General features: G+C 72.5%; 52 protein-coding genes (1 of these 52 cut by a window edge). 18 read left to right on the top strand and 34 right to left on the bottom strand.

The features are described 5' to 3' along the window. Positions 1-389 precede the first annotated feature (389 nt). The 5 genes from LFA75_RS23290 to LFA75_RS23270 are packed head-to-tail and all read right to left on the bottom strand — an operon-like array spanning position 390 to position 7,711. Positions 390-1,445: a 2,3-butanediol dehydrogenase gene (locus LFA75_RS23290; protein ID WP_225235952.1), complete on the bottom strand. Its 1,056-nt coding sequence runs from the start codon at positions 1,443-1,445 to the stop codon at positions 390-392. Beyond that, positions 1,442-2,071 (bottom strand): CBS domain-containing protein, encoded by a 630-nt coding sequence (locus LFA75_RS23285; RefSeq protein ID WP_225235951.1) that lies wholly within the window; start codon positions 2,069-2,071, stop codon positions 1,442-1,444. Before LFA75_RS23285 ends, LFA75_RS23290 begins: the two co-directional genes overlap by 4 nt. 58 nt (positions 2,072-2,129) lie before the next feature. Next, positions 2,130-2,534 carry a hypothetical protein gene (locus tag LFA75_RS23280; protein WP_225235950.1) on the bottom strand — a complete coding sequence of 135 codons (405 nt, stop codon included), beginning with the start codon at positions 2,532-2,534 and terminating at the stop codon, positions 2,130-2,132. After that, the gene (locus LFA75_RS23275; protein WP_225235949.1) at positions 2,531-5,302 is read right to left on the bottom strand and encodes a cation-translocating P-type ATPase; all 2,772 of its coding nucleotides are present in this window, start codon (positions 5,300-5,302) and stop codon (positions 2,531-2,533) included. Before LFA75_RS23275 ends, LFA75_RS23280 begins: the two co-directional genes overlap by 4 nt. Positions 5,303-5,305: 3 nt before the next feature. Next, positions 5,306-7,711, bottom strand: a complete 2,406-nt coding sequence (locus tag LFA75_RS23270) for a phosphoketolase family protein (RefSeq protein ID WP_225235948.1) — start codon at positions 7,709-7,711, stop codon at positions 5,306-5,308. Between the two features lie 173 nt (positions 7,712-7,884). Between LFA75_RS23270 and mgtA the strand changes: the two genes are divergently transcribed. Further along, positions 7,885-10,488, top strand: coding sequence for a magnesium-translocating P-type ATPase (gene mgtA, locus LFA75_RS23265; protein WP_225235947.1), 2,604 nt, complete (start codon positions 7,885-7,887; stop codon positions 10,486-10,488). A gap of 68 nt (positions 10,489-10,556) precedes the next feature. Here mgtA and LFA75_RS23260 read toward each other — a convergent pair whose 3' ends face one another. From LFA75_RS23260 to LFA75_RS23250, 3 genes are read right to left on the bottom strand one after another with little or no spacing between them, the layout of a single operon-like run. Next, positions 10,557-11,585: a lysylphosphatidylglycerol synthase domain-containing protein gene (locus LFA75_RS23260; protein ID WP_225235946.1), complete on the bottom strand. Its 1,029-nt coding sequence runs from the start codon at positions 11,583-11,585 to the stop codon at positions 10,557-10,559. Between the two features lie 8 nt (positions 11,586-11,593). Further along, positions 11,594-12,193: a flavodoxin domain-containing protein gene (locus LFA75_RS23255; RefSeq protein WP_225235945.1), complete on the bottom strand. Its 600-nt coding sequence runs from the start codon at positions 12,191-12,193 to the stop codon at positions 11,594-11,596. A gap of 38 nt (positions 12,194-12,231) precedes the next feature. Further along, positions 12,232-13,065, bottom strand: coding sequence for a nitroreductase family protein (locus LFA75_RS23250; protein ID WP_225235944.1), 834 nt, complete (start codon positions 13,063-13,065; stop codon positions 12,232-12,234). A gap of 205 nt (positions 13,066-13,270) precedes the next feature. Here LFA75_RS23250 and LFA75_RS23245 point away from each other — a divergent pair, with 205 nt between their 5' ends. The 3 genes from LFA75_RS23245 to LFA75_RS23235 are packed head-to-tail and all read left to right on the top strand — an operon-like array spanning position 13,271 to position 15,184. After that, positions 13,271-14,290, top strand: coding sequence for a universal stress protein (locus tag LFA75_RS23245; RefSeq protein ID WP_225235943.1), 1,020 nt, complete (start codon positions 13,271-13,273; stop codon positions 14,288-14,290). 31 nt (positions 14,291-14,321) lie between these two features. Next, complete coding sequence (locus LFA75_RS23240) at positions 14,322-14,615, top strand: hypothetical protein (RefSeq protein WP_225235942.1); 294 nt, start codon at positions 14,322-14,324, stop codon at positions 14,613-14,615. 11 nt (positions 14,616-14,626) lie between these two features. Continuing rightward, positions 14,627-15,184: a hypothetical protein gene (locus tag LFA75_RS23235; RefSeq protein WP_225235941.1), complete on the top strand. Its 558-nt coding sequence runs from the start codon at positions 14,627-14,629 to the stop codon at positions 15,182-15,184. Here the strand turns inward: LFA75_RS23235 and LFA75_RS23230 are convergent, their stop codons facing one another. Next, entirely contained in the window at positions 15,185-15,724 is a 540-nt protein-coding gene (locus LFA75_RS23230) for a hypothetical protein (protein ID WP_225235940.1), read from the bottom strand. It abuts the gene before it with no gap. A gap of 326 nt (positions 15,725-16,050) precedes the next feature. Between LFA75_RS23230 and LFA75_RS23225 the strand changes: the two genes are divergently transcribed. The 4 genes from LFA75_RS23225 to LFA75_RS23210 all read left to right on the top strand — a co-directional run bounded on the left by LFA75_RS23225 (position 16,051) and on the right by LFA75_RS23210 (position 19,591). After that, a complete protein-coding gene (locus tag LFA75_RS23225; RefSeq protein WP_225235939.1) occupies positions 16,051-16,344 on the top strand; it encodes a DUF4342 domain-containing protein in 294 nt (97 codons plus the stop codon). Continuing rightward, the gene (locus tag LFA75_RS23220; RefSeq protein WP_225235938.1) at positions 16,341-17,336 is read left to right on the top strand and encodes a universal stress protein; all 996 of its coding nucleotides are present in this window, start codon (positions 16,341-16,343) and stop codon (positions 17,334-17,336) included. Before LFA75_RS23225 ends, LFA75_RS23220 begins: the two co-directional genes overlap by 4 nt. Positions 17,337-17,446: 110 nt before the next feature. Continuing rightward, positions 17,447-17,917, top strand: a complete 471-nt coding sequence (locus LFA75_RS23215) for a universal stress protein (protein WP_225235937.1) — start codon at positions 17,447-17,449, stop codon at positions 17,915-17,917. A 12-nt stretch (positions 17,918-17,929) separates the two neighbouring features. Then, positions 17,930-19,591, top strand: coding sequence for a GAF domain-containing sensor histidine kinase (locus LFA75_RS23210; RefSeq protein ID WP_225235936.1), 1,662 nt, complete (start codon positions 17,930-17,932; stop codon positions 19,589-19,591). Here LFA75_RS23210 and LFA75_RS23205 read toward each other — a convergent pair. From LFA75_RS23205 to LFA75_RS23195, 3 genes are read right to left on the bottom strand one after another with little or no spacing between them, the layout of a single operon-like run. Then, positions 19,577-20,251 carry a response regulator transcription factor gene (locus LFA75_RS23205; protein WP_318250060.1) on the bottom strand — a complete coding sequence of 225 codons (675 nt, stop codon included), beginning with the start codon at positions 20,249-20,251 and terminating at the stop codon, positions 19,577-19,579. The genes LFA75_RS23210 and LFA75_RS23205 overlap by 15 nt on opposite strands. Positions 20,252-20,292: 41 nt before the next feature. After that, positions 20,293-21,156, bottom strand: coding sequence for a universal stress protein (locus LFA75_RS23200; protein ID WP_225235935.1), 864 nt, complete (start codon positions 21,154-21,156; stop codon positions 20,293-20,295). 44 nt (positions 21,157-21,200) lie between these two features. Further along, on the bottom strand, positions 21,201-22,154 hold the full coding sequence (locus LFA75_RS23195; protein ID WP_225235934.1) for a universal stress protein: 954 nt from the start codon (positions 22,152-22,154) through the stop codon (positions 21,201-21,203). A 69-nt stretch (positions 22,155-22,223) separates the two neighbouring features. Here LFA75_RS23195 and LFA75_RS23190 point away from each other — a divergent pair, with 69 nt between their 5' ends. Beyond that, the gene (locus LFA75_RS23190) at positions 22,224-23,234 is read left to right on the top strand and encodes a universal stress protein (RefSeq protein WP_225235933.1); all 1,011 of its coding nucleotides are present in this window, start codon (positions 22,224-22,226) and stop codon (positions 23,232-23,234) included. Positions 23,235-23,244: 10 nt separating this feature from the next. On the opposite strand, the gene LFA75_RS23185 is transcribed toward LFA75_RS23190, so the two are convergent. From LFA75_RS23185 to LFA75_RS23175, 3 genes are all read right to left on the bottom strand, one after another. Then, the gene (locus LFA75_RS23185; RefSeq protein WP_225235932.1) at positions 23,245-23,718 is read right to left on the bottom strand and encodes an ANTAR domain-containing response regulator; all 474 of its coding nucleotides are present in this window, start codon (positions 23,716-23,718) and stop codon (positions 23,245-23,247) included. A 66-nt stretch (positions 23,719-23,784) separates the two neighbouring features. After that, complete coding sequence (locus LFA75_RS23180) at positions 23,785-24,264, bottom strand: ATP-binding protein (RefSeq protein ID WP_225235931.1); 480 nt, start codon at positions 24,262-24,264, stop codon at positions 23,785-23,787. Further along, positions 24,261-25,151 (bottom strand): universal stress protein, encoded by an 891-nt coding sequence (locus LFA75_RS23175; protein ID WP_225235930.1) that lies wholly within the window; start codon positions 25,149-25,151, stop codon positions 24,261-24,263. Before LFA75_RS23175 ends, LFA75_RS23180 begins: the two co-directional genes overlap by 4 nt. A 199-nt stretch (positions 25,152-25,350) precedes the next feature. Here LFA75_RS23175 and LFA75_RS23170 point away from each other — a divergent pair, with 199 nt between their 5' ends. Next, entirely contained in the window at positions 25,351-26,160 is an 810-nt protein-coding gene (locus LFA75_RS23170) for a universal stress protein (protein WP_225235929.1), read from the top strand. A 330-nt stretch (positions 26,161-26,490) separates the two neighbouring features. Here the strand turns inward: LFA75_RS23170 and LFA75_RS23165 are convergent, their stop codons facing one another. The 5 genes from LFA75_RS23165 to LFA75_RS23145 form a co-directional block, all read right to left on the bottom strand. Continuing rightward, complete coding sequence (locus tag LFA75_RS23165; protein ID WP_225235928.1) at positions 26,491-27,252, bottom strand: aminoglycoside phosphotransferase/kinase family protein; 762 nt, start codon at positions 27,250-27,252, stop codon at positions 26,491-26,493. 478 nt (positions 27,253-27,730) lie between these two features. Next, positions 27,731-28,816 (bottom strand): S-(hydroxymethyl)mycothiol dehydrogenase, encoded by a 1,086-nt coding sequence (locus LFA75_RS23160; RefSeq protein ID WP_225235927.1) that lies wholly within the window; start codon positions 28,814-28,816, stop codon positions 27,731-27,733. 243 nt (positions 28,817-29,059) lie between these two features. After that, a complete protein-coding gene (locus LFA75_RS23155; protein WP_225235926.1) occupies positions 29,060-29,368 on the bottom strand; it encodes an EthD family reductase in 309 nt (102 codons plus the stop codon). A gap of 107 nt (positions 29,369-29,475) precedes the next feature. Beyond that, positions 29,476-30,498, bottom strand: a complete 1,023-nt coding sequence (locus LFA75_RS23150; RefSeq protein ID WP_225235925.1) for a 2Fe-2S iron-sulfur cluster-binding protein — start codon at positions 30,496-30,498, stop codon at positions 29,476-29,478. Further along, positions 30,498-31,730, bottom strand: a complete 1,233-nt coding sequence (locus tag LFA75_RS23145) for a cytochrome P450 (protein WP_225235924.1) — start codon at positions 31,728-31,730, stop codon at positions 30,498-30,500. Before LFA75_RS23145 ends, LFA75_RS23150 begins: the two co-directional genes overlap by 1 nt. A gap of 141 nt (positions 31,731-31,871) precedes the next feature. Between LFA75_RS23145 and LFA75_RS23140 the strand changes: the two genes are divergently transcribed. Next, a complete protein-coding gene (locus LFA75_RS23140; RefSeq protein ID WP_225235923.1) occupies positions 31,872-32,810 on the top strand; it encodes an AraC family transcriptional regulator in 939 nt (312 codons plus the stop codon). A gap of 629 nt (positions 32,811-33,439) precedes the next feature. Here the strand turns inward: LFA75_RS23140 and pcaD are convergent. The 8 genes from pcaD to LFA75_RS23100 all read right to left on the bottom strand — a co-directional run bounded on the left by pcaD (position 33,440) and on the right by LFA75_RS23100 (position 40,315). Continuing rightward, complete coding sequence (gene pcaD / locus LFA75_RS23135) at positions 33,440-34,213, bottom strand: 3-oxoadipate enol-lactonase (RefSeq protein ID WP_225235922.1); 774 nt, start codon at positions 34,211-34,213, stop codon at positions 33,440-33,442. Continuing rightward, positions 34,210-34,806 (bottom strand): nuclear transport factor 2 family protein, encoded by a 597-nt coding sequence (locus tag LFA75_RS23130; protein WP_225235921.1) that lies wholly within the window; start codon positions 34,804-34,806, stop codon positions 34,210-34,212. The genes pcaD and LFA75_RS23130 overlap by 4 nt, the downstream gene beginning before the upstream one ends. Then, a complete protein-coding gene (locus LFA75_RS23125) occupies positions 34,803-35,483 on the bottom strand; it encodes a hypothetical protein (RefSeq protein ID WP_225235920.1) in 681 nt (226 codons plus the stop codon). The genes LFA75_RS23130 and LFA75_RS23125 overlap by 4 nt, the downstream gene beginning before the upstream one ends. A 40-nt stretch (positions 35,484-35,523) precedes the next feature. Further along, positions 35,524-35,817: a muconolactone Delta-isomerase gene (locus LFA75_RS23120; protein WP_225235919.1), complete on the bottom strand. Its 294-nt coding sequence runs from the start codon at positions 35,815-35,817 to the stop codon at positions 35,524-35,526. A 31-nt stretch (positions 35,818-35,848) separates the two neighbouring features. Further along, positions 35,849-36,970: a muconate/chloromuconate family cycloisomerase gene (locus LFA75_RS23115; protein ID WP_225235918.1), complete on the bottom strand. Its 1,122-nt coding sequence runs from the start codon at positions 36,968-36,970 to the stop codon at positions 35,849-35,851. Between the two features lie 70 nt (positions 36,971-37,040). Continuing rightward, positions 37,041-37,937: a dioxygenase family protein gene (locus LFA75_RS23110; RefSeq protein WP_225235917.1), complete on the bottom strand. Its 897-nt coding sequence runs from the start codon at positions 37,935-37,937 to the stop codon at positions 37,041-37,043. An 84-nt stretch (positions 37,938-38,021) separates the two neighbouring features. Continuing rightward, positions 38,022-39,617: a 4-hydroxyphenylacetate 3-hydroxylase family protein gene (locus LFA75_RS23105; protein WP_225235916.1), complete on the bottom strand. Its 1,596-nt coding sequence runs from the start codon at positions 39,615-39,617 to the stop codon at positions 38,022-38,024. Positions 39,618-39,745: 128 nt separating this feature from the next. Further along, positions 39,746-40,315: a flavin reductase family protein gene (locus tag LFA75_RS23100; RefSeq protein WP_225235915.1), complete on the bottom strand. Its 570-nt coding sequence runs from the start codon at positions 40,313-40,315 to the stop codon at positions 39,746-39,748. Positions 40,316-40,360: 45 nt separating this feature from the next. Between LFA75_RS23100 and LFA75_RS23095 the strand changes: the two genes are divergently transcribed. Further along, positions 40,361-41,293 (top strand): IclR family transcriptional regulator domain-containing protein, encoded by a 933-nt coding sequence (locus LFA75_RS23095; RefSeq protein WP_225235914.1) that lies wholly within the window; start codon positions 40,361-40,363, stop codon positions 41,291-41,293. A 42-nt stretch (positions 41,294-41,335) separates the two neighbouring features. Here the strand turns inward: LFA75_RS23095 and LFA75_RS23090 are convergent, their stop codons facing one another. Further along, complete coding sequence (locus LFA75_RS23090) at positions 41,336-42,559, bottom strand: acetyl-CoA C-acetyltransferase (RefSeq protein ID WP_225235913.1); 1,224 nt, start codon at positions 42,557-42,559, stop codon at positions 41,336-41,338. A gap of 368 nt (positions 42,560-42,927) precedes the next feature. Between LFA75_RS23090 and LFA75_RS23085 the strand changes: the two genes are divergently transcribed. Together LFA75_RS23085 and LFA75_RS23080 are read left to right on the top strand one after the other, a co-directional pair. Further along, the gene (locus LFA75_RS23085) at positions 42,928-43,776 is read left to right on the top strand and encodes an aldo/keto reductase (RefSeq protein ID WP_225235912.1); all 849 of its coding nucleotides are present in this window, start codon (positions 42,928-42,930) and stop codon (positions 43,774-43,776) included. 331 nt (positions 43,777-44,107) lie between these two features. After that, positions 44,108-44,416 carry a putative quinol monooxygenase gene (locus tag LFA75_RS23080; RefSeq protein WP_163613160.1) on the top strand — a complete coding sequence of 103 codons (309 nt, stop codon included), beginning with the start codon at positions 44,108-44,110 and terminating at the stop codon, positions 44,414-44,416. Between the two features lie 989 nt (positions 44,417-45,405). Here LFA75_RS23080 and LFA75_RS23075 read toward each other — a convergent pair. Then, positions 45,406-46,548: a glutathione-independent formaldehyde dehydrogenase gene (locus tag LFA75_RS23075; protein ID WP_225235911.1), complete on the bottom strand. Its 1,143-nt coding sequence runs from the start codon at positions 46,546-46,548 to the stop codon at positions 45,406-45,408. A gap of 816 nt (positions 46,549-47,364) precedes the next feature. On the opposite strand from LFA75_RS23075, the gene LFA75_RS23065 reads away from it, so the two are divergent. Next, the gene (locus tag LFA75_RS23065; RefSeq protein ID WP_225235910.1) at positions 47,365-48,000 is read left to right on the top strand and encodes a GAF domain-containing protein; all 636 of its coding nucleotides are present in this window, start codon (positions 47,365-47,367) and stop codon (positions 47,998-48,000) included. Positions 48,001-48,039: 39 nt separating this feature from the next. Here LFA75_RS23065 and LFA75_RS23060 read toward each other — a convergent pair whose 3' ends face one another. Beyond that, positions 48,040-48,855, bottom strand: coding sequence for a GAF and ANTAR domain-containing protein (locus tag LFA75_RS23060; RefSeq protein WP_225235909.1), 816 nt, complete (start codon positions 48,853-48,855; stop codon positions 48,040-48,042). Positions 48,856-49,237: 382 nt separating this feature from the next. On the opposite strand from LFA75_RS23060, the gene LFA75_RS23055 reads away from it, so the two are divergent. After that, on the top strand, positions 49,238-49,537 hold the full coding sequence (locus tag LFA75_RS23055) for an STAS domain-containing protein (protein ID WP_225235908.1): 300 nt from the start codon (positions 49,238-49,240) through the stop codon (positions 49,535-49,537). An 89-nt stretch (positions 49,538-49,626) separates the two neighbouring features. On the opposite strand, the gene LFA75_RS23050 is transcribed toward LFA75_RS23055, so the two are convergent. Next, a complete protein-coding gene (locus tag LFA75_RS23050) occupies positions 49,627-50,151 on the bottom strand; it encodes a TetR-like C-terminal domain-containing protein (protein WP_263639412.1) in 525 nt (174 codons plus the stop codon). A gap of 355 nt (positions 50,152-50,506) precedes the next feature. On the opposite strand from LFA75_RS23050, the gene LFA75_RS23045 reads away from it, so the two are divergent. Together LFA75_RS23045 and LFA75_RS23040 are read left to right on the top strand one after the other, a co-directional pair. Continuing rightward, the gene (locus LFA75_RS23045; protein WP_225235906.1) at positions 50,507-52,048 is read left to right on the top strand and encodes a S8 family serine peptidase; all 1,542 of its coding nucleotides are present in this window, start codon (positions 50,507-50,509) and stop codon (positions 52,046-52,048) included. A 345-nt stretch (positions 52,049-52,393) separates the two neighbouring features. Further along, positions 52,394-54,934, top strand: coding sequence for a putative bifunctional diguanylate cyclase/phosphodiesterase (locus LFA75_RS23040; RefSeq protein WP_225235905.1), 2,541 nt, complete (start codon positions 52,394-52,396; stop codon positions 54,932-54,934). A gap of 339 nt (positions 54,935-55,273) precedes the next feature. Here LFA75_RS23040 and LFA75_RS23035 read toward each other — a convergent pair whose 3' ends face one another. Further along, positions 55,274-55,450, bottom strand: a complete 177-nt coding sequence (locus LFA75_RS23035; protein WP_225235904.1) for a hypothetical protein — start codon at positions 55,448-55,450, stop codon at positions 55,274-55,276. Further along, positions 55,447-57,486, bottom strand: the 3' portion of a protein-coding gene (locus LFA75_RS23030) for a heavy metal translocating P-type ATPase (protein WP_225235903.1). The gene runs 156 nt beyond the window's last position; only the last 2,040 of its 2,196 coding nucleotides appear in the window; the start codon falls outside the window, past its right edge; its stop codon occupies positions 55,447-55,449. Before LFA75_RS23030 ends, LFA75_RS23035 begins: the two co-directional genes overlap by 4 nt.

Below are 57,486 nucleotides of genomic sequence, written 5' to 3'. Positions count from 1 at the left end.
GGCTCATCCAGCAGTGACCCGCGCCCAGCGCGACGGATACCTCCACGCAGCCATCTCCCACACCGGATCTTTTCGTGTTGGTCGAGGGTCGATGCCGGACGACGAAGCACCAGGTGGCGGCGATGACCGAACCTGGGCGACTGCCGGTAGCGAGCTTCTTCACTGCCGACAGCGGGCCCTGTTCTGGACCACCTTCGACGCTGCCAGGTGGACGAACCTTCCGCACGCTGCAGCTGGAGGAACACAGGGGTGAGGACGCCCACGGTGCCCCGAAGGCGGCGGTCGGTCGGCGGGCACCGGTTCGGTCTGCCCGCGGCCCGTCGATGATCGACCGCGCACCCCACCAGCGGTACGGGGACGGGGGTGGTCGTGGCCGTCGCAGATCTTCCTCAGGGGCGAACGAGGATCTTGACCTGGGTGTCGTTGCGGTGCACGAGGGTCTCGAACCCCTGCTCCACCAGATCGGCCAGGTCGATGTGGGCGGTGATGAACGGGGCCAGGTCGACCTGGCCGCTGCGCACCAGCTCGATCGTGGCGGGGTGGTCGCCGGCGTAGGCGATCGTGCCGCGCAGGTCGATCTCCTTGAGCACCAGCTTCTGCAGGTCCCCCCCCGGCTGGTGTCCCCAGATGGAGACGTTCACGACGACGCCACCGGGCCGGACCGCGTCGAGCAGGGTGTCCAGGACGGCGTCGACGCTGGAGCACTCGAAGCCCACGTCGGCCCCCCGCCCGCCGGTCAGCTCGCGCACGCGTGCGGCGACGTCGCCCTCGGTGGGGTCGAGCACGTGGGCGGCGGCGCCGGTCTCGACGGCCTTGGCCTTGCGGGCGGCACTCACCTCGGTCATGACCACCGTCAGGCCCTCCGCGGTGAGCAGCGCCCCGAGCAGCAGCCCGATCGGGCCGGCACCACCGATCAGCGCGACGTCCCCCGCGCCCGCTCCGCTGCGCACGAAGGCGTGGTGGCCGACCGCCAGCGGCTCGACGAGGGCGGCCTGGTCGAGCGGGATGTCCTCGACCGGGTGCACCCACCGGCGCGGGACGACCACCTTCTCGCTCAGGCCGCCGCCGCCCCCGCCCAGGCCGATGAAGTTCATGTCGTGGGAGAGCTGGTAGGGCTGGCCCGGCGTGGTGTCGACGTCCTCGGCGATCAGGTAGGGCTCGACCACGACGGACTCACCGACGGTCAGGTCGTCGACCCCGTCGCCGAGGGCGGTCACGGTGCCGGAGAACTCGTGGCCCATGACCACGGGGGCGGACTCCCCGGAGACGGGGTGCGGGTGGCCGTGCGGCGGGATGAAGATCGGGCCCTCCAGGTACTCGTGGAGGTCGCTGCCGCAGATGCCGCACCAGGCGATGTCGATGGCCACGGTGCCCGGCCGCAGCTGCGGCTCGGGCACCTCCTCGATCCGGATGTCCTTGCGGCCGTGCCAGCGGGCGGCTCTCACGATGCTTCCTCTCGATGGGGGAGGTCGTCCGACGACCGGACGACGACGGCGCGGACCCCCGGCACGGTGCGGGCCAGGGAGTCCAGGGCGCGGTGCTCGGTCGCCGGCGAGACGGCCGGGGTCCCGCGGGTGCGGGCCACCGTGGTCGCACCCGACAGCACCTCGACGTCGAAGGTGTCCCGCTCGCCGGTGTAGCGCTCCAGCAGGTCCAGTACCTCGGCGCGGACGGACTCGTCAGTGCGGATGAGGGTGCCCAGCAGGTCGCGCCGGCCGAGGATGCCGACCATCGCGCCGTTCGCCATCACCGGGACGCTGCGCAACCGGCCCTCGACCAGCAGCGTGGCGACGTCGGACAGGTCGTCGTGGTGACCGACGGTGCGCACCGGGGTGGTCATCACGTCGGCCACGACCCGTGGACGGGGTCGGGGGGAGGCCACGTCCCGACCCAGGTGCAGGCGCGGGTCGGGGGGCACCTGGTCGCGGAGCAGGTCGCCCTCGCCGACGATGCCGACCAGCTGCCCGTCGGCGTCCACGACCGGGAGGGCCGCGACCGCCCGGGCGGTGATCGCCCTCCCGGCGTCCTGCACGGTGGTCTGCGGTCCCACCGTCGTGACCTCTCGGGTCATGACGTCCATGGCCTGCACGGTTCCTCCTGCCGGGTCGTCGTGGTGGGTGGGACCCCGCTCAGGTGACGTGCCCCTCGACGAGGCAGGTCGCACCGGCGACGTGGGTGCTGGTCACCGTGAGGTGATCGTGCAGCGCGGCGACGAGGTCGCTCTCCTCGTGCGGGACGGTGGCCAGCACCCGCTGCCGGGGCACCAGGGCCGCGTGGGAGAAGGCGGTGCGGAGCAGCTCGGCGCGTGTGTCGGCGGTGAGCGAGTGGCTGGCCACCCAAAAGCGGAGCACGACCTGCGGGCCCGGGACGACGTCGGCCTGCGCCACGGTCACCCCGCCGCTGACCACGGTCACCTGGTCGGGGCCGGTGAGGGTGACGCTGCTGGTGGGGGCGGACTCACCGGTGGCGAGGGAGTCGGTCGCCCGGGTGCGGGGATCGGTCCAGCGGTGTCGGTCGTCGGTCTGCCGGGTCATGTGCTCGAGGCTGCCGGGCGGGCCGCCGGCCCGGGAGGGTCCGACGTCCCGACCCGGACGCCGTTCGGCCCGCGGTCGGCTCGCCGCCGACCCCGCACGTGCTCGTCGACGGCGACGACGGCCCACGCGACGGTCGCCAGGACCGCGATGCGCAGCCAGGTGCCGGCGTCGACGGGGGCGGTCTGGAACAGGTCGTTCATGGCCGGCAGGTAGGTGATGGCGAGCTGGGCGACCACCTGCAGCAGCACGCCGCCGACGAGCCACCGGTTGGTCAGCAGCCCGACCCGCCACGACGGGCCGACGAGGGACCGGCAGCTGAAGAGGTAGAGCACCTGCACCGCGACGAACAGGTCCATCGCCGCGGTGCGGGCCTCAGGCAGCGTGGCCCCGGCGTCGACCTGCTGCTGGAAGAGGTACCAGGTGCCGGCGACGAGGACCGCGGAGACCAGCAGCACCCGGGACACCAGGGACGCGGTCAGCAACGGTGTACCCGGGCGGCGCGGTGGGCGCGTCATGGTGTCGGCCCCGTGCGGCTCGAAGGCCAGCGTCAGCCCGAGGAGGACGGCGGTGGTCATGTTGATCCACAGGATCTGCGTGGGCAGGATCGGCAGTGCCGTCCCGAGGACGATCGCCACCAGGATGACCAGGCCCTCGGCCGCGTTGGTGGGCAGCGTCCACACGATGAACTTCGAGATGTTGTCGAAGACGCCGCGGCCCTCCTCGACCGCGGCCTCGACGGTGCCGAAGTCGTCGTCGGCGAGCACGACGTCGGCGGCCTCCTTGGCGACCTCGGTGCCGCCGCGCCCCATGGCCACGCCGATGTCGGCCTGGCGCAGGGCCGGGGCGTCGTTCACCCCGTCACCGGTCATCGCGACGACGGCGCCGGCGTCCTGGAGGGACTGCACCAGCCGCAGCTTCTGCTCGGGGGACACCCGGGCGAACACCGCGGCCCGGCCGACGGCCCCGTCGAAGGCGGTCGGAGAGGACGCGGTCAGGGCGGTCAGGTCGGCGCCGGTCAGCACGTCGCCGTCCGACCGTGCCCGGAGGATGCCCACCTGGACGGCGATGGCCGTCGCGGTCGCGGCGTGGTCGCCGGTGATCATCACGACCCGGATGCCTGCCGTGCGGCAGCTGGTGACGGCGTGCACCGCGGAGGCGCGCGGGGGGTCCAGCATGGCCTGCAGGCCGGTGAACACCAGGCTCCCCGGCAGGTCGACCTCGGCCAGCCGGTGGTCGGCGTCCACCGTCAGCGCGGCGGTGGCCAGCACCCGCAGGCCGGCCGCGGCCAGCCGGTCGGACTCCCGCGCGATGCCGGCGACGTCGAGGGGCACCCGGTCGCCGTCGGGCCCGAGCTGGGACCCACAGAGGGCCAGGACCGCCTCGACGCCGCCCTTGGCCAGCACCACCCGGTGGTCGCCGTGGTCGTGCAGGGTGGCCATGTAGCGGCGTCCGGAGCTGAACAGGACGACGTCCACCCGCGGGAAGTCCTCCGTGTCGATCCCGGCCTTGCCGGCCGAGACCAGGAGGGCGCCCTCCGTGGGGTCGCCCACGACCTCGGTTCCCCCGCCGTCGGGCCGGCGGCGCAGCACCGCGTCGTTGCAGGCGGCCCCGGCCAGCAGCGTCCAGCGCAGCGCCTCGGGCACGGCCGTACCCAGCAGCACGGTGCCCGCGGGATCGAGCACGTCCCCGGTGGGCGCGTACCCCGAACCGGTCACCTCGTGGTCACCGGCGCAGGTCCAGACCACCCGGACGGTCATCTGGTTCTCGGTGAGCGTGCCGGTCTTGTCGGTGCAGATGACCGTCGTGCTGCCCAGGGTCTCCACCGCGGGCAGCTGCCGGACGACGGCCCGGCGCTTCGCCATCCGGGCGGCGCCGATGGCAAGGGTGACGGTGACTGCGGCGGGCAGCCCCTCCGGGATGGCACCCACGGCGAGCGCGACGGCCGAGGTGACGACCTCCCCGGCGTCCAGGCCACGGAGGACGCCGACCACCGAGGTCGCCGCGGCCAGGCCGAGGATGACCACCGTGAGGATCCCGCTGAAGCGACCGAGCTGACGGGTGAGCGGGGTCTCGAGCGACACGACCCCGCTGACCAGGCCGTCGATGCCGCCGAGCTCGGTGTCGGCGCCGGTCGCCGTGACCACGCAGGCACCGGCCCCGGCGGTGACCAGGCTGCCGGCGAACACCGTGTTCCGCTGGTCGGCGGCGGCCGTGCCGACCGCGAGGACCGCGGGGTCCTTGGCCACCGGTGCGGACTCACCGGTCAAGGCCGACTCGTCGACCCGCAGCTCCCGGGAGCGGAGCAGTCGGCCGTCGGCCGGGACGGCGTCCCCGGCCTCCACCAGCACCAGGTCCCCGACGACGAGGTCGGCCGACGGCACCGAGCGGGTGGCCCCGTCCCGCACCACCCGGGCGTCCGTGAACACCAGGTCCTGCAGCGCCCGCAGCGCGGACTGCGCCCGGGCCTCCTGCACGTACCCGACGACCGTGTTGGCCAGGACCACACCGAGCACGACGACGGCGTCCACGTACTCGCCGAGCGCGAGGGTGACCGTGCCCGCGACGAGCAGCACGACCACCAGCGGGTTGGACAGCTGGCGCAGCACCCGCACGAACCGGCTGTCGGGCGCAGTGCTGGGCAGCAGGTTCGGACCGTCCGCGGCGAGCCGCCGGGCTGCCTCGGCCACCGGCAGGCCCCGCTCGGCGTCGGTGCCGAGCTCGCCGACCACGTCTTCGGCCGACTGGGCACTGCGCAGGGAGACGCCCACCGGTCAGCCGGTCCAGGTCCAGTCGCGCACCTCGGGGAGGTCCTCGAAGTGCTCGCGCACGTACGCGTGGTGCCGGGCGAGCTGGTCGCGGCACGTCGCGGCCAGCTCGTCGGCGCCGGCGAGGCCCGACGGGGCGTGGGCGAGGGCGAGCAGCACGAGGTGGTACCGGCTCATCCGGTTGAGCACCACCATGTCGAAGGGCGTCGTCGTCGTCCCCTGCTCCTCGAACCCGCGCACGTGGAAGCGGGCGGTGCCCGGCCGGCCGTGCAGCAGCTGGTGCACGGCCCGCGGGTAGCCGTGGAAGGCCACCACCACGTCGGCGGTGTCGGTGAACAGCCGGCGGAAGTGGTCGGCGGAGAAGCCGTGCGGGTGCACGTCGGACGGGAGGAGGCCCATCAGGTCGACCACGTTGACCACCCGCAGCGCCAGGTCGGGCACGCCGTGCCGGAGCAGCTCGGCAGCGGCCAGCACCTCCAGCGTGGGCACGTCCCCGGCCGCCGCGAGGACGACGTCCGGGTCGCCGGTGACGCGCTCGGTCCCGGCCCAGTCCCACACCGACGCACCGGCCGCGCAGTGCGCCTCGGCCTCAGCCAGGGTCAGGTACTGCAGGTGCTGCTGCTTGTCGGCCACGACCAGGTTGACGTGGTCGGTGCTCTGCAGGCAGTGCCGGGCGATCGAGAGAAGGCAGTTGGCGTCCGGCGGCAGCCAGACCCGCACCACCTGGGGCGACAGCGGCAGCACCGTGTCGATCAGCCCGGGGCCCTGGTGGCTGAAGCCGTTGTGGTCGTTGCGCCAGCAGGTGCTGGTCAGCAGGATCGTCAGGCTGGACACCGGCTCCCGCCACGGCACCTCGGCCGCGTGCTGCAGCCACTTCACGTGCTGCACCACCATCGAGGCGCTGACCATGGCGAAGGCCTCGTAGGTGGCGAACAGCCCGTGCCGGCCAGACAGCAGGTAGCCCTCCAGCCACCCCTCGCAGAGGTGCTCGCTGAGCACCTCCATCACCCGGCCGTGCGGGGAGAGGTGGTCGTCGGTGGGCAGCACCTGCGCCTGCAGGCAGCGGTCGGTCACCTCGAACACCGACTGCAGCCGGTTGCTGGCGGTCTCGTCGGGGCTGAAGAGCCGGAACGTCCCGCCGCCGTCGGGCGTCGTCGTCCGTCGGTAGATCTCGGCGAGCAGCTCGCCGAGGGGGTGCGTGGTCTCCGCCGAGACGGTCCCGGGGGAGGGGACGTCGAGGGCGTAGCCGGCCAGCGCCGGGAGGTCCAGTGGACGACGGAGCCGGCCACCGTTGGCGTACGGCGTGGACCCCATCCGCAGGTCGCCGACCGGTGCGAGCCCGGCGAGCTCGGGGGCCAGCCGGCCGCCGGGGAACTGCTGGTCGGGCTCGTAGCTGCGCAGCCAGGTCTCCAGCAGCGCGAGGTGTGCGTCGTCGGTCTGCACCCCCGACAGCGGCACCTGGTGGGCGCGGAAGGTGCCCTGCACCTGGACGCCGTCCACGACGTCCGGGCCGGTCCAGCCCTTGGGGGTGCGCAGCACGATCGCCGGCCACCCCGGGCGGAGGTCGTCCCCGCCGCTGCGGGCGTGGTCCTGGATCTGCCTGATCCGGGCGTGCGCGTCGGTCAGAGCGGCCTGCAGGTCGGTGAACACCAGCCGGGGGTCGTCGCCGGCGACCACCACCGGCGCCCACCCCTGGCTCCGCAGGTACCCGCAGACCTCCTCGTCGGAGGAGCGGCCCCACACGGTGGCCCCGCTGATCTTGTAGCCGTTGAGGTGCAGCACCGGCAGCACCGCGCCGTCCCGGCGGGCGTCCAGGAACGCCGGGACCTTCCAGGACCCGGACAGCGGGCCGGTCTCGGCCTCGCCGTCGCCGACCACGCAGGCGACCAGCAGGTCGGGGTGGTCGAAGGCGGCCCCGGCGGCGTGCACCAGGGCGTACCCGAGCTCGCCGCCCTCGTGGATCGACCCCGGGGTGGGGACGCCGACGTGGCTCGGGATGCCGCCGGGGGTGGAGAACTGCCGGAACAGCGCCCGGACGCCGGCCGCGTCGGGCCCGACGGCGGGGTAGAGCTCGCTGTAGGTGCCCTCCAGCCAGGTGGCGGCGACCAGCGCCGGCCCGCCGTGGCCCGGTCCCGTGACGTACAGGACCTCCTGCCCCGTGCGTCGGATCAGCCGGTTCAGCTGCACGTACAGGGCGGCGAGGCCGGGGGAGGTGCCCCAGTGGCCCAGCAGTCGCGGCTTGACGTCGGCGTGGGTGAGCGGGCGCTGCAGCAAAGCGTTCTCGGTGAGGTAGATCTGCCCGACCGTCAGGTAGTTGGCCGCGGCCCACCAGCGGAGGTCCAGCTCGAGCTCCTCGACCGGGTAGTGGTCGACGGGTGCGAGTGCGGCGGGCACGGCGGTGGCGGCGGGCATCCCTCGACCGTGCCCGATGCCGTCCAGGGGCGACGGGGTCGCAGGTCCCGCACCCGTGGGTCGTCCGGCATGCGTCGGCAGCCGGGGTGGGGTCGGAGGGCACTGGTCCGCCGGGGCGCGGGCTCCCAACCTGGGGAGCGGTCGTCACCCGCCGACGGCCGCGAGGAGCGTCGATGACCGCACTGGCACCCCCCGTCCCGCGCGCCCCCGCCACGGCCGTGGCCGATGCCGCGACCTGGGACACCGTCTCGACCCTGCGCGCGATGCACGTCGACGCCGCCGTCGGGGTGACCGACGACCTCGCGGGGCGGCTGGCCCGGTCCGGGCCGAACGCGGTCACCTCGCACCGGGCCCGGGTGCTGCCCGCGCTGGGGCACCAGCTGGCATCACCCCTGCTGGGTCTGCTCGTCGTGGCCGCCGTGGTGTCCGCCGCGGTCGGTGAGCGCGGCGGGGCGGCGACGATCGCGGTGGTCGTGGTGCTGTCGGTGGGCCTGGGCTTCGGCAACGAGTACCGGGCGGAGAGGGCGGCGCAGGCGCTGCACGACCAGGTGCACCACACCACCGTCGTGCTGCGCGACGGCCGTCGGCAGGAGGTCGACGTGACCGGGCTGGTACCCGGGGACCTCGTCGACATCGCGCTCGGGGACGTCGTGCCGGCCGACCTCCGCCTGCTCGACGTGACCGGCCTGGAGTGCGACGAGTCCGTGCTGACCGGGGAGTCGGTGCCGGCGATCAAGGACACCGGGACGGTGCCGGCCGGGACGCCGCTGGCCGAGCTGACCGGGTGCGCCCTGATGGGCACCGTCGTCGCTGCCGGGAGCGGGCACGGCATCGTGGTCGCCACCGGCGCCGCCACCGAGTTCGGCGGTGTCGCGGTCGGCCTGGACACCCACCCGCTGGACACGCGCTTCCAGGTCGGCCTGCGCAGCTTCTCGGTGCTGCTGGCCTGGGTCGCCGTCGTGCTGACGACCGCGGTGCTGGTGGTCAACGTCGCCCTCGGCCGCCCGCTGCTGGACGCGGTGCTGTTCTCCCTGGCCATCGCCGTCGGCATCACCCCGCAGCTGCTCCCCGCGGTGGTGTCCAGCAGCCTGGCTGCCGGGTCGCGGCGGCTGAGCAGACGGCACGTGCTGGTGAAGCGACTGGTCTGCATCGAGGACCTCGGTGATGTCGACGTCCTCCTCACCGACAAGACCGGCACCCTCACCGAGGGCCGCCCGGTGTTCCTGCGCGCCGTCCCGACCGGCGACGACCGCCCCGAGGACGTGCTCCGCTGGGGGCTGCGGGCCACGGAGACCACCGACGGCACCGGGGGCAACGCCCTGGACCGGGCGCTGCGGGCGGCCGAGCCGGCCGGGTCCGACGACGCCGTCCGGCTGGCGCTGCTGCCCTTCGACCACGAGCGGCGGCTGGTCTCGGCCCTCGTGCGCACCGCCGACGGCACCTGCGTGGTGGTGACCAAGGGCGCGCCCGAGGCGGTGCTGGACCGCTGCGTCGACGTCCCCTCCGGGGTGGCCCACGCCCTGGCCGCGGAGTTCGCGGCCGGCAACCGGGTCGTCGCCGTCGCCACCCGGACGGTGCCGGGCGGCCACGCGTTGACCGTCGACGACGAGCACGGCCTCACGGTGCGCGGCCTGCTGGTGGCCAGCGACCCGCCCAAGGACGACGCCGCGGACGCGCTCAGCCGGCTGGCCGACCTCGGTATCACGGTGAAGGTGGTCACCGGGGACGCCGCGCCCGTCGCCGTGCACGTCTGCCGGCAGCTCGGCCTCGGCGACACCGTGCTCACCGGCGCGGACCTGGCGGTGCTCGACGACGACGAGCTGGCCGCAGCGCTGGCCACCACCAGCGTGTTCGCCCGGGTCAGCCCGCAGGACAAGGCCCGCATCGTCGCCGTGCAGCGCCGTACCGGCGGGGGAGTGGCGTTCCTCGGCGACGGGGTCAACGACGCGCTGGCCCTGCACGGCGCCGACGTCGGGATCTCCGTGGAGTCTGCGACCGACGTGGCCAAGGACGCCGCCGACGTGATCCTGCTGGAGAAGGACCTGGGCGTGCTGGCCGACGGCGTCACCGAGGGGCGGCGGATCTTCGTCAACACCATCAAGTACGTGCTGATGGGCACCTCGAGCAACGTCGGGAACATGGCCTCGGCGGCCGGGGCGTCGCTGTTCCTGGGCTTCCTGCCGATGCTGCCCAGCCAGATCCTGCTCAACAACCTGCTCTACGACACCAGCCAGCTGGCCATCCCCACCGACCGGGCCGACGACGAGCAGGTCCGGCGGCCGGCGCACTGGGACATCGCCTTCATCCGGCGCTTCATGCTGGTCTTCGGCCCACTGAGCTCGCTGTTCGACGCGCTGACCTTCGTCGTCCTGCTGACCGTGCTGCACGCCGGGCCGACGGAGTTCCGCACCGGCTGGTTCGTGGAGTCCCTGGCCACCCAGACCCTGGTCGTCCTGGCGATCCGCACCCGCCGGGTGCCGTTCTGGCGCAGCCGGCCCTCCCTGCCGCTGGTGCTGGCCGCCGTCGGCGTCGTCGCGGTCGGGGCGGTGCTGCCGGCGACGCCGCTGGCCCGCTCGCTGGGCTTCACTCCGCTGCCGGCCGTCTACTACCTGGTGCTGGTCGGGTTCGTCGTCGGCTACCTGCTGCTCATCGAGGTCGGCAAGGCCGCGTTCTACGCCACCGCGAGCCGGGCGACCGCCGTCCGGCCGCGCGACCCGCACCGGCACCTCCGCCGCCGGGCAGCCCGGTTCTCCGTCGTCCACCGCTCCACCCGGTGACCGACGTCCTCGCCGGCGCGTGGACGGGCCGGTCGGTGCGGCGACGGGCGACGAGGACGGGACGCGGTTCAGGGGCCGGCGACAGCCACCCGCCCGAGGCCGTGGCGCCACAGCACCCAGGCCGCCAGCCCGAGCGGGATGGACACGAACCAGGTCAGGAAGCGGAAGACCAGCACGGCCCCCGCCGCCTCGCCGGCGCCGACCCCGACCGCGGTGAGCCCGGCGACGTAGCTGAGCTCGGCGACGCCGAGGGCGCCGGGGGTGACGGGCAGGATCGTGACCAGCCGGGTCACCGAGAAGACCGCCAGCGCCACCACCCAGGGCAGTTGGGAGGCTGCTCCGCCGATCGTGCGCAGGCACGCCAGCAGGACGAGGAACAAGGCGACGTGGCTGCCCAGCGCGGCCAGGCTCAGCCGCCCCCAGCGGTGTCGCAACAGCTCCAGGGAATCCACCCGGAACCGGTCCAGGCGTTCGGCCCAGGCGGTGGGTGCGGTGCGTCCGACCCGGCCGGCGGCCCACCCGGCCAACCGCTGGGCCCCGCCCGCGAGACGGTCGCCGGACCGCCGGTGGGTCAGCGCGGCCACCAGGACGCCGACGCCGGCCAGCAGGGCGGCACCGCCCAGGACCGCCGCCACCGCGAGCCCACCGGATGGGTGGCCGACCAGCAGGACTCCGGCCAGGGAGAGCACCGGCATCGTCAGCTTGACCAGGCTGTTCCAGATGCCGGTGAGCCCGATGGAACGCGTGGTCACGGCGGGCGAGAAGCCGAACGAGGAGAACATGGCCGCCGTGGTGCCCACGCCGAAGGCGAACCCGACGGGCACGGCGTTGGCGACGGCGGTCGACGCCTGGTCGGCCAGCAGCGCGCGCCCCCAGGTGAGGCCCGGCGCGGAGGCCACCCACAGCGGGGCGAACGACACCAGGTTGACCACCCCGACGACGGTCAGCAGCACCACCTCGGACCCGGTCAGGGACGTCACGAGCCCCCAGGCCTGCCCGTAGTCCGCCACCTGGGGCATGACCCCGGCGAAGACGACGACGACGACCGCGACGGTCAGCGCGAGCCGGCCCACCTGCCCGCCGAGGAGGTGCCGCACGGTGGACGTCAGCCCGGCCCGGGGACCGCGGCGGCTGACTCCCGGGGGGCAAGACCGGCCACGTCCTCGGCGATCTCCGCTGCCCAGCTCCCGACGGCCGGCCAGTCGCGGAAGTCGCCGGTCGGTGCGCGCATCGCGATGACCACGGCCAGCTCCTCGGGGCCCAGCAGGTCCTCGTGGAGCCGGCCGGGGAAGACCCGGTGTGACCGTGCCCCGACCACGGCGGCGAGCGGTTCGACGTCGTACGGGTCGGCAGGGGGGAACGGCCGCGGGCCGATGGGGCCGCTGCTGAACAGCCACACCGGCAGCCCGCGCAGGCCGGAGGCGTGCTCGGTGGCGTAGTGCCGGGCCGACTCGAGCCAGCGGCCCGCGTAGACGGCGCTGCCCAGCACCACCGCGTCGAACAGCGCGGGATCGGGTTGCCGCTCGACCGGGATCGCCACCGCGCGCAGCCCGCACCGCAGTCCTGCGGGGGAGACCTGCAGCAGGTGGACGAGGCGGTCGGCGATGCCCGCGGTGGCGCCGTGCCTGCTGGCGGTCGCGACCAGCACGTGCGGCCCGGCGGACCGGTTCGGGACCAGCAGTTCAGCCGCACGGCTGGCGTGCACCAGGGCCGGTCCTGATCGCCCCACGGCGACCGGGAGCGTCACGCCTGCCCCGTGCTCCGCTGCAGCGGTGCCGGGCCGACCCGCAGGATGCTCTGCGGCCATCGTCGGCCGGTCAGCACGCCGCGCAGCTCGTCGCGGGTGGGCCGGTCCTGGACGGCCTGGCTGAAGGGGGTGGCGACCCACTCGGCGCGCGCGACCTCGAGCAGGACCCGGTGGAGAGCCTCGCCGGCCCGCAACCACGCCAGCTCGTCGTCCCGCGCGGTGGTCAGCACAACCACGGTGGCCTCGGCGCCGTCCCGGACGGTGGCCGGCCGCGCACCCCCAGCCACCTCCGTCGGTCCGGGGCCGAGTCGGTGAAGATCGGCCCGCCCGACGGGCGCCAATTCGGCGTCCTCGGCGAGCGCCGCCGCACGGAAGAGCGCGATGTCGGCCAGGCCTGCGGCGCCGGGCCCGAAGCGGGGGCGGTCGGTGTCGCGCAGGCCGAGCAGGTCCACCAGCGGGGCGATCCCGCCGTCGGGCGGCCCGGCGACGAGGTCCACGACGGCGAGCAGGTCGGGGTCGGCCGCGTCGGGGCACCGGCGGGTGCTGGTCGCCCAGCCGGCGGCCGCCAGGGCGACCCGCATGGTGAACAGGGCGGCACCCACGCTCTGCACCAGCGCGCGGCCGGTCGGGTCGAGCGCCGTGAGCTGCCGGCCCCGGTCGGCCCGGACGTCGATGCGACGTGGCCGGTCGACCGGGTGCAGCCGGAGGGACCACGGCCGGCTGGTGTGCAGCGACGGTGCCAGGACGGCCCGGTGGACGGCGTCGGTCAGTGCCTGCGCGGCGTCGCGGCCGGGGGGCGGGGCCGTGCTGGTGTGCGTGGGCTGGGCCATCGGTGCTCCTGGCGTGGGGAGCCCCCAGCCTCTGCCGGATCCGGTCGCCGGGACCGGGTCGGCGGTCCCGGGGCGGCTGCCGAAGGTCCCTCCCGAGGGACGTTCGACCCGCGGTCCGGGGTCCGACGGCCGCGTCCGGCCACGCGCCCGGGGACGACGATGCAGGTACCGGCCGGCCCGGCCGGGACCCGACCGAGGAGCACCCGTGGCTGCAGCACCCCGACACCGGCACGCCGACCCCACCACCGACCTGGTGACGCCGCCGCAGGTGCTCGTCGGGGTGGACGGGTCGACCGGCTCGCGCGCCGCGGTGCGCTGGGCGCTGCACTGGGCGGCTCGGCACGCGGCCGAGGTGCAGGTGGTCGCGGCGTACCCGGCGGTGGGCTCGATGGGGTGGCTGGCGATGGGTGAGGTGACCGATCTGAGCGCCCTGGACGCCCTGCACGACGACACCTGGTCGGCGGCCCGGGAGACGGTGGACCAGGTCCGCGAGGAGGACGCCGCCCTCCTCTCCGTCCCGGTCGCGATCCACGTCGAGCCGGGACCGCCGGCCGAGCTGCTCGTCCACCGCTCCCACGATGCGGATCTGATGGTGGTCGGCACCCGGGGCCGGGGATACGCGGCCAGTGCGGTGCTGGGGTCGGTGGCCCTGCACTGCGTGAGCTCGTCGGCCTGCCCGGTGGTGGTGGTGCCCGAGCCCGGTGGCTGGGCCGATCCCGGCCCGGGGACGGTCGTCGTCGCCGGGGTCGACGGGTCGGAGCGCTCGGCCGCCGCCGTCGCCTGGGCGATGGAGGAAGCCGGCCCCCGAGGTCAGGTCACCGCTGTCCGGGCCTACGGGGTGGCCGACCTGTGGTTCGACCAGTACGCAGCCGTCGCCCCGACCCCGGCCGAGCGGGACGCCGCCGAGCTGGCTGCGCTGGAGCAGGGCCTGACCACGCTGCTGCAGGCCACGCGTGGGGAGCATGCCGACGTGCACCGGCTCGCGGTCGGGGGCGAGGCCGGTCCGGCGCTGGTCGACCAGGCGGCAGGTGCCGACCTGCTCGTGGTCGCCAGCCGAGGTCGAGGCGAGTTCCGGGGTCTGCTGCTGGGGTCGGTGGCTCTCCACTGCGTCCTGCACGCACCGTGCCCCGTGCTCGTCGTCCGCCCGACGAACCGGTCCTGGGCTCCGGGGCGGCTGCGGGCCGACGGCGTCGTCGGCGCTGTCGGCGCCGGAGCCCCCGGATGACGCGCCACCCCACCGGGCCGGGTGCACCTCCATGAGGCGGGTCCGCACCCGGCGCCGCCCCGGACCGGCCCGGCGCACGACGGCACAGCCGTCCGCCGACACCGGGGCCGCGGCCCGTGCCTGGTGCGGACCCGGGCACGGCCTGGAGTGGACGTCGCCCCCCGGTGAGGTGCCGGCCGGCCTGGTCGAGTTGTCCACCGCCGTGGACGGGGAGTGGTCGTACCGTCTGGCCCTGCACCCGGTGACCCAGCATCCGGCGCGCGACCACCAGGGCCGCCTGGTCTACCTCCCGGTGGCCCGGCTGCCCGCCGACCCGCTGCCGTGACGGGTGAGGGCGTGGACCTGTTCTGGCTCCCGCTGGGCGCAGGCGGCTGGTCGGTGCGCCGCAACGGCCGCGTCCTGGAGGCAGTCACCTCCCGGCTGGCCGGGCGACCGGCGCAGGCCCTGGTGCACTCGGCGCTGGTCGTGCGCCGTGCGGGTGTTCGATCGGTGATCGAGATGGGGCCGGTCTGGAACGTGCCCGGCACGCCCGCGGAGCGCGGCAGCGTGGGCACCGGTGCGGTCGGGATCCGCTGGCTGGGCCGCAGCCGCTGGTTCCGGTACGAGGTGAGGTGCTGGCCGGGTGGGGTGCTGCCCGACGAGGCCGAGGCGTTGGGGGGCCCGCGACCGACGACGGCCGACCCCGCGCTCGTCCTGCGCGCCGTCCGCACCGTGCCGTTCCCGACCTGGGGCCGCGACGACCTGTGCACCGGCGGCGTCTGGAACTCGAACTCCCTGACCTCGTGGCTGCTGGGCCGCTGCGGCCAGGACACCGAGCTGGTCCGCCCGCCGTCGGGCTGCCGCGCGCCGGGTTGGGACGCGGGCCTCGTGCTGGCCTCGCGGCAAGCGCACTGATCACCCCGCCGAGGCTGCCCGCCGGGCGATCCCGCGCAGCATCGTCGCCTCCATCAGCAGGTGCACCGGCTCCAGCAGCGGTGGCACGGCGAGCCCGACCACCCGCGGGGACCAGGCCGCCCGCACCCGGACGACGAGTCGACTGCCGTGCGGGCGGGGCGCCAGCACGAAAGCCCAGGTCCAGTCCAACCGGGCCCGGTCGCCGACGGCGCTGGGGGTGCCGTGCACCGGGTCCATCGCCATCTGCAGCACCAGGGCCCGGGGTGCGTCCACGACGACCGCGGTCAGTGCTGTCCCCGGGCCCAGCGGGACCGGGTCGCCCACCGCCAGGCCCTGGAACCTGGGGAGGACGCCGTCGGCGGACCCACCCTCGGCGAAGTCGCCGGCACCGACGAGCCGTTCCAGGGCGTCCAGGCTGTACCACCCGGCGCGCTGCCAGCCCAGCTGCACGAGGAGGGGCCACACCCGTTCCACCGGGGCGGCGATCGTGACGCCGCGCGTGGTCTGCCACCGGGCCGGCACCAGGTCGTCGCCGGGCACGGGGGCCAGTGCCGGTACGGGGGTCGCTCCCCAGGTCTGCAACCGGGGTCGGACCAGGCCCGCCCAGGCCGCCGAGGCACCCGGGGCCGGCGCGAGCCGGATCACCTGCCGCGACCGAGCAGCGGCCGGCCCGATGGCAGCGGGAGCGCAGCCGGAGGAGCGGCGGGTGGCGACGCACGGGGCAGGACCACCTGGTCAGTCTGCGTCGTCGGCGGCGCATGGGGAGGTGCCGCAGTCCCGGACCGTGCGGGCCTTCCGGCACTGGTGCCGCACGAGCGTCCGCGGGCCACTGGAGCAGCCACATCCAGCGATCCGAGGGAGCAGACGTGACCACCACCGACAGCCCGGCCCCACCGACCGGTACGGCCTCCGAGACCCTGAGGGTGAAGGGCGAGGTCCTCGCCGAGCGGGTGGGTGCACTCCTGCACCAGGGCAACGTCCGCCGCGTCGTGGTCAAGGACAAGGCAGGCAACACCGTCATCGAGGTCCCGGTCACCGCGGCTGCTGCCCTCGCCGTGCTGGCCCCGGTGGTGACGGGGGTCGCGGCGTTCGCCGCGCTGGCCGCCGACTGGCACGACGACGTCCACCGGCACGCGGCCCCCTCCCTGGCGGAGCAGTGACCTCGACGCCCGGTACCGACCCGGGCCGGCCCCGCGTCGTCATCGGCGTGGACGACTCGCCCGGTGCGCGGGCGGCCCTGGCCTGGGGTCTCCCCGAGGCGGCCCGCCGCGGGGCGTGCGTCCAGGTGGTCACCTCGTTCCCCGTCGACTACTACACGGCCGGCTCGTACATGGCCGCCGCGTTCCCGTTCGAGGAGATCCGGCAGGAGACGGCCCGGCAGACCGGGCGTCTGCTGGAGGAGGTCACCGCCGAGCTCGTCGCCGCCGGGGTGACGGGGATCGAGGAGCTCCCGGTCGAGGTGCTCGCCGTGGCCGGCTCCCCGGCCATCGACCTGGTCGAGCGGTCCCGCGGGGCCGCACTGCTGGTCGTGGGCAGCCGCGGCCGGACCGCGATCCGCAGCCTTCTGCTGGGCTCGGTGTCGTTGCACTGCGCCGGGCACGCGCACTCCCCGTTCGTCGTCGTCCCGGCCTCGGTCACCCCCGCCCCGCGCGCGGCCCGCCGCAGGGTGGTCGTCGGCGTCGACGGCTCGCCCACCTCGGCTGCTGCACTGCTCGCCGCGATCGCGGCGGCCGGACGCGTCGACGCGGTGGTGGACGTCGTCGTGGCCTTCGACGACGGGCTGGCCCGGACCAGTTCCGTGGTGTCGCCACCGCCGGCCGCGGACCTGCAGCGTCGAGCAGCAGCAGGTGCCGACCGCGTGCTGGTCGAGGTGCGGGCGGCCGCGGCCGAGGCGGATCTGCCGGAGGTGCCGGTGCAGCTGCACGTGCTGGCCGAGCAGCCCGGTCAGGCGCTCGTGGCCCGGGCGGCCGGTGCCTCCCTGCTCGTGGTCGGCAGCCACGGCGCCGGCCAGCTGATGGGGATGGTGCTGGGCTCGGTGGCGCTGCACTGCGCCCTGCACGCCCCGTGCCCGGTGCTGCTGCAGCGCGTGGGCGACCGCCCGGGGGTCGGGCACGTGACCCACCCGCACCTGGCGGCCACCGTCCCGGTCTGAGCGGCCGGCCGCGCACACGGGTGGGACCTCGGACCCTGGCGCCGGCGTCCCCCCGGGACGAGGATCGGCGCCGGGCCCTGGCCGGGGCCGGACGCGATCCGAGGAGACCCGTGGGCGACGTACGTGAGCATGCCGAGGTCACCGGCGGGATGGTCGTGGGGCACGACGGCTCGGCCGGCGCGCAGGAGGCGCTGACCTGGGCGCTGCGCGTGGCGGCGCGGGGGCACTGGCCGGTGCACGTGGTGCGGGCGTGGTCGCTGACCACCGCGCCGAGCCCGGCCGCGGCGACCGGCGGCTTCATCCCCCCGATGGAGGAGTGGGAGCAGGCGGTCGCCGACCAGCTCCGGCAGCACGTGGCCGAGGTGGCCGCCGCCGGGGTCGACGTGACCAGCCACGTGGTGCACGCACCGCCGTCCCGGGCGCTGGTGGAGGCCTCCGACGCGGCCGACCTGGTCGTCGTCGGCGCGCGCGGGCAGGGTGGGTTCCGCGGACTGCTGCTGGGTTCGGTCAGCAACCAGGTCGTCGAGCACGCGCACTGCCCGGTGACGGTCGTGCGCGCGGGGACCGGCACCCCCGGGTGACCCGTCCGACCGATGCCTGACGACGCCAGGACCAGCCCGGACGTCGACGTCCGGCTGGCGGCGCTCGCCCGGGCGCAGCACCGGCTCCGCAGCCTGCTCACGGCCTTCCTCGACGTCCAGGAGGGGGTCGACCTCGACGACACCCTGCACCGGGTGGTCGAGGTCGCGGTCGACCTGGTGGACGCGCGGTACGGGGCGTTGGGCGTGCTGGACCCCGGCGGCGGGCTCGCCCGGTTCATCCACGCCGGGCTCGACGACGAGGCCGTCGCCCGGATCGGGTCCCTCCCGCAGGGCCTGGGGGTCCTGGGCCAGCTGGTGACGAGTCCGGTGCCGTTGCGGACCGCCGAGCTCGGTGCGCACCCGGCCTCGGTGGGGATGCCGCCCGGCCACCCGCCCATGCGGACGTTCCTCGGGGTCCCCGTCGCCGTCCGGGGCGAGGTGTACGGGAACCTGTACCTGACCGAGAAGCACGGCGGGCCGTTCACCGCCGAGGACGAGGAGCTGGTCACGGCCCTGGCCGGGGCCGCGGGCATCGCCGTCGACAACGCCCGGCAGCTCGCCGACGAGCAGGAGCGGCGGCGCTGGGCCGAGGCGGCGCACGCCGTCCGCGAGCAGCTGCTCGGGGGTGCGGCACCGGAGCAGGTGCTGCGGCTGATCACCGACGCGGTCCGCGAGCTGACCGACGCCGACGCCGTCCACCTCATGGCGCCCCTCGACAGCCCCAGGACCTGGACGACCCGGGCCCAGAGCGGACCCGGGCTGGCCGACATGACCGGTGTCCCCCTCACCCCGGAGTCCTCTGCCGTGGTGGAGGCGCTGGTCCGTGCCGAGGGCGCCGAACCCGTCGTCCAGGACCTGGGTGGCCGGCCCTGGGGCGACCCGGCCGACGGTGTCGACTGGGGCCCGCTGCTCGGTGCCACGCTGCACACCGCCGACGGCAGCGAGGCCGTGCTGGTGGTGGCCCGGCGGACCGGGTCGCGGCCCTTCGGCCTCGGGTTGGTCCCGCTCCTCCGGTCCTTCACCGACCAGGCGGCGCTGGCCCTGGACATGGCCGCACGGCAGCGGCTGGCTCGCAGCCTGGACCTCTACGCCGACCGCGACCGCATCGCCCGCGACCTGCACGACAACGTGATCCAGCGGTTGTTCGCCGCCGGGCTGACGCTGCAGGCGACGCTGCCGCAGCTGGCTGCCGACCGGGCCCGCCAGCCCGTCCTCGACGTGGTCGAGCAGCTCGACGTGGTCATCCGGGACATCCGCTCCACCATCTTCGACTTGAACACCAGCGCCGGGGACAACCGGGACTCCAGCCTCCGCCGTCGCGTCCTGGACGCCCTCACCGAGTCCGCCGGGACCCTGACCACCAGCCTGCGCACCGTGGGCCCGGTCGACGCCCTCGTCACCGCGCCGCTGGCCGCCGACATCGAGGCCGTCGTGCGCGAGGCGGTCTCCAACGTGACCCGGCACGCCGCAGCCCGGTCGGTGACGGTGACCGTGGCGGTCGGCGCCGAGGTGGTCGTGGAGGTGGTCGACGACGGGACCGGGGTGGCCGCATCCGCCCCGCGCAGCGGGCTGGCCAACCTCGCGGCACGCGCCCGGGCGCGCGGGGGCGCCTTCGACCTGTTCCCCGTGGCCACCGGCGGCACCCGGCTGCGCTGGAGCTCACCGCTGGGGTGAGGCCGCCCGCAGCTCGGTGGCCAGGATGGCGACCTGGGTGCGGCGCTCCATGCCCAACTTGGCCAGCAGGTGGGAGACGTAGTTCTTCACCGTCTTCTCGGCGAGGAACATCCGCGCCCCGATCTGGCGGTTCGTCAGACCCTCGCCGATGAGGTCGAGCACCGTGCGTTCCTGCTCGGACAGCTGGTCGACCGGTCCGGCGGCCGCCGGGGGGCGACGCATCCGGGCCAGGACCGCGGCCGTGGCAGCCGGGTCCAGGAGCGAGCCACCGGCGGCCACGGTGCGCACGGCGGCGACCAGGTCCTGGCCGAGGATCTGCTTGAGCAGGTAGCCCGAGGCGCCGGCCAGGATGGCGCTGAAGAGCGCCTCGTCGTCGCTGAAGCTGGTCAGCATCAGCACGCGCAGCCCGGACACGGTCGAGAGGAGGTCACGGCAGACGGTGACGCCGTCGCCGTCGGGGAGGCGCACGTCGAGGACCGCGACGTCGGGCCGCAGCGCCGGGATCCGCACCATGGCGTCGTGCGCGGTGCTGCCCTCGCCCACGACCTCGATGCCGGGGTCGGTGGCGAGGACCGCGGCGATCCCGCGCCGGACCACCTCGTGGTCGTCGAGCAGGAAGACCCGCACCGGCCCCGTGCGCTCCGCGGCACCCGCGGTCACGGGTGCGTCGTCCCTCGTGCGGTCCGCCTCATCGTCCGAACCTAGGCCCTGCCGGCCGCCGCCGGCAGGGCCGGAGGTCCCACCCCGTCGGGGTCGTCCGGCCGGTCCGCCGGTGGAGCGGAACGTTCCACGGCCACCAGGAGCAGGGAGCACGGGGCCCGCAGCAGCAGGGTCGTCCCGGTGCCTGAGGACCGCCGCTCGGCGGAGGAGGGACGGCGCCCGAGCACGAGCAGCTGGGCCCCGTCCGCGGCGTCGAGCAGCAGGGAACCCGCTCCCTCGTGCCGGACCTGGAGGTGCACGACGAGACCGGGCCGGGGCAGCTGCGCGCGCGACACGAGGCCCTCGAGCAGGGCGCGCTCGGCGTCCAGGATGCCCGAGCCCGGCCGACGCGAGGTCCTCCCGTGCACCACGTGCAGGACCGCGCCGCGCGCCACGGCCTCGTCGGCGGCGGCGTCCAGCAGCTCCTCGGTGCCCGGCAGGCAGTCCACCCCCACCACGACGCCACCGGCCGGACGAGGACCCCGCCGGTGGAGGAGGACGGGGGAGCGCGCCCGCCGGACCACCAGGTCGATCACCGAGCCCAGCCCCCGACCCGCTGCGTGCTCACCGAGCACGACGCGTTCGGCCGTCCTGGACGCCTCGACCAGCTCGTCCCCGGCCCGCCCGCGCCGCACCACGGCGGTGACGGCGAGGTCGGGCGCGACCGCGACGAGCTCGCGCCGCAGGACGTCGAGCTCGCCGGCGGCGGTGTGCAGGGCGACCCCGCTGCCGCGCTCGTCCACCGGGTCCTCACTGGGGAGGGCTAGCACCCGGACCAGCTCGAGGCGTGCGCCCAGCTGGCGGGCGGTCCGGGCCGCCGCGTGGGCCGCTGCACCCGATGCGGGCGACCCGTCGACGGCCGCCACGACCGGGTGCGGTGGCGGGGGGCGGGACACGGCCGGCGACGGGGTCACGCAGGCACCGGGACGTCGGCCGTGGTGGCCAGCGGGACGACCAGCACCGGGCACCCGGCCCGCTGGGACACCTGCCGGGTCGTGGCCCGCATCTCGTGGTCCGGGGAGAGCTCGGGCCGGCCCACGACGACCAGCTCCGCGGTGTGGCTGGCCCAGACCAGGACCTTGCCCGCTCGGCCGCCGACGACCGCGGCGTCGACGGCGGGGACGTCGGACCGCAGTCGCAGGGCGCCGACCAGCTCGGCGACGACGGCCTGCTCGGCGGTGGTCGTCGTCGCGGGGTCCAGCCGCCACTTGACGGGGGTGCCGGCGTCCTCGGTGAGCTGGGGCCAGGTGTGCAGCACCTTCAGCGTGGTGGCCCGGAGGCGCGCCTCGGCGGCAGCGGCATCCAGCAGCTGCGCGCTGCCGGGTCCTCCGTCGATGCCCACGACGACCCCTCGGTGGGGTTCGCCGAGGGCGGGCTCGTGCCGGTGCACGAGGACGGGGCAGGACGCCCCCCGGACGACCCCGGCGGCGATGGACCCGAGCGTCTCGCCGCTGCTCCAGGCCTGGCCGTGGGCGCCCACGACCAGCAGGTCGAGGTCCTGCGAGCGGGCGCGGAGGACGTGCACCGGGTCGCCGTCGACCACCTCCCCGGTGATCCGGTCGACGGGGAGCCACTGGGCCAGGCGGGCCACGAGCCAGCGGACCTGCAGCTCGGCTGCCGCCCGGGTCGCCGACCGGCCGTCCAGGTCCGGCGGGAGCCCGGCGATGCCGGCCTCCGGCCAGTCGACGACCCGCAGCACGCACAGGGTCGCCCCCCGTGCCGCGGCCGCCTCGGCTGCGGCCCGCGCGGCGGCGTCGGCGCCGTCCGAGCCGTCGACCCCGACCAGGACCTGGCCCCTATAAACATCTGACGCCGCCGACGATAACCCTTGCGGCGCCCTCGCAGGTAGCGGCGCCGACCACACAAACACCACAAGTCAGACCGGTGGTNGTTGTCCCCCGGTCCGGCCGGTCGCCACGCCCCAGGAGCACCCGTGTCCGCTGCATCCCCGCCCGACCCGGCCCGCCCCGCTGCCCATCCCGCCGTGCCCCGGGTGCTGGTCGGGGTCGACGGTTCGTCCGGGTCGTCGGCCGCCCTCCGGTGGGCCCTGCACTGGGCGGCCGCGCGCGGTGGCCAGGTGCAGGTGGTGATCGCGTCCGCCACGGCCGCCGCCTTCGCCTGGAGGTCGTCGGCCGAGTTCTCCGACCTGAGCACCCTGGAGGCGGTGCACGACGAGGCCTGGGTCCGGGCGCGGACGGTGGTGGACCAGGTGCGGCGCGCCAGCCCGGCGGTCGACGGCATGGCGGTGTCCGTCGAGGTGGCCACCGGCCCGCCGGCCGACGTGCTCGTCGCGCGCTCCGGGCAGGTGGACCTCCTGGTGGTGGGCACCCGGGGCCGGGGAGCCGTGGCCGAGGCCGTCCTGGGGTCGGTGGCCCTGGACTGCGTGAGCCGTGCCGACTGCCCGGTGGTGGTCGTCCCCGACCCGGGCACCGGCGACGACCCGGTGAGCACCGGGCAGGTCGTCGTCGGGGTGGACGGCTCGGCCCGGTCGGCGGCCGCCGTCGCCCGGGCCGTCGAGGAGGCCGGTCCCGACGGGACGGTCACGGCGGTCCGGGTCTACGGCGTGGCCGACCTGTTCCTCGACGGCCACCGGGCGGTGACCCCGACGCGGGCCGGGCGGGACGCCGCCGAGCTCGCCGCGCTGGAGCGGGACCTGGGGAGCCTGCCCCCCGGGGTCGTCGTGGACCAGGGACGGGTCCGCCGCATCGCGGTCGGCGGGGAGGCCGGCCCGCTCCTGGTCCGGCAGGTCGGGGAGGGGGACCTGCTCGTGGTGGCCAGTCGCGGGCACGGCGAGCTCCGCGGTCTGGTGCTGGGCTCGGTGGCGCTGTACTGCGTCCGACACGCACCGTGCCCGGTGCTCGTGGTGCGCCCCGAAGCCGCCCCGGTGACATCCGCGGATCCCTGGCCCACGGCCGCGGCCGCGACCACCGGCCCCCGCCGCTGAGGTCGTCGGGTCAGCCGGGCGGACCCGGTCGGTCCACCGACCTCAGCCGTGCCGGTCGCGGCGGGACGGCCACGAGCCGGGGCACGGCCGGTCCGGGTCGGCCCGGCACGGTCAGGGCGTGCGCATCCACCGTGCCGGTGGTCAGCTCGGCGGCGACGTCCCGCACCTTCTGCTGGTGGGCCTGGGACACCGCGGTGAGCAGCTGGAACGACTGGTCCTCGGACATGCCGTGGGCCTGCATGAGCATGCCCTTGGCTCGCTCGATGACCGCCCGGGAGACCAGCGCATCCCTGAGCTGCCCGACCTCGCGCTGCAGCGCCGCCACCTGCTCCGACTCCGGGCGGGCGGTGGTCGGGGGCGGTGCAGGCTGGGCCAGCACGGCCTGCAGCTGCTGCAGCGCCGCGAGCTGCCGGCCGGCCGCGTCGAGGAGGGAGGCGACGGACTGCGGCGTCCCCTGCGGGTCGAGATCGGCGTCGTGGGGCATGTCCTGCACACTGCCGTCCTGCTCGGGGCCCGCAGCAGGGGCGAAGGTCCGCCGTGTGCGAGGGGATCACGGTCTCCCGGGCACGACCGCCCACACGTGCTTCACCGGGCCGGCGGCCCACCACCCCGACCGTCGCGCCGAGGCGGCCACCAACCGCATGCCCATGCCGCCCTCGGCGGGGTCCCGGGTCGAGGTGGGGTGCACGGAGCGCTCCGGGGCGTGGTCGGTGACCACCAGCAGGACACCGTCCTCCAGCGGGGACACCGACACGGCCACCGGCACCCGGCCATGCCTGATCGCGTTGGAGACCAACTCGTCGAGCCCGGCCACGGCCTCCTCGACCAGCTCGGGTCCCAGCTCCGGGGTCCCGAGCGCGCCGTCGTCCAGCAGTGCTCGGAAGTCCCGCCGGATGGCCGGCATGTCGGCGAGGACCTCGGGGCGCCACCACGAGCACGGGACGGCTGCCGGGACGGGGGCCTCGTCCCAGTCGGCGGCCACCCGCGCCGGCGCGCCCGCGCGGAACCGGACGTCGGTCCGCTCGTTCACGCCCACGACCCCGCCCGCTGGTGGGCCACGGCACGGGGGTGCAGGGTGCCGTCATCGCCGCGGAGGGGCCCGGGAACCAGCAGCACCGGGCAGGCCGCGCGGAGCAGCACCGAGGAGCCGGTGCTCGAGGTACGCCGGCGGGCACCCGGCGTGCGCCGTCCCAGCACCAGCACCTGGGCGTCGGCCGCTGCAGCCAGCAGCAGGGTCGTGGCGTTCGTGGCCACGGCCTGCACGTGCACCTGCAGCGGGTGGTGGTCGCCGCGGGCCCGGTCGGCCAGCCGCTCGAGGAGGCGCTGCTCGGCGGCGAGCACCACGCTGGACGCCGTGCGGGACATCCGGCCGTGCAGCACGTGCAGCGCCGTGCCGCGCCGGTGGGCCTCCTCGGCGGCGACCTCCAGCAGCGTCTCGGTGCCGGGCAGGCAGTCCAGGCCGACGACGACGGGGCCGGTCGGGCGGTCGACCGTGCGGTGCAGCAGCAGGGGGGAGACGGTCCGGCGGGCGAGCTCGCCGGCGACGAGGCCCAGGCCCGGGCCGGTGTGCTCGCCCAGCACGACCTGCGCCGCACCCGCCGACTCGGTCTGGAGCTCGTGGGCCGCCCGTCCCCGGCGGACCACCGCGGTGACCGGCAGCGCAGGCAGCAGGGCCACCACGGTGCGGCGTACCTCGTCCAGCTGTTGCACGGCCCGCTCGAACTCGACGTGGGCCGCGCGCTGGTCGACCGGGTCGTCGCCGGGCTGCGGCACCACCCGGACGAGCCCGAGCGGGACCCCGAGCCGCTGGGCACTCCCGGCGGCGGCGTGCACGGCGCCCATCGAGGCCGCAGAGCCGTCGACCGCGGCCACGACCGGGGAGGCGGTGCGGTCGGGGTCGGCCGCAGGCGAGGACATGGCTCCAGCTTCGCCGCCGGGTCGTGTCGGCCCCAGTGCCCTTGGTCCCCACCTGCGCGGCCCGCAGCGGGAAGGGACCTGCGACCCCATGGGCGAGGCCCGGCGGCACTCCGGGTCGGGCGGGGTCGGCGGACAGGGTCGGGGTGTGCCACCCATCCCGTCGGACCACGCGGCCGGACGCCCCCCGGCAGGGTGGGTGGTGTGCGGGGTCGACGGATCCCAGCACGCAGCGGACGCCAGCTGGGCCGCCGCCCGCGCTGCTGCCCGGCTGGGTCTGGGCCTGCAGCTCGTCCGGGCCTTCGACTGGCCGCCCGGCGGCATCCCGGGCCTGCCCGCAGGCGACCTCGGACGGGTCGTCGCCCGACGATCGGCGCTGGGGGAGCTGTTCCGGCTGGTCGACAGCGTCGCCGCGGTGCACCCAGCCACCGCCGCCGCCGGTGCGCTGACCGACGGGACCGCCCTCGAGGTGCTCACGGCCGCCACCGCCACCGCCGCCCTGACGGTGGTCGGGGCCCAGGGCCAGAGCGCCCCGGGAGGACCTCGGGCCGGCTCGGTGGCCCTCGGGATCACCCGTACGACGCTGTGCCCGGTGCTGGTCCACCGCGCCGCCGTGCCGGCCGGCGGGGAGGTGGGTGGTGTCGCCGTCTCGGTGGACGGCGGCCCGGCCACGGCGCGGTTGCTGGACGTCGCCGCCCGGTCGGCCGGTCGACGCGGAGACCTCGTCGTGGTCGACGACAGCCCGTCGGACCGGGTCGCCCCCGACTCCTGGGCCGCCGTCGGCGAGGCCCTGCTGGCTCTCCGGGCAGCCCACCCGGATCTCCGCATCACGCGGCGACGACACCGCGGGCTCCCGGGCTCCATGCTGGTGGAGCTCTCCGTCTCGGTGTCCCTGATCGTGGTCGGACGGGCGCTCGAGTCCACCCGTCCGCACCTGTCCGCCCGGGTGGGGGCGGTGCTCCGGCGCGGCACGTGCTCGACCCTGGTGGTGCCGCTCGACCGGCACGTGTGAGCGTGGCGGCTGGCCTGAGGGCGCACCAGCTCGCCGCCGCACGGTGCGAGCGCGCCAGCCAGCCCCACCACCGATCCGACGGCGACGCGCGGATCGCAGCCGGGCCCGCGACCGCCGCCCGTTCCCGGTTCCAGCCGGCGCGCCGAGCCTGTACCGGGTAGGGCTGTCGGGGTCCTCCGACGTCACGGCGCAGGGTGTCAGGCGGTGGTGGGCGCCCTGGGATGCGTGCATCGACAGCTGCAGCAGAACGGTTCCGACGGCGTCTCGATCTCTGTCGTGAACACCGCTGAGCACCGCCCGCGCACTCCGCCCAGTCTCGTCGCCCGCGCATCAGGGTCGGTCGGTTACCCATCGATCGATGTCCTCGGCTCGGTCGGCGAGGTAGGTGGCGTCGTCGCTGAGCCAGGAGTCGGTGGCGATCCGCCGTCCTGCGCGCTGGTGCATCAGGCGTACGTCGGCGACCCGTGCAGCGATTCTGGTGCCCAGCCCGGCGAGATCCAGCTCGCAGCTGCCGTAGGCGTCGAGGAACTGACCCAGGAGGACGAGTTGGTCGACCCACCGGTGGTCGACGTTGGCTCCTAGCAGCCAGAGCCAGGCTGCGTACGCGACGTCGTCCTCGCGGCCGCCGGGGGCGGCGCCGTCGAAGTCGATGACGGAGGTGGGCATCGCCGACGCTGGGAGCAGCGACCCGACGGCCTCTGGGGTGGGCGCGGTCGGGCTCGTGAAGACGGTGTTGTGGGGACCGAAGTCGTTGTGGCAGACCGTCGGGTGGTCGGCGGCCAGCGTCGTGCCGGCCGTGGCGTCGTGCAGGTGGCGCAGCAGCTGCGCAGCGGCGTGCACCTGACCGGGTGACCAGGACCGGGTGGGGTGGGGAGCTGGCACCCAACCGGGCTGGAAGCTCAGCACCTCCCGCTGCTGGGGGTCTATACCCAGGTAGCGCGGGGTGCAGGTCAATCCGCACTCCTCGTACCGGAGGAGGAGCTGGTGGACGAAGGTGGAGTGGGCGCCGGTTGGCCGCCGCACCGTCGCACCTACCCGCACCACCCCAGGGGTGATCCGGCCGCCGGTCATCGGCATCTCTGCCTCAGTCATCTGCTCACCGGCTGATCGACGCTCGATCGAGCCCTGTTCACCTCCCTCGACGAGGCTAAGGCCGCGAGGTGAAATCCTCGGATTGCACGGCTGCGCGGGCGGCGCAGTCCACGACCCCCGCGACATGCCGCCCGGCGACAGGCAGTCCGTGCATCCACGCCGACGGACCTCAGATCGCACGGTAGGTCTGTCGGACAGCGCGGTGGGCATCGCGTCGATGCCGGCGGGGTGACCGTCGTCGCTCGGATGCGGACCAGAAACCCCGGTATATGAGTCGACGGAATTCGTCCCACAACTCGTGCCGAAACTGAGAGCCACGTCGGTGCTCCTGGTCCGGGTCGCACCTATTGCTGCACGGTCCACAGGTCCCCGTCGAGCCCGTTGGGTCGTACGGCTGATATCGCAGCCCGCCCCGTCGCTACCCACGCGTGGCGAAGGCGGGAGGCGGAACTGGCGGCGGCTTAGGTTGCGGGCGGCATCAGAGGACCACCACCGAGCGCAGCACGTCGCCGTGGTGCATCTTGGCGAACGCGGCCTCGACGTCGCCGATGCCGATGGTCTCGGAGACGAACGCGTCGAGGTCGAAGCGGCCCTGCAGGTACAGGTCGATCAGCATCGGGAAGTCCCGGCTGGGCAGGCAGTCGCCGTACCAGGAGGACTTCAGCGCACCGCCGCGGCCGAAGACGTCGATCAGCGGCAGCGTGATCTCCATCGTCGGGTTCGGCACACCGACCAGCACGACGGTGCCGGCCAGGTCGCGGGCGTCGAAGGCCTGCTGGTAGACCGCCGGATGGCCCACGGCGTCGATGGCGACGTCGACGCCGAACCCGCCGGTGAGCTCCTTGATCGCGGCGACCGCGTCGGTCTCCTGGGAGTTCACCGTGTGCGTGGCGCCCATGCCCTTCGCCCACTCGAGCTTCCGGTCGTCCAGGTCGACGGCGATGATCTTCGCCGCGCCGGCCAGCCGGGCGCCGGCGATCGCGGCGTCGCCGACCCCGCCGCAGCCGAACACGGCCACGGTGTCGCCGCGGCCCACACCGCCGGTGTTGATCGCGGCACCCACGCCGGCCATCACGCCGCAGCCCAGCAGCCCGGCCGCGGTCGGGGAGGCGGCCGGGTCGACCTTGGTGCACTGCCCGGAGTGGACGAGGGTCTTCTCGGCGAACGCGCCGATGCCCAGCGCCGGGGACAGCTCGGTGCCGTCCTTCAGCGTCATCTTCTGGGTGGCGTTGTGGGTGTCGAAGCAGTACCAGGGCTTGCCCTTCGCACACGCCCGGCACGTTCCGCACACCGCGCGCCAGTTCAGGATCACGAAGTCGCCGACGGCGACGTTCTCCACGCCCTCGCCCACGGCCGAGACCACGCCGGCGGCCTCGTGGCCGAGCAGGAACGGGAACTCGTCGTTGATCCCGCCCTCCCGGTAGTGCAGGTCGGTGTGGCAGACCCCGCACGCCTGCACGTCGACGATCGCCTCACCCGGACCCGGGTCGGGGATCAGGATCGTCTCCAGCGAGACGGGGGCACCCTTGCTGAGGGCGACGACGCCCTGCACCTCGTACGGCATATTTGCGACCTCGTGATGTGAAGGAGACCCAACAGATTGCTGGGCTCTGCGGGGGGTGGCCCATGTGCGGCGCAAAGGTGCTGCGCAGGAAAGTGGTGCTCATGTGATCCGCCCTGGCGAGCCGTGGGTGACGCCAAGGGGTCTTAGCGGCTCGTTCTGGATGCGGACCGTTTGTGGGAACTCAGGGCATGGTCGATCCCGGACCCGATGGCTCGGGTCCGGGATACGTCGGCGAAGAGTAGGTCAGTCGTGCTGGATGAACAGGGTGGCGCCTCCGTCGGCGAAGTTGGCGACGTCACCGGCGGCGGCTTGGCCCTGGGGGGAGGACAGGCCGGCGTTGAGATCTTCGAGGGAGTCGAAGGTGAGTTCGACGACCAAGTGGTAGGGCGCAGGGCTGTCATCGAGCGAGGCTCCCTGCAGGGCGCGCAGATTGCGCACGCCGGGCACCTGTTGCGCCAGCGGAAGGTGCGTGGATTCGTAGTGGGCGTCGAAGGCCGCCGGGTCAATCGGCTGCCCGTAGGCCACGGTCAGGATGTGCATCTTGTCCTTCAATCAGCGTTGGGTGTCTGGCGGGGGCGGCGTCGGCCGTCGGCATCCAATCCATCGTCACCGGTGAAGGTGCTGCGGTGAGCCAGGGTCTCCACAGGTGATGACGCCGGTCAGTCGGTGGCGGGGGTGAACTTCTCCCGGTGGATCATGCGGGGGGCCATGCGGCGTCGCTTGAATGCTCTGACTCCGGCCTCCACCATCGGTGGCGGCCCACACAGCCAGCCGGACCATCCCCGTGCGGAGTCCACGTCCTCGATGAAGTGGTCGGTCGGGAAACCTTCTCGGTGGACGGATTCCGCGGCCGGTGCCTCGTGTGACAGCACCGGTACGAAGGTGAACGCGGGGTAGACCTTGGTCAGCTCTGCCATCTGGTCGAGGTTGTAGAGGTCGTCGACGCCTCGGACTCCGTGGTAGAGCAGGACACGCCGTCCCGGGTCGCGGGAAAGAGCAGTGCGGGCCAGCCCGATCAGCGGGGCCAGCCCCGTTCCCCCGCCGATGAGCACCATTGGTCCGCCGTCGTCGGAATCCTCGGCGGGTAGGAAGAAGTCACCGAGCGGGCCCGTCACGGGGATCTGGTCACCAACGGCCATGCTGGTGAAGATCCACCGTTCGGTTGCAGCGCCGCCGGAGACCGAGCGGACGTGCAGCTCCAACACCTTGTCCTCATCGGCGGTGTTGGCCAGTGAGTACTGGCGACGCAGCTGTGTGCCGGGCACGGTGAGCTCGACGTACTGCCCGGGGTGGAAGGCGAGGGGCTCGGGCAGCTCGAGAAGCAGACGCCGGGTGTCCCGGGCGATCTCGTCGTTGCTGAGCACGGTGGCCGTCAGGTCACGAAGGGGGTGCGTGATGCCGCCCCCCACTGCGCCACCCAGGGTCTCGACGACCGAGTCCGAGCGGAGCCTGGCCTGGCAGGCCAAGGCCAACCCGGCCTCTCGTTCTTCTGCGGTCAGCGTGTCAGCAGGGGAGTCCCCGTGGTCGACGTCTCCGTCGACCACTCGCAGCTTGCACGTGCCGCAGGTGCCCTGGTTGCACGAGTTCGGCATCCAGACGCCGGCTCGGAGGAAGGCGTCCAGCATCGACTGGTCTTCACCGCAGGAGACCTGTTGGTTGCCGACCGTTGCGGTGAAGGCCACTACACCTCCCAGTCGACGGGCAGGCTCGTGGGCCCGCGGAAACCCCAGCCCCAGAATTCGATATCGGTGGAGGTGTTGCGCTCGAGGTTGGGGATGGCCTCGAAGAGTTCCTCGAGAGCGATCCGCATGACGTGGTTGGCGTAGTAGATGCCAGCGCACGCGTGGTTGCCGGCGCCGAAGGCCAGGTGCGGCAGTGGGGGGCGCTTGATGTCGTACCGGGTGGGGGCGTCGTAGACACCCGTGTCGTGGTTGGCCGATCCGTAGGACAGGATCACCGGGGTGTTGGCAGGGAGGTCGACCCCAGCGATCGTCACCGGGACCTTGCTGATGCGGGCGGTGGCCGACCAGATCGGGGATGTCCACCGCATGCCTTCGGAGATCGCGCGGGGGATGAGGGTCGGGTCGTCGACGACCTCCTCCATCTGCTCGGGCTCGCTGAAGAGTCCCACCAGGGTGGACGCGATCCCGTGCCCGGGCTCCTGCATCGCGCCGAGCAGGTACACGTAGATCGTGGGGTAGATGTACTGCCGGTCCCGGGTCTTCCCCGGGGGCATGCCGTCGTGCAGCCAGTGGGAGATGGCTGTCTCGGCCGGCTCCTCGATCCACTTGTCGATCAGCGGGTCGACTGCCGCCTGGATCTCGGCGCGGGCGACGTCGCCTTCGACGAACCCGTCGGGGTTGACGAATTCGCCGTCCTCGGTCATCGCGGCGTTGGTGAAGGACCGCGACAGCTGCCCGAACCACTGGCGCAGCTTGTCCGAGGAGACGTCCTGCAGGCCCAGCAGGTCACCAAGGGAGCGGACGCTGACCGGCTCGGCGAACTGGGTGACGATGTCGGCGTGCCCATCGGCTTCGAAGGCCTCGAGGTAGCGGCGGGCGATCGGGCGGACGAGGTCATCGACCCACCTGTCGACCTCCACGGGCTGCAGCTGCGGTTCGACCATGCCGCGCAGGTCGCTGTGGATGTCGCCGTTCACGCCGATGATCGCTGGGTGCCCGAAGGTCCGGCCGCCAGCAGGGGTGATCACAGCCTCGAAGTCGGGGCTGGTGGCGATCTCGCGGCAGATGTCGGCGGTGGATGCGACGTAGGACCCGAGCACGGGCACGAAGGCGAGCGGCGCCTCCTGACGAAGGCGCTCGTAGGCCTGGTACGGGTTGCGCTCCAGCTCGGTCATCGTGATGTCCGCGATCCACGAGCGGTCGGGAGTGGTGGTCTCACTGGTCGTCGTCATCGACTGACCCTTCTCATCGGTTCGGCCTTGAACTCGCCGGAACGTAAGTCGCAGATCACAAGCTCACGACACGATGTACGCGGGCGCGATACCGATTGCGACAGAGATCCAAGTCACGTAAGTCCAGGTACCGTCGTCGCCATGCGCGCACGGCGTAGCGCGGCACCTCGAGACTGGGAGCGTGTTTCCCGAGACGTTGCCGCGGCCTACTTCCCTCATGAGCTGACGGTCCTCGGCGCCCAGATCGAGAGCCGACTGACGCTGCAGACGCTGGACTTGGGGCCCGTGCTCATCGGCCATGTGGGCTGGGGAGCCGACGTCCAGATCGAATGCGCATACCCCGGCGCCTATGAGGTCAACATGCCGCTGACGGGCCATCTGGTCAGCCGCGGGCGGCACGGCTCAGTCACCTCGGTCGCCGGTCAAGCGACCATCTTCCGTGCCGATACGCCCTCGCTGATCAGCCACTGGGATGCCACCTGCACGGTCCTGGGGGTCAAGTTCGACAGCGATTGGTTGGACCGCGAGGCCGAGCGAGTCCTGGGCACGGGTCTGGGTCGAGCAGCTGCGGTGCTCCCTGAGCAACTCGACCTGCACAACGGGGCAGCCCACGGTTGGCGGCAGCTAGGAGGCAGCCTCGTGGCTCACCTGCGGGAGCCCACCTTGTTCGTCGAGCAGCCAGCGGTGCAGCAGCAACTCGCCGGTGCCATGGCTGCCGGCTTTCTGCTGGCCAGCTACCCCGACTTGGGGCGGGGCCCAGTAGCCCGTCCGCGCGCGATCACGCGCGTGGTCGACGCGATCCGCGAGGATCCGGCGCGAGCGTGGACGGTGGGCGAGATGGCCGCCCTGGCCGGCACCAGCGTTCGGCGCATGCAGGAGGGCTTCCGATCCTGGATGGGATGCTCACCTACTGAGCACCTCGTCGACGTCCGCCTGCAGCGGGCGCGGAGGGACCTGGAGGAGGACGGTCAGCTGCTGATCGGAGAGGTCGCGGCCCGGTGGGGCTTCTCCAGTGCCAGCCGCTTCGCCGCCGCCCACCAGCGGCGGTACGGCTACGCACCATCGCAGGGACGGCGATGATGTCGCATCTGGTCCGCTGACCGCACCGGCGGTCAATCTCAACCCGGGCGGCCTCGGCGGCACAGCGCGCTACCCCTACCAACGTTGGTGCACGGGGGACGGCGTCCTCCGCGGGGGACCTCCGGGTGCGGTCCCGCGCCAGCCGGCCCGCAACGCACCCGAGAGTCACGCCAGTCTGACCAAGCTCCCGAGGGCGGTGATGGCTCGGTGGGACAGGACCCCTGTGGCAGGGGGCTGGCTTTGAGGCATAGTCGTGTAGCAAGTCAGGGGTAGAGCCAGCTAGGGCGCGCTGGGATGCGGCGATATCCCGAGTGAGGGACGCGCGTAGGTCCATCAGCGCCTCGATCAGCATGCCAAGGAGGAGATGGTGCGGGTGATCCGGCCGGCGTAGAGCAGCACCCCGAGTGCGGCGTCGTCGACGCCGCAGTTGTTGCTGATCGTGGTCAGCCGGTCCGCGCCCTGCGCGAGCAGGGCGTCGATCAGCTATCGGCACCCCGCACAACCCGAAACCGCCCACGGCCAACGACGAGCCAGCGGCGATGTCGGCCAACGCCTCGGCAGCACTGGCGACGACCTTGTCCATGCTTCCTGCCTTGGCGATCGAAGGTGAGGCGTCGCAGCCGACCGGGTCAGCTGTTGGCCTGGAGGTGGCCACGGATTACGCCGGTGACGGCGTCGGGTGCCTCTGCACTGACCAGGTGCGACGTCTCGGGGATGGACTGGAACGCCGCTCCCTCGATGCCGTCGGCGATCGCTCGGACCATGGGCAGCGGGGTGGCCGGGTCCTCCGCGCCGGCGATCACCAGGGTGGGGGTGGTGATCTCGTGCAGGCGGTCCCGGACGTCGAAGACCGCGATGGCATCGCACGTGGCGGCGTAGCCGTCGGGTGGGGTGTCGCGGAGCATGGTGAGCAGCCGGCCTGCTTCGTCGGGGTGCTGCGCGGCAAAATCCTGGGTGAACCACGCACCGGTCCGCGACGGGATGAGGAACTCGGTGCCCTCGGCGCGGACCTTGGCGGCCCGGACCGGCCAGGACGGCGGGTCGGCGAACTGGGCGGCTGAGGCGATCACGGTGAGCGTGCTCAGGCGGGGGGAGGCGTTAAGGGCGAGCTCAAGCCCGATCGCACCCCCAACGGACACCCCGGCGTAGTGGAAGGTGCCGACGCCCAGCTGGTCGAGGAGGGCCAGGACGTCGCCGGTGAGGTCGGCCATCGTCGTGGGCCCAACGACGACGGGGCTGCGGCCGTGGCCGCGCAGGTCGAACCGCACGACCCGGAACTGGTCGGACAGGGCTGCGGCCTGGGCGTCGAAGAGATGGAGGTTGGTGCCGAGGGAGGGGCCGAGCACTAGCACGGGTGCGCGTGTGGGGCCGTCGATGACGTGGTGCAGCGGGGCTGTGGTCATGGGTTCCTCGTCGGTGTCGGCTCTGCTGGTGGGGTCGGTGCGCCGTCGGATGTTCGGGCTCCGGACCTGCCGAAGGCGTTGGGCCGGGGGAGTGCGGCGGCCCGGGCGCTGTCGAGGGTGAACCGGTGGTCGTCCCAACCCTGGTTAAGGGGGGCAAAGTAGGAGAAGCGGACCTGCTTGACCTGGTAGCGCCAGCCGCTGGGTGTGCGGGTGAGGGTGTCCTGGTAGCGACCGGCGGCCACGTGCGGGACGCCGTCCACGACACAGGGCTGCCAGAGCAGTGACGTCGTGTGGGCGTCGTCCGCGCCGGGGTGCACCGTGATCTCCAGGTTGGAGATGTGGTGCCAGAAGGTGGTCAGGCCCCCGTCGGCAAGGCCGGCGAAGAACCGCACCAGATCGGATCGGCCACGGACCACCGACAGGCCGTCGAAGGTGCCGTCCGGGGTGAAGCAATCGGCGAGCTCGTCCCACTGTCCCTGGTCGAGGTACCTGCAGTAGCGGGCGTCGAGCTCGCGGATGGCTTCGCGGTCCTCGAGCACCGCGATCCTGCGCTGGAGGTCGGCCATCGAGTCCGGCGTGGGCGTGTGGCTCACGCGGGCTCGAGGAAGTCCAGGCCGACCGGCCCCGACCACGCCGTGCCCGGTCGTGGGGTGGGGAGGGGGACCAGTACCTGATCGCGGTCGGTGACCTGGACGAGCAGCAGCGGCCCGGGCCCGGCGACGGCGCGGGTGACGCCGACTCGGTAGAGGCCGGGGGCCGGGATGGCCGCGGTGGGGTCGCTGGGGTGCAGCACGCTGCCGGCAGTCCCGCCCGCGGCGAGCAGGTTGCCTTCCAGGCGGTGGGGTCGGCCGAGCATGTCGGCGGCGCCGAGCACGTCGCCGGCGGCCAGGGCCTGTCGGACCCTGGTGGAGGAGCAGCGGACTCCCGCGTGGGGGTGCAGCGGGGCCGCGGTCACCGTCCAGCCGAGTTCGGGGCCCAGTGCGCGCAGCAGGGCGACGTCCCCTCGTCCTCGGGAGCCGAACCGGAAGTCCTCACCGACCACGATGGACATCGCGTGCAGACCGTCGTCCAGTACGCGGCGGGCGAAGGAGTCGGCGGTCTCCCCGGCGAGATCCTGGTCGAAGGCGAGTTCGAGGACCCGGTCGATGCCGCTCTCGCCGGCCAGGTCGGCGCGCCGCTGGGGGCTGGTCAGCGCCGAGGTGTCCCGGGCGGGGCCGGCTACCCGGGCGGGGTGGGGGTCGAAGGTCAGCAGGACGACGGGCAGGCCCAACCGGTCTNAGTGTGGTAAAGGTGCTCGGGGTGGGCGGAGGTCATGGGGACGGGTTGGCCGACAGCGCCGAGGGGTGCTCGGTGAGGGCGGTGACCTGAACGGTCATGAACGGGAACAGCGGCAGGGACCACAGCAGGTTGTGCATGGCGGTGGAGTCGGGAACGTCGAAGATCGAGATGTTGGAGTACTGCCCCCCCCCCCGCCACAGGTGGACCCAAGTGCCCTCGCGCTGCAGCTGCAGGGCGCGGGCCTTCTCGGTGGTCACGAGCTCGGTGCGCTCGTCGGGGTCGAGGTCGCGGGGGATGGCGACGTCCATCCGGACGTGGAAGAGCACGATGCCTCCTGGGCGTCGGTCGGCTGGAGGGTCACGCCCGGGTGAACCGGGCGACCGCAGCGGGGTCGAGGTCCACGCCGAGTCCGGGGCCTTCGGGTAGGTGCAGCTGCCCGTCGCTGTAGCGCAGCGGTTCGGTGAGCAGCCCTTCGCTCATCAGCAGCGGGCCGAACAGCTCGCTGCCGGCGGTGACCGCGGGGGACGCGCAGGCCAGGTGCAGGGAGGCGGTGGTGCCGATTGGGCCCTCGATGGAGGTTCCGCCGTGGCAGGGCACACCGGCGGCGGCGGCGATCGAGGCGATGGCTGCGGTGCGTCGCAGGCCACCGGACTTGGTGGTCTTCAGGCTGAACACGTCGGCCGCTCGGTGCTTGACCAGGCGGAGCGCGTCGCCGGGGGTCCGCAGGCTCTCATCAGCCATGACGGGGATGGGCAGGGCGGCGTTGATCTCGGCGAGCCACTCGAACTCCGGGCCTGGCACCGGCTGCTCGATCAGCTCGACGCCGGCGTCGGCGAGGTGGGGTAGCCATCGTAGGGAGGTCTGCAGATCCCAGCGGGCGTTGATGTCGACCCGCACGCCGGCGCTGCCGCGCAGCTTCTCGGTGACTTCGACGATGCGGGCGACGTCTTGGGCAGGTTCCTGAGCGCCCATCTTCAGCTTGAAGGAGGTGTGCAGGCCGGCGTCGAGCTTGGCCTGGGCTTCGGCGATGACTTCGCTGGCCGACTCGGTGCCCAACGCCCAGGTGACCGGGATGGCGGTGCGGGCCAGTCCGCCCAGCAGGGTGTGGACGGGGACGCCCAACGCCCGACCCCATGCGTCGTGTAGTGCGACCTCGACAGCTGCTTTGGCGTAGAGGTTGTTGGCCACCACGTCGTCCATGGCCTGGTAGATCCCGGCAATGTCATCGACTCGTCGGCCGATCAGCTGAGGGATGAGGTAGTTCTCGATGATGACCTGCATGGTCTCCACCGACTCCCCGCCCCACCAGGGACCGCCGGGGACGACACCCTCACCGACGCCGCTGGCGCCGCCAGCAGTGCGGATGGTGACCAGCAGCAGGGGCTGGGCGGTCATGCCGGTGCGCGCGAAGCGGTGCGGGCGCACGAGGGGCACGTCCAGGATGGCGGTCTCGACGCGGTCGATGGTCAGGTCGTGCATGAAGGGTCTCCTCAGCGCTGGCGCGGGGCACCCGGCCGGCCGGCCGGGTGCCCCGCAGATCTTTCGAGGGTCAGTTGCGCTCGAGCACGAAGTCGTAGGTGACCTGGCGGGTGCCGTCACCGACGTCGGTGGGGTCCAGGATCAGCTCGGGCTTGGTGGCCTCGGCGACGTCGGAGTCCAGGTACTCCCCGCCGGCGAAGTACAGCTGGGTGGTCACCGTGCGGTGGCCCTCGGCGCTGACAAGCAGGTGGAGGTGGGCCGGGCGCCAGGGGTGCCAGCCGGCGGCGGAGATCAGCGCGCCGGTGGGGCCGTCGGTGGGCACCTGGTAGGGGGCGGGCTGGATGGTGGAGATCTCGAAGACGCCCCTGTCGTCGGTGGTGACCACGCCCCGCAGGTTGCCGCTGGGGATGTCGGGGGCGAACCCGGAGTAGTAGCCCTTCTCGTCGGCCTGCCAGATGTCGAGGACAGCGTGGGGGACCGGCGTCCCGTCGGTGTCGGTGACCTGCCCGCGGAACAGCAGTGGGGTGCCCTGCTCGTCCGGGCGGGCCGGCAGCGTGGCCGGGGAGGTCAGCTGCACCTGCTCGGGCAGGTAGTAGGGCCCAAGGATCGTGCCCTTGGTACCGGTCTGGGTGCGGGAGGCGACCTCCTCAACGGCATGTTCGACGAACACGTCGAGGAACAGCGGCCATTCTCCGCCGTCACCGACATCCATCAGCCACTTCTTGGCGGTCTGGAACTCCGGGTAGGTCACCTCGTGGTCGAGGATCACCTGGTGCACTGCTCCCAGCAGAGCGCGGGCAAGGGCATCGACCCGGGCAGCGTTGGTGACGGCACCGGCGCCGGAGTACTGGCTGGTGGAGCGGAAGGAGGCGCTGGCCGAGGCGCCGGAGTCCGAGGCGGTGGGCGAGGTGGCGGCGGCGCTCTGGTCGAGGGCCGACTGCTCGACGGCGTTGTCGGTGGTAGTCATTGCAGGCTCCAGTCGGGAGTGGTGGGGGGTGATCACCCGGGTGCTTGTGGCGCTGTGGTTCTGGCGGAAGTGCCGAGCTGTGGGTCAGTTGCGGCGGTTCCTGAAGTAGGAGACGTCGTCGTTGCCGATCAGGTCCGGCACGGTCCAGCCGTCCAGGTCGTACTCGTTGAGGCAGGCCTCGGCCAGGCCCTTCATGGCCCCGGTGGTGCCCTGGGCCTCGGCGGCGAAGAGCAGCTCGGCCTTCACGTTCTCGTGGTTGCCCGAGTAGTTGCGCTCGTAGAGCTCGTGGCGGCCACCGAACTCGCTGCCCACGGCATCCCACAGGGCCTTCATGACCTTGACCCGGTCCACGGCGTCGTAGCCGTTGGAGCCCCGGACGTACTTGTCCAGGTAGGGCCGGATCTCGGGGGTCTTGAAGTCCATCGAGTGGGAGTTCAGGTAGATGAGCCCACTGGCGACGTCGGACTCGATGATCTCCTTGATCCGGGGATAGGCCTGAATCATGAGCATCCGGTAGGTCAACCCGTAGTCCAGCTTGGGGAGCAGGGCCCCGTTCTCCCAGCTGTCGGGGTTGCGGGCCATGGCGTCGGCCAGGGCGTAGAAGGTGTTACGCCAGCCGATGACTTCCCCGACCCGGGTTTGCACCCCGCGGAAGTCCTTGCTGCCGGTGATCTCCAGGGCTTTGAGCAGCAACCCCGCGATGAAGTCGATCTTGGTGGCCAGGCGGATGCAGCCGTGGAAGGTAAACCGGGGGATGAACCCGGAGACGGGGAAGAAGCCGTTGATCTTCTCGACATCGCCGTAGAGGAAGACGTTCTCCCAAGGTACGAGGACCTTGTCGAAGATGAAGATCGTGTCGTTCTCGTCCATGCGGGAGGACAGCGGGTAGTCGAAGGGGCTGCCCATGACCGCGGCCTGCTGGGTGTAGGAGGTGCGGCAGATCAGCTTCACGCCCGGTGCGTCCATCGGCACCGTGCAGATGACGGCGAACTCCTTCTTCTTGATCGGGAGTCCGTAGTGGGCGATGAAGTTGTAGTTGGTGATCGCCGAGCCGGTGGCCACGACCTTGGCGCCGGAGACGATGAGGCCGGCGTCGGTCTCCTTCTCCACGCGCATGAACACGTCGCCGACCTCGTCGGGGGACATGTTGCGGTCCACCGGGGGGTTGATGATGGCGTGGTTCCAGTAGAGGACCTTCTCCTGGGACTCCTTGTACCAGCGCTTCGCGTTGTCCTCGAAGGGTGCGTAGAACTCGCTGTTGGCACCCAGGGTGCCCAGGAAGCTGGCCTTGTAGTCGGGGCTGCGGCCCATCCACCCGTAGCTCATCCGGGCCCAGCCCTCGATGGCGTCACGGTCGGCGAGCAGGTCCTCCACCGAGTGCGGGCTGCGGAAGAAGGGGTGGGTGACCCCACCGTTGCCGGTGTCGGTGGGGACGGTGAGCTTCTGGTTTTGCGTCGGGTCGTGCAGGGCGTCGTAGAGCCGGGCGGTCATCCGCACCGGGTTGCGGAACGCGGGGTGGGTGGTGACGTCCTTGACCCGCTCGCCGTAGATCCACACCTCGCGGTCGTCCTTGAGGCTCTCGATGTATTCGTCACCGGTCATCGGGCGGGTGGCGGTGGGCTTGTCGAGATCGATGGCGCCCGTGGTCGGGGCGATCGGGCGGTCTTCCTGCAGCGTCACGAGGAAACCCTTCTTCGTCGGTGGAGACGGGTGTTCGGTCTTTCGGTGGGGTGGTGCTCGTGCTGAGCGCCTCCGGTCGGGGACCGGTCGCGCCTCGTTCCCGGTGGCCAGCCGTTGCGGCTGGCAGATCAGGAGGCGACTCGGTCGCGGTGCGCCGGGAGGGCGGTGAAGGTGGTGGCCGCGTCGAACCAGCCACTCTCGGGAGAGTCGAGGGAGGCGCCCCAGTGCGCGCTGGGGCGGGGCTGGCCTAGCTCGCGGAACTTGCCGCCGAAGAACAGCAGCGGATCCCGGTCGCTGACGTCGATGTCGGTGACCTCGCCGATGACGATGAGGTGGTCGCCGCCGTCGTAGGTGCGCCACGGCTGGCAGGAGATGGTGGCCGCGTTGCCGAGCAGGACCGGGCTCGTCGGCCCCTGCGCCCATTCGGGTGCGGGGTCGGCCGGTCGGCCGGCGAAGTGCCAGGCCACGTCGACCTGGTCGGCGGACAGGACGTTGACCGCGAACGGCGCGCCCTCCAGGTAGGCGCATGCCTTCGACTGGCGGGTCAGCGTCACCTGGCACAGCGCCGGATTTAGGGACACCGCCGTGAAGGCGTTCACGGTGGCCCCGTGCGGGACGCCGTCGTCCTTGGCGCACGTCACGACGGTGACCCCGGTGGCGAACTTGCCGAACGCGTTCCGGACGACTCTGGGCCCCATTGCACACTCCCTTCCTCCGAACGCTGTGCGTACATATTGCACGCAGTGCGTCGTGAAGGGGAGTGTGCCGCCGGTCACGGCGGTCGTCAAGCACTTGCTGCTCACCACGTGGGAAAGACTGAGGGCATGGCGGCGAAGGACCCAGACGAACAGGCGACCGAAACGACGGGCGCAGCGGGATCGGACCGCGACTACGTCCAGTCGCTGGACCGCGGCCTGGCGCTGCTGTTGGCCATCGACGGGGAGCACCCCGACCCCACCCTGGCCGAGCTCGCCCAGCTGACCGGCTTCTCCCGCCCGGCGGTCCGCCGGTTCCTGATCACCCTCGAGCGGCTGGGCTACGTGCGAGCCCACGGCGGTCGGTTCTCCCTCACCCCTCGCGTCCTGTTGATCGGGCAGCACTACACCGAGTCCCACGCGCTCATCGGCGTCGCACAGCCCCACCTGCTCCAGCTGGCCGAGCGCACTGGGGAATCCGCGTCGTTGGCGGTCCTGGACGACGCCGAAGTGGTCTACGTCGCCCGGGTGCCCGTGCGGCGGATCATGAGCATCAACGTCCAGATCGGTACGCGGATCCCGGCGCACGCGACGTCGATGGGCCGGGTGCTGCTCGCGTGGTTACCTGCGGCCGTGGTCGACGACGTACTCACCCGGCGACCTCCAGTAGCCCTCACGGCGAACACGATCACCGACGGCATCGCCGTCCGGGACGCGCTGCACCTGGTCCGGGAGCAGGGGTGGTCCATCGTGAGCGAAGAACTGGAGCCCGGTCTGCTCTCAGCATCTGCCCCCGTGCGTGACCGCAGCGGCACCGTCGTGGCCGCGCTGGCCACATCGACCTCGACGGGGCGCTCGAACCCTGACGAGCTCCAGCGCGAGGTCATCCCACTCCTCTTGGAGACCGCGGGCCGGATCAGCAGCGAGCTCGGCTTCGGGCCAGCTCAAACTCGGTCGACCGCTTACGAGGGCTTCTACTGATCCGGGCCGCGACCAGGATTCGCTCGACCGCATCGCCCCCGGTCAGCTGACCCGCTCGAACACCGCGGCCAGGCCCTGGCCGCCGCCAATGCACATCGTCTCCAGGGCGTAGCGGCCCTCGCGGCGGCGCAGCTCGTGGGCCATGGTGGCCAGGATCCGGGCGCCGGTGGCCCCGACCGGGTGGCCCAGCGAGATGCCGGAGCCGTTGACGTTGACCCGCTCCCGGTCGGCCTCGGACAGCTCCCAGGCGGCCAGGCAGGCGAGCACCTGGCTGGCGAAGGCCTCGTTGAGCTCGATCAGGTCCATGTCGGCCAGGGGCAGGCCGGTGCGGGCCAGCGCGGCGGCGACGGCGGGCACGGGGCCGATGCCCATGGTCTCCGGGGCGACCCCGGCGACGGCCCAGCCGCGCAGCGACAGGAACGGGTCCCAGCCGCGCCGGTCGGCCTCCTCGCGGGTGGTAACCAGGCACATCGCCGCGCCGTCGTTCTGCCCGGACGCGTTGCCGGCGGTGACCGTGGCGGTCGGGTCGGCCCGGCCCATCACCGGGCGCAGCGCGGCCAGGTCCTCCATCGTCGTCCCCGGTCGAGGGTGCTCGTCCTCGATCACGGTGCGGGCGGGCGCCTTGCGGGTGGCGGGCGCCTCGACCCCGACCACCTCGTCGGCGAACCGGCCCCCCGCCATCGCCGCGCCGGCCCGCTGCTGCGACCGCAGCGCCCACGCGTCCTGGGACAGCCGGTCGACGTCGTGCTCGCGACGGACGTTCTCCGCGGTCTCCAGCATCCCGCCGGGCACCGGGTGGTGGATACCGCCGGCGGTCTCCCGGGCCCGGGCCAGCCGGTCGTGCAGCATCGTGCCGTCGCCGCGGACGCCGGTGCGCAGGCCCAGCGCGTAGTGCTCGACCTGGCTCATCGACTCCACGCCGCCCGCGACCACGGTGGTCGCCGCGCCGGTGGCCACCTGCATGCAGGCGTAGAGCACCGCCTGCAGGCCCGAGCCGCAGCGCCGGTCGACCTGCAGCCCGGGAACCCCGGTGCCCAGCCCGGCATCCAGCGCCGCGATGCGGCCGATCGCGGGCGCCTCGCCGTTGGGGTAGCACTGCCCGAGCACGACGTCGTCCACATCGCCCTCGCCGAGCCCATTGCGCGCGGCGAGCTCGCGCAGCACGGTGGCCGCGAGCGAGGCGGCGGTCAGCCCGGCGAAGACACCGCCGAAGCGGCCGACCGGGGTGCGCAGCGGAGAGCAGATGACGACGTCGTCGAGACTCATGACCGGAGATGGTGCGCTACGGCTGTTGTGTGGCTGCGGTCAGCCGGGGTCTGCAGCCCAAGGTTGGCCCGGCCCAAGCGGGTCCGCTGACCAACATCAGCGTGCTGCCGCGATCCTTAAACCCCCGTATGCGTTCCTACAAAATTTGGCTCACAACGTGGTCCGAAACCAGCGCCTACTGCTTTGTGCCGCCCGGGGTCGGATTGCTTCCGCATCTATGGTTACCCGATACACGAGGCGTTAAAGACGAACATTCGGGGCCTCGTCACGCCCCTGGGGTCCGACGTGCGACCACGGCCCGAACAGGCATCGCTCGGCACATACGGACCCTTGCGTCTTCCGCTGCCCCCATCCTGAGGAGCTCCACGATGAGCGCACCCACCATCCGCACCGTGACCCTGCCCGATGGGGCATCAGTCCCGGCACTTGGCCTGGGCACTTGGTACATGGGTGAGCAGTCCGCCACGCGGGCCACCGAGGTGGCCGCATTGCGCACGGGCATGGACTGCGGCTTGACGCTGATCGACACCGACGAGATGTACGGCGACGGCGCCGCCGAGGAACTCGTCGGCAAGGCCATCGCGGGGCGGCGGGACAGTGTCTACCTCGTCGGCAAGGTGCTACCCAGCCACGCCACCCGACGAGGGACAGTGGAGGCATGCCAGGCCAGCTTGCGGCGATTGGGCACCGATCACCTCGACATGTACCTGCTGCACTGGCGCGGGCGAGTGCCGCTGGCCGAGACGGTGGCGGGGTTCGAGGACCTGGTGCAGGCCGGGTTGATCAGGGGTTGGGGTGTCAGCAACTTCGACGTCAGAGACCTCGACGAGGTGGCCTCGGTGCCGGGCGGGGAGCGCGTGCAAACCGATCAGGTGCTCTACAACCTCAACCGCCGCGGACTCGAGTACGACCTCCTCCCGAGATGCCGCCAGGCCGGCGTGCCCCTGATGGCCTACTCCCCGGTCGATCATGGTCGGCTGCTCGGGAACCCCGCGGTCCGCGACATGGCCAGCGCCAAGGGGGCGACTGCGGCCCAGCTGGCCCTCGCCTGGGTGCTGCGACTCCCCCAGGTGTTCGCTGTCGTGAAAGCCTCCTCTCCCGCGCGGGTGACGGAGAACCGCGCCGCCATGGAGATCAGCTTCAGCACCGCAGAGTTGGAAGAACTCGACCGGATGTTCCCACCGCCATCGAGCAAGGTGCCGCTCGAGATGCTCTGATGGCTGCCAGTTCCAGTCATCAGGCCTCGGAGGTTGAGGCCTCGGAGGTTGAGGCCTCGGCGGTTGAGGCCGTCGACTCGGCCCTCCCGACCACCAGCTCGAGACCAGGGCCACCTGCAGAGACGGTCGTCACGGTGGCAAATGGTCACTGGAGCGAGCGTCCTCGCCGACATCGACGAATCCCCAGATGGACGCCGTGGGGATCGGCATGACAGTGTCGAATGGACCGGCACGCTGGACAAGAGAAGTCGGCCCGAATGTTGGTCCATCCTCCGCCCTAGCGGCGTTTCGGTCATCGTGACAACGCGAACCACCGAAGGAGAAACCCGAGATGGCGACACAAGTCAGCAAAGCCCTTCTGGTGCGCCTTGAGGCGCTGCCTGGCAGGGAGGACGACGTCCGCGCTTTCTTGAACCAGGGGCTGTCGATCGTCGAGGGGGAACCCGCGACCGTCAGGTGGTTCGGCATCCAGTTCGGACCCTCCTCGTTCGGGATCTTTGACGCCTTCCCCGACGACGACGGGCGCCAGGCGCACCTGTCGGGGGCGGTAGCACAGGCGCTCGGCGAGAACACGGGTGTGCTCTTCGAGGCACCCGTGATCGAGCAGCTCGACGTCGTCGCCGAGAAGCAGCCCGCATAGAACAGGCGGCGCCCGCGGTGGGTTCGCCCGCCGCGGGCGGCTCGCGGATGTCTCAGCGCCTGCCGACAACGTCCCACCGCGGCGCGCTGCCATGGGCGACCGCGAAGGCAAGAACCGAAGTCTTCACTCCTACCGCGTCGATCACGACTGCGGGTTCTGAGCAGCGCCGAGCTCAGCATCCGGACGTCGACCACGGAGACGACGCAGTTGCATCCGCTCTGCTGGGCACTTGGCCGAGGTCGCCGCCACGGTCGCATGTCGATTCCCGCCACCAGCAGGCTTCGCCAGGGGCGTGGTCCTGCTTGTGGAGGGCGGACGCACCACCACAGGTACCCCCGAAGCTAGTGAATGCCCTCGCAGTCAGGACGAGGGACGCCTGCTGAGCGATCGAGCTGAGGGACCACGCGGTTGGCGGTTGCTGGCCAGGGCTCAGGCACTCCTGGGGTTGCGGCGATCGCAGCAACCCTTGGTCACACCTCTTGTGCGGGACCCGGACCAGCTTCAGCGGGTGTCTTACCTGAGCGACACGGGCGGGGTAGGGCCGGTGGTCCCGGGACAGTCACTGAGTCAGGCGATACGGGTCCGGTAGACGAACCCGGCCGGGAACACCGCGAGGAAGATCAGGTGCCCCTCGTGCGCCGTCCCTTGAGACCCTGGCATCGGCCGGTGCGGCAACCCTGCCCGCCGCTCTGACGATCGAGTACGGCGCCGCCCGCAGCGGCGGAGTCCACCCCGGCGACTTCGTGCTGCTGACTGCGCCCCCGCCAGCATCGCCTTGGTGGGCCTGCATTGCGGCACAGTCTGACGACCACCAAGCGCTCAGGTGTCAGTTGACACGACCTTGTGCAACCGCCGGGGGGGGGTGTGGACCCCGGCGGCTTGCTAGCAGCCGTACCCACCAGGGGTGGCGGATGAGCTCCATCGGCTCACACTGGCGGACGGCAACCAGGCGTCGGGTCCTTGTTCGACCCGACGCCCGGTCGGCGGTCTCAGCCCTTCGTGGGGTTGAGGACGACCTTCGTCCAGCCCTGGTCGCGGGCGTCGAAGTGCCGGTAGGCCTCGGGCGCCTCGTCCAGACCCAGGTTGTGGCTGACCAGGCGGGCCGGGGTGGCCTTGCCCTGGTGGATGAGCCGGGCCAGCGCGCGGTTGTAGTTCTTCACGTTGGCCTGGCCGTTGCCGATCGTCTGGCCCTTGAACCAGAACGTGCCGTAGTCGAAGGCCAGCTGGCCCTTCTTGGCGAGCTCGTCGGAGGCGCCCGGGTCCTCGGGCAGGAACAGGCCGACCACGCCGATGGTGCCGGTGGCCTTCACGACCTCGACCAGGCCGTTCATCGTCATGTTGGGCTGCTCGACGCCCTGGCTGTCGTGTGCCTGGTAGCCGATCGCCTCCACGCCGCGGTCGGTGCCGCGGCCCTTCGTGGCGTCCTTGATCTGCTCGATCGGGTCGCCCGTGCTCGAGTTGATCCCGATCGCGCCGAACTCCTCGGCCAGCGCGAGACGCTCGGCCAGGTGGTCGATCACGTAGACCTCGCTGGCGCCCTGGAGCACCGCTGAGTAGCCGGCCATCAGGCCGACCGGGCCACCGCCGTAGACGGTGACCGAGTCACCGGGAGCGACCTTGGCCAGCCGGGTGCCGTGCCAGCCGGTGGGGAAGATGTCGGCGAGCATGACGTAGTCGTTCTCCTTCTCCACGCTGTCCTCGGGGAGCTGGAGGGCGTTGAAGTCGGCGAAGGGGACGCGCAGGTACTCGGCCTGGCCACCGCTGTACCCGCCCATGCCGGCGAACCCGTAGGCGCCGCCGGCGACGCCGGGGTTCACGGTGAGGCAGAAGCCGGTGCGACCCTGCTCGCAGTTCTCGCAGAAGCCGCAACCGATGTTGAACGGCAGCACGACGCGGTCGCCGACGCTGAGCTTGGTCACGCCTGCCCCGACCTCGACGACCTCGCCGAGGTTCTCGTGGCCGATGACCATGCCGGTCTCCAGGTCGGTGCGGCCCTCGTACATGTGCAGGTCGGAGCCGCAGATGTTGGTCGCCGTGACCCGGATGACGGCGTCGGTGGGATGCTCGACCTTTGCGTCGGGGACCTGCTGGACCGAGACGTCGCGGGGGCCGTTGTAGACGAGTGCACGCATGGGGGTACCTCCAGGGATTGATCGCGGGACGCGTGAGCACGGCCGATGCTCGACCGCTGTGGCTCCCGGCGCTCCTCGCGCTCCCCTGGCCTGCCCGGTGCCCGGGGGGTTCAACCATCTCTGGGCGGCGCACCACCATCCGTCCGGTCCCCAGGCTGCATTCGACGCCGTTTAAACCCCTTTCGTCAGCTCCGCGGAAGCCACCAAACTGGTCCCGCACACTCGGACCGACCAGGTCGGCATAGCTCGAAAACCCCGGTATGTGGGCCTACCGAATCCGGCCCACAACCGTGTCCAGAACCCGAGGCTCTATCGACCTAGTTGCCACAAGGTGATGCCCACAGTTGCTACCTGCGCGTCGCGTGTTTGTGCTGGACCGACCGACCGACCGACCGACCGACCGACCGACCGACCGACCGACCGACCGACCGACCGACCGGCGCCGGCGGGTACGGGCTGTAGGTGATCACCGAGCTGACCACTGCCCACGGGGTGCACTACGAGGGCCCCACCAAGACGGTGTGGGCCACCATCGCCAAACCCTGACCCTGCGCCGGAACCGCGCCGGGACCGCAGCACCAGCCGGAGCCCTGCGGCGTAGGCCGCACCAGGGTTGCCGCCGCGTCCGGGTGGGAACAGGTGATCCCCAGTGAACCGGCCGACCCTCCAGACCGCCTGGAGATCACCGCTCGGGGAATGGGTGGTATGCCGGTGTTGGGTGCGTTCGGTGCTGCGTTGGCGGCGTCGGCGGAGCAATGGCCCGAGGTGGCGCTGCTACCGCAGCGGCTGGCCGGTGCGTGTGCGCAGGTGCTGCCGGTGACCGGGGCAGGGATGAGCCTGTACTTCGCGCCGGGCCGCCGGTTGCCGTTGGGGGCCAGCGACGAGATGGCGGGGACGGCGGAGCGGCTGCAGTTCACCGTGGGGGAGGGCCCGTGCCTGGCTGCGCACGCCGAGCAGCGGCCGGTGGTGGCCGATGAGGCCGAGCTGGCCGCGCGGTGGCCGGCGTTCACCGCGGAGTTGGTGGCCCAGACCCCCATCCGCGGGGTGATCGCGCTGCCGCTGAGCGATGGTCTGGCCAGCGTCGGTGTGTTGGACCTGTACCTGGCCGCACCGAACCAGGTGGGGGACTTGTCGCTGGTCGACGCGTTGGTGGTGAGCGGGGAGGTCACCCGGGTGTTCCAGCTGGGCGCCAGCAGCGAGCACATCAGCCCGACGCGAGGGGGACCCTCGGGGCCGGCGTGGCTGGAGGCGCCACCGGCGCGGCAGCGGGCCCGGGTGTGGCAGGCGATGGGCATGGTGAACGCCGGGCTGAACATCGACAGCGTGGACGCCTTGGCGGTGCTGCGGTCACACGCCTACAGCCACGACACCGACGTGGACACCATCGCCGACCTGGTTGTGGATGGCTTCCTGCCCGTCCAGGAGTTGGCCCCCGACCTGGGCGCCCCCTGACCCGAACCGGCCGACCGTCTGGCGTTGGCCGGTCGCCGGCTACGTCGAGGGGCCTGCTCGTCGTACGTGCGCGAGGACCTGGGCGGCGATCTCGCGCACCTTGGTGTTGGTGTGCTGGGACCGGGTGGACAGCACCTGGAACGCCTGATCGGCGTCGTAGCCGTGGATGCCCATCAGCACGCCCTTGGCCTGCTCGATGACGGCGCGGGAGGCCAACGCCAGCTGCAGGTTGGCGATCTCGGTGCGGGCGGTCTCCAGGTCGTGCATGTTGGCGATCACCGCGGCGGTCTGCCCGGCCGTGTGGGCTGCGGTGGCCGCCACGAGCGGGTCGTTGAACGCGCCGGCGGTGGCGGAGTACAGGTTGAGGGCGGCGCGGGCGGTACCCCCGACCGGGATCGGCACCGACAGGACGCTGCGCACCCCCTGACGTGCGGCGAGATTGGCGAAAGCGGGCCAGCGGGTGTCGGTGGCGGTGTCGGCGATGAGCACCGCGTGGCCGGTGTCGGCGGCCTCCAGGCACGGCCCGTAGCCCAGCCCGTACTGGCACTCGTCGAGCTCGAAGGCCGTCAGCCCGGTCCAGGCCGCCGTCGCTCGCCGGGGCCCGGTGGCCAAGGTGACCGAAGCTTCCTGAGCCGCGGGGATGGAGCCTTTGGCGTAGGCGGCGGCGCGGTGCAGCACCGAGGCCACCGACTCCGATGCCAGCAGCAACCGACCTAGGGGGTCCAGGCCCTCGGAGTCGAAGGACCCCAGCTGCGGGGAGGGGATCGCGCGGTCGGCGGCGCGGTGGGCTTCCTGGTCCATCGCGGCCGGGTCGCCGTCGTCGGGAGAACCGGGGGAGGGCGGCTTGGTGGACACAGAGCACGACCTGTCCTGACGCGTTGCCCGAGGAGCGGTCACGTCGAAGAGGGCCACAGCGGGGTGTGGCGGGTGCGCCCTGGGTTGGACGAGCGCCGCCGAAGCGACCTGCGCTGAACCCTAGCCCCGTGATCGGTTGCGTCCTGTTCGGCTGTGCGCCCCCTTTCCCGGATGATCTCCGCGGACTAGCGTGGATCTCGGCAGTCCAAGGTTGGGCTGATGCCGCGCGGTAGCGCGCCCGCTGGCCGCTGATGGGCGGTGCGACGGATCGCCGGAAGCGGATTCCATGCCTTCTAAGGACTACGTGCACCCCGATGCTGGTCCAGGCGCCGTCGACCGGTTCCCCCATCTCACTGGCCAGGCCTACCTTCAGGTGCGCACCATGCCGGCCAACGGCGACAGCCAGGTGACGGTGGCTGTCGCCGGGGAGATCGACAACGGGTCCGCCCCGGTACTGCAGGCCGCCCTGACAACCCATCTCCGCCCACACGGGCCAGACGTGGTGGTCGACCTGACTGAGGTGTTCTTCCTGAATGTAGCCGGGCTCAGGGTCCTCGCCCGCGCCCACCAGACGGCCCTCGAGGGCGGGCAGCGACTCGTCGTGGTCACCGGGGATCGCCACCGGGCGCCTCGCCGCGCGCTCCAGGCCAGCGGACTGCTTCATCTGCTCACCGCGCACTGAGGCGCAGCCGCCGAAGCTGGGCGTCTCGACGCGTGCTGTGGTCCGGTGTCCGGCGCCGCTGCTTGGACGTCGGCCGCCACCTATCGCTGTCAGGGCAGGTCGGTAGGCAGGAGGGTTGGCCGCGCGAGGGGCAGTAGTACGTCATCGGCCAGTTGCTGCACGGCGGCCTCGGTGAGGGGTGGTTGGGCGGTGCGGTACCGCTCCCACCACAACGCCTGCGCCACCAGGACGAGCACGACCTCCCGGTCGGCGGGTACACGGTGCCGAACCGCCAGGTGATGCAGCCGAGCGGCCAGGGGCACGACGACGGCTCGATGCAGGGCCTCCCGCAGGTCCGGCTCGTGGTGGCAGGTGCCGACCAACGCCGCAGCGGCCTGCTCGGCGGCGCTCAACGGGCGCGTCCACGGCTGCAACACCGCGGTGAGGTCCCCGTGCAGCGTGCCGGTGTCCTCATCGGGATCCACCAGGACCAGCTGGGACAACACATCAGCCATCAGGGCCGCCATCGACGGCCACCGCCGGTAGATGCCCGCCTTCCCAGCACCGGCTCGAGCAGCCAGCGCATCAGCGTTCAGCCGGTTCCACCCGTCCTGGGCCACGATGTCCACGGCCACAGCCATCAGCCGTGCGCTCAGCTGGGCGTCCCGAGGACGACCAGGCGGGGACCGCCGGATGAACGGGGTACCTCGCTCGGCAGGTGTCACTCCACGATCATGCTGGTTCCTGGACGTCGGTGGCACGGGTACGAACGCGGACCGTGGGGATCGAAAACCCCCGTATGCGGATCTACGAATTCCGTCTCAAAACATGGTCCGGAACCCGTCGTCAGCGAGATGGTCAGTGCAGGTCACGCCCAATGGGGTGAGCTAGGGCCGCTAGGTGGTGACACGGAGCGCACCTGACTCCTTACTCAACGTGAGACCAGTCAAGACTAGGCGGTCGACCAGGTGCAACAGGGAGCAGGAGCAGATGGCAACGAGGGCACGATGGGCGGGGGCCCGCCTGTCGGCGGTGGTCGCCGCATCGGCGGTGCTCGTCGGCAGCGTCGGGCTGACGTCGGCCCACGCCGCGGTCAGCCCGACGCTGGGCTACGACGCCCAGGCGGACAAGGGATCGCTGTACAACATCGCGGGCGTCGTCGGCGCGCTGGACGCCTACCGGCTCGGGATCACCGGCCGCGGTGTCGGCGTCGCGCTCATCGACACCGGGGTGACCCGGGTCGCCGGGCTGAACTCCGGGAACGTCGTGAACGGACCTGACTTGTCCTTCGACAGCCAGGACCCGGCCACGTCAAACGTCGACGGCTTCGGCCACGGCACCCACCTGGCCAGCATCATCGCCGGTCGCACCGCGGTCGGGACCCCGGCCAGCTACACCGACCCGGCCCGGTTCACCGGGATCGCGCCCGATGCGAACCTGGTCAACGTCAAGGTCGGCTCGGCCAACGGCGACGTGGACGTCAGCCAGGTCATCGCCGGCATTAACTGGGTCGTCGAGCACCGCAGGGACGAGGGGCTCAACATCCGGGTCATCAACCTGTCCTACGGGACCGATTCCGTGCAGCCCAGCCAGGTCGACCCACTGGCCTACGCGGTCGAGCAGGCCTGGCTCAACGGGATCGTCGTCGTGGTCGCCGGCGGCAACGAGGGCGACAGCACGACGAACCTGGCCAACCCGGCCTCCGACCCGCACGTGCTGGCGGTGGGCGCGATGGACTCCGCGGGCACCGTCGCGACCGCCGATGACACCGTGCCCTCCTGGTCCACCGACGGCACCGACGCCCGGCACGTGGACGTCACCGCCCCGGGGGTCTCCGTCCTCGGGCTGCGGTCGCCCGCCAGCGCTGCGGACACGCAGAACCCGGGCGCCCGGGTGGGGACCCAGTTCCTGCGTGGTTCGGGGACGTCCCAGGCTGCCGCGGTGGTCAGCGGCGAGGCCGCCTTGCTGCTGCAGGCCATGCCGAACCTGACTCCCGACCAGGTCAAGCAGATCCTCATGGGGTCGGCGAGCGGGCTCAACAACGTGTCCGCCCGCATGGAGGGTTCGGGGACCACCGACCTCCGCCAGGCACTGAGGTCAGTGCCGCGCACCGTCGTCGACCCGGCACCGTGGGGCACCGGGACCGGGTCGCTCGAGGCCTCGCGGGGCAGCTTCCACATCGTGGTGGGGGACGGAACCGCGGAGGAGACCACGTTGCTCGGTGAGGTCGATGTGTTCGGCCGGGCCTGGAACGCCGTGCAGTGGGCCCGGGACACCCAGAAAGGCAAGACCTGGCGGGACGGCGCCTGGATGGGCAACACCCTGACCGCCCGGGGCTGGACCAACACCGGTGAGGCGCACAAGAGCTGGCCGACAGCCACCTGGACCAGCGCCGGTGCCGTACTGGCCGACGGGGAGTGGGCCGGGCGCATGTGGCGGGACGGCGAGTGGGCCGGCCGCATGTGGCGCGACAGCGCGTGGAGCGGCCGCATGTGGCGCAGCGGCGGGTTCTCCAGCGCCGGGTGGTTCTGAGGTGAGCCGCATGTGGTCCACCCCGCGTCCGCCCAGGACGCCGCCGGTGCCCCGTCCGCGGACGCCGCGGGGATGACCCGACGAGGGGCCCCGACGGGGTGAGGTGCAGCGGGGCGCGGCTCAAGGCCGCGCCCCGCTCTGCCGTTCCACCCTCCCCTGTCTCTTTTACACCTCTGACGCTGCCGACGATACACCTTGTGGTGATTCTTCGGGGTGGCGTCGTCATAAAAAAAAAAAATAACAGCAAGTTCTAGATGCTATGGTAGTATTGTTGATTAGCGGGAGAAATGTGATGTAAGGTTGTGNGCCGGGCCCCTCCCGGCCCCGCCCCGGCTCCGGCGGGTCGTGGTCGACCCCCGGTCGGTGCTGGTCGCCGGCATGGCCGTGGCCATGGCGGGTATGGCGGTGACCCTCGGTCTCCCCCTCACCCAGGACCCCGCCCTCGACGGCACGGTGCTACTGCCCTGGTGGTTGCTGGCTGGGCTGTTCGCCGCCACCGAGGCGTGCGTCATGCACATCCAGACCGGCCGCGAGGCCCAGACAGTCTCGGTGAGCGAGCTCGTGGTGGTCCTCGGGCTGTTCTATGCAGCACCCGCCGACCTAGTCGCCGGCAACCTCCTCGGGTCCGCGGTCATCCTGCTGGTCCACCGCCGGTCGTCGGTCCTCAAGACGCTATGGAACTTGGCTTCACTCAGCCTGCAGATGGTCGTGGCCGTCGGCATCTTCCGGTTCCTCAACGACGTCGGCAACGCCACCCACTGGCTGGCATGGGTCGCGGCCTGCGCGGGCTGCCTGGTCGCCAACCGGGTCAGCGTGCTGGCCGTTGCCGGGGTCATGGCGATCTACGACGGGAGGCCGCCGCTCACTCCGCTGCTGCGCGAGGTGGCCACCGGCGACCTGGCCTCGCCTGTGGTCGTCACCCTTGGCCTCATCGCCGCGACCAGTCTGGCCGCCACCCCGGCCGCCGTCGTCCTGCTCCTGGTAATGGGCGCCGGCCTGCTCATCGGCTACCGGGCCTACGCGGCGCTGTCCGACCGGCACTTGAGCCTGGAACGGCTGTACCGCTTCACCCAGGCGATCTCGAGCTCCCCCGAGGTCGACGAGGTTCTCAGCAGCGTCCTAGCCGAGGCGAGGGACCTGCTGCACGCCGAGCACGCCGAGGCCGTCTTCGTCGGCGCCGAGGGCGGGGCCCTGGCCCGCGTCCGGCTCGGCGCCACCGGTCGGTTGACCCGGTCGGAGGGCCTTCCCGGCGCGGTCGACCAGTGGCTGCTGGACCAGGTCATGGAGGAGGGTGCGTCCCTGACGCTGGCCCGGGGGACCCGGGACGCCGACGAGCGTTCCTGGCTTGAGGTCCACGGGGCCCGCGACGCCGTCGCCGTCCCGCTGCGCAGCGGGGCCGGCGTGCTCGGGGTCATCGTCGTCACTAACCGGCTGGGCGAGGTCCGCACCTTCGAGGACGGTGACGTCCTCATGCTCGAGACCGTGGCCACCCACGCCAACGTGGCGCTGCAGAACGGAGAGCTCATCTCCCAGCTCCGCCACGACGCGCTGCACGACGCCCTCACCGGCCTGCCCAACCGAGCCCTGCTGCAGCGGAGGTTGGCCTCGTTGCTGAGCGACGGGGACCCCGGCCGGATCCCCGCCGGGGCCGTGGTCATCCTGGACCTCAACGGGTTCAAGGACGTGAACGACACCCTTGGCCACCACCAGGGCGACCTGCTGCTGGTGGAGGTCGGGGTCCGGCTGCGCGACTGCGTCGGCGCCGACGGCCTCGTGGTCCGGCTCGGCGGCGACGAGTTCGCCGTGCTGCTGGATGGCGCCGACGAGGAAACCGCCCTGGAGGTCGGCCGCCGCATCCTGGGACAGCTGCGGACCCCCGTGCTCCTTGACGGCGTCGAGGTCGAGGTCAGCGGCTCGCTGGGGATTGCCCTATCCCCCCAGCACGCCACCGACCCGGCAACGCTGCTCAAGCGCGCCGACGTGGCCATGTACGAGGCCAAGCGCACCGGGGAAGGCCTGCGGCTATACGAGGCGCACCTGGACCCCAACGACGTCAACCGCCTGGCGCTGGTCGCCGAGCTGCGGACCGCGCTCACCACCGAGGACATCCAGGTGCACGTCCAACCCCAGGCGCACACCGACGACGGCCGCGTGCGCAGCGTCGAGGCCCTGGTCCGGTGGAACCACCCAACTCGCGGCCGCATCTCGCCCGACGAGTTCATCCCGGTCGCCGAGCGCAGCGGACTGATCGGCGCCCTCACCACCCTGGTCCTCGACGCCTCCCTGGCCGCCGTCGCTCAGTGGCGGCGCAGCGGTCAGGACCTGTCCATCGCCGTCAACCTGTCCAGCCGGAGCCTGCTGGACCCTGGTTTGGTCGACGAGGTCGCCCAGCTACTGCAGTACCACGACGTGCCGCCCGCCGCGCTCACGCTCGAGGTGACGGAGGGCTCGGTCATGGCCGACCCGACGCGGGCGATCAGCCTGCTGCGCGAGCTCCGGGCGCTGGGCGTGCGGCTCTCCGTCGACGACTTCGGCACGGGCTACTCCTCGCTGTCCTACCTGCAGCGCCTGCCCATCGACGAGGTCAAGATCGACAAAAGCTTCGTCACCGACATGCTCCACCGGCCCGGCGACACCTCCATCGTCCGCGCGATCACCGACCTGGGCCGCAACCTTGGCCTGAACGTCGTCGCCGAGGGCGTGGAGGACCAGAAGACCTGGGACGCGCTCGCCGAGCTTGGCGTCCACGTCGTCCAGGGTTGGCACCTCGCCCGGCCCATGTCGGTCCAAGCCCTGCTGCCGTGGCTGCGCGAGCGCCGCACCCAGGCAAAGGACGCCCCCACCCCTACGCCCCCCGCGCCCGTCGACCTCGGAACGCCTGCCTGACGTTCCGAGCGGCCCGGTCCTCCTGCACTTCGCCACCGATGCCCACCGGGCGACGCTAGACCCACGGTGAACGGTCGTTCTTCAACGTCGGTTCATGGAGCACGTATCACCGGATTTGTTCCGAGTCGTGTCCTTAATTCTCGCCGCAGGCCAGCACATCGAGACCAAATGCGTGCAGCCCACAAACCCCCGTATACGGATCGACGAATTGCGGCCCACAACTCGTTCCGAAAGACGCCGGGATGCAGGCTTGATGTTGGCCGGGCCCGCAGCCTGAGTGATCACCGCCATCGCGGGGATGAGCCCACTCCGGGACAATCTGTTGGAGTCGAGCGAGTTTTAGGCGTGTAGCCGGAAGAGCCCGCGCACGAAGGCCCGCAGCCCGGTCGGGCGCTCGTGCGCTACCTCTTCATCTGCTTGGGCCTCGCCTGCGATGGCGTCGTGGTCAGGTGCCTTGCTCGCATCGCCGCGTGGCTTGAGGGTGCCCTGGTTGCGGTACTCGCTGGGAGTGGTCACGCCTTGACCTCGTTCCGGTGGGCCGACGCCGTAGAGGCGCCGGGATCTGGGCGGTGGTGGTCTGGCCCTGTGGGCCCGGGTCGGAGGTCGAGGCGTCGCAGCAGTTGGGCGTTGAGGGCGACGACGATGGTGGAGGCCGACATCAGCAGCGCGCCGATGGACATGGGCATGACGAACCCGATGGGGGCCAGGACTCCGGCGGCCAGCGGCACGGAGATCAGGTTGTAGCCGGCGCCCCAGGCCAGGTTCTGCACGCTCTTGCGGTAGGTCGCGGCCGACAGGTCGATCACCGACACCACAGAGCGTGGGTCTGCTGAGGCCAGCACGATGCCGGCGGAAGCGATCGCGACGTCGGTGCCCGCACCGATGGCGATACCGACGTCTGCCTGGGCCAGGGCGGGGGCATCGTTGACGCCGTCACCGACCATCGCAACCCGTCGTCCCTCGGCCTGCAGGTCGGCGACGGTGGCGGACTTGTCCTCGGGGCGGACGCCGGCGAAGAACCGGTCGATGCCCAGCTGGGCGGCCACGGTGCCGGCGACGGCTTCGGCGTCACCGGTGATCATGACGACCTGGGCTCCGCGGTCGCGGAGCTGGTCTACCGCCGCGCGGGATTCGGGTCGGATCTCGTCGGCCAGGGCGAGGGCGCCGATCACCACTCGGTCGACCAGGACGTGCAGGATGATCGCCCCTTGCTGGCGCCATTGGTCGGCGACCGGGAGCTCGGCCGCGCCGACCTGGGCGAGCAGCCCGGGTCCGCCGACGGCGACGGTGCGGCCCTCGACGGTGGCCTGCACGCCGATGGCGGGGGAGGAGGTGAAGTCCGCGGCGGCGGGGACGGTGAGGCCGCGGTCGGCGGCGGCACGGACGATGGCTTGGGCCAGGGGGTGTTCGGAGTCGGTCTCGGCGGCCGCGGCCAACGCGAGTACCCGGTCGGCGTCGAAGGTCTCCCCGGGGTCGGTGGTGGGGTGGTCTGCGGTGTGGATGTCGGTGAGGGTGGGTCGGCCGACGGTGAGGGTGCCGGTCTTGTCGAACAGGACGGTGTCCACGGTGCGCATGGCCTCCATCTGCACCCGGTCCTTGATCAGCACCCCGGCGCGGGCGGCGCGTTCGGTGCCGATGGAGATGACCAGCGGGATCGCCAGCCCGAGGGCGTGCGGGCAGGCGATGACCAGCACGGTGATGGTCCGGATGACTGCATCCTGCGGTGCGCCGATGGTCGACCACACGATGGCGGTGAGGATCCCGGCGCCCAGGGCGAACCAGAACAGCCAGCCCGCCGCGGTGTCGGCCAGCCGCTGCGCGCGGGACCCTGAGGCCTGGGCGTCGGCGACGAGCTTGCCGATGCCGGCCAGGGTGGTGTCCTCACCGGTGGCGGTGACCTGGACGCGGAGCCCGGAGTCGGTGGCCACGGTGCCGGCGACGACCGGGTCCCCGACGCTGCGGGTGACGGTCGCGGACTCCCCGGTGATCATCGATTCGTCCACCGCGGCTGAGCCGTCGGTGACCTGCCCGTCGGCGGGGATCCGGCCACCGGGCCGGACGACGACGACGTCTCCGACCTGAAGGTCGGCCGGTGCGACGGTGACGATCTGGCCGTCTTGGACGCGTTCGGCCTCATCGGGCAGCAGCGCGGCCAGGGAGTCCAGTGCCGAGGACGTCTGGGCAAGCGACCGCATCTCCACCCAGTGGCCCAGCAGCATGATGACCACCAGCAGGGCCAGCTCCCACCAGAAGTCCAACCCGTGGGGCACCAGCCCCAGCGTCGAGGCCCACGACGACGCGAACGCCACCGTGATCGCCAGGGCGACCAGCAGCATCATCCCGGGCTTGCGGGAGGTGATCTCGTCCACGGCGCCGGTGAGGAACGGCCGCCCGCCCCACAGGTAGATGACCGTCCCCAGCACCGGGGACACCCACGACAAGCCGGCGACGTCGGGGAGCTGGTAGCCCAGGATCGAGGCGAACATGCCTGAGGCGGCCACCGTCGGCACCGCCAGCAGTAGGTTCCACCAGAACAGCCGCCGGAACATCGC

Origin of the sequence: Klenkia terrae, assembly GCF_900491935.1 — a bacterium.
Taxonomy (GTDB): domain Bacteria; phylum Actinomycetota; class Actinomycetes; order Mycobacteriales; family Geodermatophilaceae; genus Klenkia; species Klenkia terrae.
The sequence above is the reverse complement of the archived record's forward strand: the minus strand, read 5'-3'. Positions and strand labels throughout refer to the sequence as shown.

Bases quoted from the DNA above. Each gene is read 5' to 3' on its own strand.
- LFA75_RS23285 (WP_225235951.1), bottom strand. From the start codon at position 2,071: ATGACCCGAGAGGTCACGACGGTGGGACCGCAGACCACCGTGCAGGAC.
- LFA75_RS23280 (WP_225235950.1), bottom strand. From the start codon at position 2,534: ATGACCCGGCAGACCGACGACCGACACCGCTGGACCGATCCCCGCACC.
- LFA75_RS23270 (WP_225235948.1), bottom strand. From the start codon at position 7,711: ATGCCCGCCGCCACCGCCGTGCCCGCCGCACTCGCACCCGTCGACCAC.
- mgtA (WP_225235947.1), top strand. From the start codon at position 7,885: ATGACCGCACTGGCACCCCCCGTCCCGCGCGCCCCCGCCACGGCCGTG.
- LFA75_RS23250 (WP_225235944.1), bottom strand. From the start codon at position 13,065: ATGGCCCAGCCCACGCACACCAGCACGGCCCCGCCCCCCGGCCGCGAC.
- LFA75_RS23240 (WP_225235942.1), top strand. From the start codon at position 14,322: ATGAGGCGGGTCCGCACCCGGCGCCGCCCCGGACCGGCCCGGCGCACG.
- LFA75_RS23210 (WP_225235936.1), top strand. From the start codon at position 17,930: ATGCCTGACGACGCCAGGACCAGCCCGGACGTCGACGTCCGGCTGGCG.
- LFA75_RS23185 (WP_225235932.1), bottom strand. From the start codon at position 23,718: ATGCCCCACGACGCCGATCTCGACCCGCAGGGGACGCCGCAGTCCGTC.
- LFA75_RS23175 (WP_225235930.1), bottom strand. From the start codon at position 25,151: ATGTCCTCGCCTGCGGCCGACCCCGACCGCACCGCCTCCCCGGTCGTG.
- LFA75_RS23165 (WP_225235928.1), bottom strand. From the start codon at position 27,252: ATGACTGAGGCAGAGATGCCGATGACCGGCGGCCGGATCACCCCTGGG.
- LFA75_RS23160 (WP_225235927.1), bottom strand. From the start codon at position 28,816: ATGCCGTACGAGGTGCAGGGCGTCGTCGCCCTCAGCAAGGGTGCCCCC.
- LFA75_RS23145 (WP_225235924.1), bottom strand. From the start codon at position 31,730: ATGACGACGACCAGTGAGACCACCACTCCCGACCGCTCGTGGATCGCG.
- LFA75_RS23140 (WP_225235923.1), top strand. From the start codon at position 31,872: ATGCGCGCACGGCGTAGCGCGGCACCTCGAGACTGGGAGCGTGTTTCC.
- pcaD (WP_225235922.1), bottom strand. From the start codon at position 34,213: ATGACCACAGCCCCGCTGCACCACGTCATCGACGGCCCCACACGCGCA.
- LFA75_RS23115 (WP_225235918.1), bottom strand. From the start codon at position 36,970: ATGCACGACCTGACCATCGACCGCGTCGAGACCGCCATCCTGGACGTG.
- LFA75_RS23110 (WP_225235917.1), bottom strand. From the start codon at position 37,937: ATGACTACCACCGACAACGCCGTCGAGCAGTCGGCCCTCGACCAGAGC.
- LFA75_RS23100 (WP_225235915.1), bottom strand. From the start codon at position 40,315: ATGGGGCCCAGAGTCGTCCGGAACGCGTTCGGCAAGTTCGCCACCGGG.
- LFA75_RS23090 (WP_225235913.1), bottom strand. From the start codon at position 42,559: ATGAGTCTCGACGACGTCGTCATCTGCTCTCCGCTGCGCACCCCGGTC.
- LFA75_RS23085 (WP_225235912.1), top strand. From the start codon at position 42,928: ATGAGCGCACCCACCATCCGCACCGTGACCCTGCCCGATGGGGCATCA.
- LFA75_RS23080 (WP_163613160.1), top strand. From the start codon at position 44,108: ATGGCGACACAAGTCAGCAAAGCCCTTCTGGTGCGCCTTGAGGCGCTG.
- LFA75_RS23075 (WP_225235911.1), bottom strand. From the start codon at position 46,548: ATGCGTGCACTCGTCTACAACGGCCCCCGCGACGTCTCGGTCCAGCAG.
- LFA75_RS23055 (WP_225235908.1), top strand. From the start codon at position 49,238: ATGCCGGCCAACGGCGACAGCCAGGTGACGGTGGCTGTCGCCGGGGAG.
- LFA75_RS23045 (WP_225235906.1), top strand. From the start codon at position 50,507: ATGGCAACGAGGGCACGATGGGCGGGGGCCCGCCTGTCGGCGGTGGTC.